General features: G+C 65.7%; 47 protein-coding genes, 4 tRNA genes and 2 pseudogenes (1 of these 53 only partly in view). 16 read left to right on the top strand and 37 right to left on the bottom strand.

Annotation, left to right across the window (positions count from 1 at the left end; genetic code table 11):
- The 9 genes and pseudogenes from ACR2JI_RS04740 to ACR2JI_RS04700 form a co-directional block, all read right to left on the bottom strand.
- A pseudogene (locus ACR2JI_RS04740) lies at positions 1-218 on the bottom strand (hypothetical protein); the annotation flags it as partial.
- A gap of 130 nt (positions 219-348) precedes the next feature.
- Positions 349-1,389: an ABC transporter ATP-binding protein gene (locus tag ACR2JI_RS04735; protein WP_526388531.1), complete on the bottom strand. Its 1,041-nt coding sequence runs from the start codon at positions 1,387-1,389 to the stop codon at positions 349-351.
- A 154-nt stretch (positions 1,390-1,543) separates the two neighbouring features.
- On the bottom strand, positions 1,544-1,933 hold the full coding sequence (gene rplL / locus ACR2JI_RS04730; RefSeq protein WP_526388529.1) for a 50S ribosomal protein L7/L12: 390 nt from the start codon (positions 1,931-1,933) through the stop codon (positions 1,544-1,546).
- A 36-nt stretch (positions 1,934-1,969) separates the two neighbouring features.
- Positions 1,970-2,497 (bottom strand): 50S ribosomal protein L10, encoded by a 528-nt coding sequence (gene rplJ / locus ACR2JI_RS04725; protein WP_526388527.1) that lies wholly within the window; start codon positions 2,495-2,497, stop codon positions 1,970-1,972.
- Between the two features lie 309 nt (positions 2,498-2,806).
- Entirely contained in the window at positions 2,807-3,685 is an 879-nt protein-coding gene (locus ACR2JI_RS04720) for a type IV toxin-antitoxin system AbiEi family antitoxin (RefSeq protein WP_526388525.1), read from the bottom strand.
- A gap of 134 nt (positions 3,686-3,819) precedes the next feature.
- Positions 3,820-4,743, bottom strand: coding sequence for an ROK family protein (locus tag ACR2JI_RS04715; protein WP_526388523.1), 924 nt, complete (start codon positions 4,741-4,743; stop codon positions 3,820-3,822).
- Entirely contained in the window at positions 4,743-5,324 is a 582-nt protein-coding gene (locus ACR2JI_RS04710) for a DUF7158 domain-containing protein (RefSeq protein ID WP_526388521.1), read from the bottom strand. Before ACR2JI_RS04710 ends, ACR2JI_RS04715 begins: the two co-directional genes overlap by 1 nt.
- The gene (locus tag ACR2JI_RS04705; RefSeq protein WP_526388519.1) at positions 5,321-9,556 is read right to left on the bottom strand and encodes a glycoside hydrolase family 38 N-terminal domain-containing protein; all 4,236 of its coding nucleotides are present in this window, start codon (positions 9,554-9,556) and stop codon (positions 5,321-5,323) included. The genes ACR2JI_RS04710 and ACR2JI_RS04705 overlap by 4 nt, the downstream gene beginning before the upstream one ends.
- Positions 9,557-9,645: 89 nt before the next feature.
- On the bottom strand, positions 9,646-10,422 hold the full coding sequence (locus tag ACR2JI_RS04700) for a bacteriorhodopsin-like (RefSeq protein ID WP_526388517.1): 777 nt from the start codon (positions 10,420-10,422) through the stop codon (positions 9,646-9,648).
- 188 nt (positions 10,423-10,610) lie between these two features.
- Between ACR2JI_RS04700 and ACR2JI_RS04695 the strand changes: the two genes are divergently transcribed.
- From ACR2JI_RS04695 to ACR2JI_RS04685, 3 genes are all read left to right on the top strand, one after another.
- The gene (locus ACR2JI_RS04695) at positions 10,611-11,957 is read left to right on the top strand and encodes an ABC1 kinase family protein (RefSeq protein WP_526388515.1); all 1,347 of its coding nucleotides are present in this window, start codon (positions 10,611-10,613) and stop codon (positions 11,955-11,957) included.
- The gene (locus ACR2JI_RS04690; RefSeq protein ID WP_526388513.1) at positions 11,957-12,871 is read left to right on the top strand and encodes an alpha/beta fold hydrolase; all 915 of its coding nucleotides are present in this window, start codon (positions 11,957-11,959) and stop codon (positions 12,869-12,871) included. Before ACR2JI_RS04695 ends, ACR2JI_RS04690 begins: the two co-directional genes overlap by 1 nt.
- Positions 12,872-12,988: 117 nt before the next feature.
- Positions 12,989-13,885 carry a cyclopropane mycolic acid synthase family methyltransferase gene (locus tag ACR2JI_RS04685; protein ID WP_526388547.1) on the top strand — a complete coding sequence of 299 codons (897 nt, stop codon included), beginning with the start codon at positions 12,989-12,991 and terminating at the stop codon, positions 13,883-13,885.
- Positions 13,886-13,957: 72 nt separating this feature from the next.
- Here the strand turns inward: ACR2JI_RS04685 and rplA are convergent, their stop codons facing one another.
- The 13 genes from rplA to ACR2JI_RS04620 form a co-directional block, all read right to left on the bottom strand.
- A complete protein-coding gene (gene rplA / locus ACR2JI_RS04680; RefSeq protein ID WP_526388511.1) occupies positions 13,958-14,665 on the bottom strand; it encodes a 50S ribosomal protein L1 in 708 nt (235 codons plus the stop codon).
- Positions 14,666-14,858: 193 nt separating this feature from the next.
- Positions 14,859-15,290 (bottom strand): 50S ribosomal protein L11, encoded by a 432-nt coding sequence (rplK, locus tag ACR2JI_RS04675; protein ID WP_526388509.1) that lies wholly within the window; start codon positions 15,288-15,290, stop codon positions 14,859-14,861.
- Positions 15,291-15,350: 60 nt separating this feature from the next.
- Complete coding sequence (gene nusG, locus ACR2JI_RS04670; RefSeq protein WP_526388507.1) at positions 15,351-16,103, bottom strand: transcription termination/antitermination protein NusG; 753 nt, start codon at positions 16,101-16,103, stop codon at positions 15,351-15,353.
- A gap of 33 nt (positions 16,104-16,136) precedes the next feature.
- Positions 16,137-16,562, bottom strand: coding sequence for a preprotein translocase subunit SecE (gene secE, locus ACR2JI_RS04665; RefSeq protein WP_526388505.1), 426 nt, complete (start codon positions 16,560-16,562; stop codon positions 16,137-16,139).
- A 54-nt stretch (positions 16,563-16,616) separates the two neighbouring features.
- Positions 16,617-16,689 (bottom strand) — tRNA-Trp (locus ACR2JI_RS04660).
- A gap of 134 nt (positions 16,690-16,823) precedes the next feature.
- On the bottom strand, positions 16,824-17,339 hold the full coding sequence (gene hadC, locus ACR2JI_RS04655) for a (3R)-hydroxyacyl-ACP dehydratase subunit HadC (RefSeq protein ID WP_526388503.1): 516 nt from the start codon (positions 17,337-17,339) through the stop codon (positions 16,824-16,826).
- Between the two features lie 2 nt (positions 17,340-17,341).
- Entirely contained in the window at positions 17,342-17,770 is a 429-nt protein-coding gene (gene hadB, locus ACR2JI_RS04650; RefSeq protein WP_526388545.1) for a (3R)-hydroxyacyl-ACP dehydratase subunit HadB, read from the bottom strand.
- A complete protein-coding gene (gene hadA, locus ACR2JI_RS04645) occupies positions 17,757-18,236 on the bottom strand; it encodes a (3R)-hydroxyacyl-ACP dehydratase subunit HadA (RefSeq protein ID WP_526388501.1) in 480 nt (159 codons plus the stop codon). The genes hadB and hadA overlap by 14 nt, the downstream gene beginning before the upstream one ends.
- A 9-nt stretch (positions 18,237-18,245) precedes the next feature.
- Complete coding sequence (gene rpmG / locus ACR2JI_RS04640) at positions 18,246-18,413, bottom strand: 50S ribosomal protein L33 (protein ID WP_524923513.1); 168 nt, start codon at positions 18,411-18,413, stop codon at positions 18,246-18,248.
- A gap of 33 nt (positions 18,414-18,446) precedes the next feature.
- Positions 18,447-18,520: transfer RNA gene (locus ACR2JI_RS04635), tRNA-Met, on the bottom strand.
- 43 nt (positions 18,521-18,563) lie between these two features.
- A tRNA-Thr gene (locus ACR2JI_RS04630) sits at positions 18,564-18,636 on the bottom strand.
- Between the two features lie 90 nt (positions 18,637-18,726).
- The gene (locus tag ACR2JI_RS04625; RefSeq protein WP_526388499.1) at positions 18,727-19,368 is read right to left on the bottom strand and encodes a hypothetical protein; all 642 of its coding nucleotides are present in this window, start codon (positions 19,366-19,368) and stop codon (positions 18,727-18,729) included.
- Positions 19,369-20,031 (bottom strand): hypothetical protein, encoded by a 663-nt coding sequence (locus ACR2JI_RS04620; protein ID WP_526388497.1) that lies wholly within the window; start codon positions 20,029-20,031, stop codon positions 19,369-19,371.
- Positions 20,032-20,151: 120 nt separating this feature from the next.
- Here ACR2JI_RS04620 and ACR2JI_RS04615 point away from each other — a divergent pair, with 120 nt between their 5' ends.
- Positions 20,152-20,868, top strand: coding sequence for an MBL fold metallo-hydrolase (locus tag ACR2JI_RS04615; protein WP_526388495.1), 717 nt, complete (start codon positions 20,152-20,154; stop codon positions 20,866-20,868).
- Here ACR2JI_RS04615 and ACR2JI_RS04610 read toward each other — a convergent pair whose 3' ends face one another.
- The gene (locus ACR2JI_RS04610; protein ID WP_526388493.1) at positions 20,869-23,274 is read right to left on the bottom strand and encodes a cadherin-like domain-containing protein; all 2,406 of its coding nucleotides are present in this window, start codon (positions 23,272-23,274) and stop codon (positions 20,869-20,871) included.
- A gap of 91 nt (positions 23,275-23,365) precedes the next feature.
- On the opposite strand from ACR2JI_RS04610, the gene ACR2JI_RS04605 reads away from it, so the two are divergent.
- The gene (locus tag ACR2JI_RS04605) at positions 23,366-24,064 is read left to right on the top strand and encodes a crotonase/enoyl-CoA hydratase family protein (protein ID WP_526388491.1); all 699 of its coding nucleotides are present in this window, start codon (positions 23,366-23,368) and stop codon (positions 24,062-24,064) included.
- Between the two features lie 6 nt (positions 24,065-24,070).
- Positions 24,071-24,841 (top strand): SDR family NAD(P)-dependent oxidoreductase, encoded by a 771-nt coding sequence (locus ACR2JI_RS04600; RefSeq protein WP_526388489.1) that lies wholly within the window; start codon positions 24,071-24,073, stop codon positions 24,839-24,841.
- Here the strand turns inward: ACR2JI_RS04600 and ACR2JI_RS04595 are convergent.
- Entirely contained in the window at positions 24,838-25,203 is a 366-nt protein-coding gene (locus ACR2JI_RS04595; protein WP_526388487.1) for an STAS/SEC14 domain-containing protein, read from the bottom strand. The two genes, ACR2JI_RS04600 and ACR2JI_RS04595, sit on opposite strands and share 4 nt — an antisense overlap.
- Positions 25,204-25,265: 62 nt before the next feature.
- On the opposite strand from ACR2JI_RS04595, the gene ACR2JI_RS04590 reads away from it, so the two are divergent.
- A complete protein-coding gene (locus tag ACR2JI_RS04590; protein ID WP_526388485.1) occupies positions 25,266-26,981 on the top strand; it encodes a ribonuclease H-like domain-containing protein in 1,716 nt (571 codons plus the stop codon).
- A gap of 21 nt (positions 26,982-27,002) precedes the next feature.
- Here the strand turns inward: ACR2JI_RS04590 and ACR2JI_RS04585 are convergent, their stop codons facing one another.
- Positions 27,003-28,271: an Ig-like domain-containing protein gene (locus tag ACR2JI_RS04585; protein WP_526388543.1), complete on the bottom strand. Its 1,269-nt coding sequence runs from the start codon at positions 28,269-28,271 to the stop codon at positions 27,003-27,005.
- A 480-nt stretch (positions 28,272-28,751) separates the two neighbouring features.
- Here ACR2JI_RS04585 and ACR2JI_RS04580 point away from each other — a divergent pair, with 480 nt between their 5' ends.
- Positions 28,752-30,104, top strand: coding sequence for a DEAD/DEAH box helicase (locus ACR2JI_RS04580; protein ID WP_526388483.1), 1,353 nt, complete (start codon positions 28,752-28,754; stop codon positions 30,102-30,104).
- Here the strand turns inward: ACR2JI_RS04580 and ACR2JI_RS04575 are convergent.
- Positions 30,101-30,622, bottom strand: coding sequence for a DUF5994 family protein (locus ACR2JI_RS04575; protein WP_526388481.1), 522 nt, complete (start codon positions 30,620-30,622; stop codon positions 30,101-30,103). The two genes, ACR2JI_RS04580 and ACR2JI_RS04575, sit on opposite strands and share 4 nt — an antisense overlap.
- 295 nt (positions 30,623-30,917) lie before the next feature.
- Positions 30,918-32,576: an NERD domain-containing protein gene (locus ACR2JI_RS04570; RefSeq protein ID WP_526388479.1), complete on the bottom strand. Its 1,659-nt coding sequence runs from the start codon at positions 32,574-32,576 to the stop codon at positions 30,918-30,920.
- Positions 32,577-32,995: 419 nt separating this feature from the next.
- Between ACR2JI_RS04570 and ACR2JI_RS04565 the strand changes: the two genes are divergently transcribed.
- From ACR2JI_RS04565 to ACR2JI_RS04555, 3 genes are read left to right on the top strand one after another with little or no spacing between them, the layout of a single operon-like run.
- Entirely contained in the window at positions 32,996-33,505 is a 510-nt protein-coding gene (locus ACR2JI_RS04565; protein WP_526388477.1) for a hypothetical protein, read from the top strand.
- A gap of 7 nt (positions 33,506-33,512) precedes the next feature.
- Entirely contained in the window at positions 33,513-34,055 is a 543-nt protein-coding gene (locus ACR2JI_RS04560; protein WP_526388475.1) for a ferric reductase-like transmembrane domain-containing protein, read from the top strand.
- Positions 34,052-35,257, top strand: coding sequence for an NADH-ubiquinone oxidoreductase-F iron-sulfur binding region domain-containing protein (locus ACR2JI_RS04555; RefSeq protein ID WP_526388473.1), 1,206 nt, complete (start codon positions 34,052-34,054; stop codon positions 35,255-35,257). The genes ACR2JI_RS04560 and ACR2JI_RS04555 overlap by 4 nt, the downstream gene beginning before the upstream one ends.
- Here the strand turns inward: ACR2JI_RS04555 and ACR2JI_RS04550 are convergent.
- The 7 genes and pseudogenes from ACR2JI_RS04550 to ACR2JI_RS04520 form a co-directional block, all read right to left on the bottom strand.
- Positions 35,254-35,622, bottom strand: a complete 369-nt coding sequence (locus tag ACR2JI_RS04550; protein WP_526388471.1) for an STAS/SEC14 domain-containing protein — start codon at positions 35,620-35,622, stop codon at positions 35,254-35,256. The two genes, ACR2JI_RS04555 and ACR2JI_RS04550, sit on opposite strands and share 4 nt — an antisense overlap.
- A gap of 3,522 nt (positions 35,623-39,144) precedes the next feature.
- Positions 39,145-39,561 (bottom strand): annotated as a pseudogene (locus ACR2JI_RS04545) (hypothetical protein); the annotation flags it as partial.
- A 653-nt stretch (positions 39,562-40,214) separates the two neighbouring features.
- A complete protein-coding gene (locus tag ACR2JI_RS04540; RefSeq protein WP_526388469.1) occupies positions 40,215-41,699 on the bottom strand; it encodes an amino acid permease in 1,485 nt (494 codons plus the stop codon).
- Complete coding sequence (locus ACR2JI_RS04535; protein WP_526388467.1) at positions 41,696-41,917, bottom strand: hypothetical protein; 222 nt, start codon at positions 41,915-41,917, stop codon at positions 41,696-41,698. Before ACR2JI_RS04535 ends, ACR2JI_RS04540 begins: the two co-directional genes overlap by 4 nt.
- A 78-nt stretch (positions 41,918-41,995) precedes the next feature.
- Positions 41,996-44,560, bottom strand: a complete 2,565-nt coding sequence (locus ACR2JI_RS04530) for a beta strand repeat-containing protein (RefSeq protein WP_526388465.1) — start codon at positions 44,558-44,560, stop codon at positions 41,996-41,998.
- A gap of 148 nt (positions 44,561-44,708) precedes the next feature.
- Positions 44,709-45,011 carry a hypothetical protein gene (locus tag ACR2JI_RS04525; protein WP_526388463.1) on the bottom strand — a complete coding sequence of 101 codons (303 nt, stop codon included), beginning with the start codon at positions 45,009-45,011 and terminating at the stop codon, positions 44,709-44,711.
- A 33-nt stretch (positions 45,012-45,044) separates the two neighbouring features.
- Positions 45,045-45,130, bottom strand: a tRNA-Tyr gene (locus ACR2JI_RS04520).
- 101 nt (positions 45,131-45,231) lie between these two features.
- Between ACR2JI_RS04520 and ACR2JI_RS04515 the strand changes: the two genes are divergently transcribed.
- From ACR2JI_RS04515 to ACR2JI_RS04505, 3 genes are all read left to right on the top strand, one after another.
- The gene (locus ACR2JI_RS04515) at positions 45,232-45,723 is read left to right on the top strand and encodes a YajQ family cyclic di-GMP-binding protein (RefSeq protein WP_526388461.1); all 492 of its coding nucleotides are present in this window, start codon (positions 45,232-45,234) and stop codon (positions 45,721-45,723) included.
- 59 nt (positions 45,724-45,782) lie between these two features.
- The gene (locus ACR2JI_RS04510; protein ID WP_526388459.1) at positions 45,783-47,297 is read left to right on the top strand and encodes a flavin-containing monooxygenase; all 1,515 of its coding nucleotides are present in this window, start codon (positions 45,783-45,785) and stop codon (positions 47,295-47,297) included.
- Between the two features lie 61 nt (positions 47,298-47,358).
- A complete protein-coding gene (locus ACR2JI_RS04505; protein WP_526388457.1) occupies positions 47,359-48,384 on the top strand; it encodes an NAD(P)H-dependent glycerol-3-phosphate dehydrogenase in 1,026 nt (341 codons plus the stop codon).
- A 4-nt stretch (positions 48,385-48,388) separates the two neighbouring features.
- Here ACR2JI_RS04505 and ACR2JI_RS04500 read toward each other — a convergent pair whose 3' ends face one another.
- Entirely contained in the window at positions 48,389-48,955 is a 567-nt protein-coding gene (locus ACR2JI_RS04500) for a hypothetical protein (RefSeq protein ID WP_526388455.1), read from the bottom strand.
- A 163-nt stretch (positions 48,956-49,118) separates the two neighbouring features.
- Between ACR2JI_RS04500 and ACR2JI_RS04495 the strand changes: the two genes are divergently transcribed.
- Positions 49,119-50,021, top strand: a complete 903-nt coding sequence (locus ACR2JI_RS04495) for a hypothetical protein (protein ID WP_526388453.1) — start codon at positions 49,119-49,121, stop codon at positions 50,019-50,021.
- Here ACR2JI_RS04495 and htpX read toward each other — a convergent pair.
- The gene (htpX, locus tag ACR2JI_RS04490) at positions 50,018-50,887 is read right to left on the bottom strand and encodes a zinc metalloprotease HtpX (protein ID WP_526388451.1); all 870 of its coding nucleotides are present in this window, start codon (positions 50,885-50,887) and stop codon (positions 50,018-50,020) included. The two genes, ACR2JI_RS04495 and htpX, sit on opposite strands and share 4 nt — an antisense overlap.
- A gap of 68 nt (positions 50,888-50,955) precedes the next feature.
- On the bottom strand, positions 50,956-51,963 hold the full coding sequence (gene grcC1 / locus ACR2JI_RS04485; RefSeq protein ID WP_526388449.1) for a nonaprenyl/(2E,6E)-farnesyl/geranylgeranyl diphosphat synthase: 1,008 nt from the start codon (positions 51,961-51,963) through the stop codon (positions 50,956-50,958).
- Positions 51,964-51,984: 21 nt separating this feature from the next.
- Between grcC1 and menJ the strand changes: the two genes are divergently transcribed.
- Positions 51,985-53,133, top strand: partial view of a menaquinone reductase MenJ gene (gene menJ, locus ACR2JI_RS04480; protein WP_526388447.1) — the 5' portion only. The gene runs 114 nt beyond the window's last position; only the first 1,149 of its 1,263 coding nucleotides appear in the window; the start codon lies at positions 51,985-51,987; its stop codon lies off the right edge, out of view.

Genomic DNA, 53,133 nt, shown 5'->3' with positions numbered 1-53,133 from the left:
GTCGCGCGGTTGGCGCCCGGGGCCGCAGCGCCGGCCCGCGCCGCGGCACGCCGGGTGCTTGTCGCGGTGTTCGAGGTAACCGCCGAGGGGGCACTCGCCTGCTGACCGGAGTCGATGTCGCCGCTGTCCGCCGCGGCTACCGCTGTAGTGGTCAGCAGAGCGCTGCCCATCCCGACCAGAACCGCACCAGTGCCCAGTAAGGCCCGTCGATCAACCATTACGCAACTCCCCTTCCACAGGAACGGGCAAACGCTATCGCGATTGCCGCCCAGGGGCCAGGGTTAGCCCAAAACAGGCCTCCGCCGTAACGAATCCGTCAGAAGCCGCAGGCAAAAAAGGCAGAGGCTGTCAGTCGGCGTGGTGAGCGCCGTGTGCCGGCTCGCCCGCGAAGGTGTGCGTCGGCAACTTATGGGTGCCCTCGAGATCGTCGAGGATCGCCGCCTGCGCGGCAGGCGGCAGGGTGTGCAGAATCTCGCGCACCCGAGCCTGCCGGCGTCCGACAGCTTTGCGCTCCGGCATACCGGGGGTGGCCACCAGTTGTGGCGGCACGCCCTCGATATCTTCGACGCCGCCGTCGCTCTGGCCTGCCGCGAGCATCGCCTGCTCCTCGGCCATGGTCGACTCGTCCTTCTCCTCGGACATGCCGATCGGGCCGATACGGCGGCCGTTGAGGAACTGCTTGACCACCGGCTCGTCACTGGTCAGCAGCACCTCACGGGGCCCGAACATGACCAGGTGCTTGCGGAACAACATGCCCATGTTGTCGGGCACCGTGCGGGCGATGTTGATGTTGTGCGTCACGATCAGGATCGTCGCGTCGATCTGGGCGTTGATATCGATCAGCAGCTGGCTCAGGTACGCGGTACGAACCGGGTCCAGACCGGAGTCGGGCTCATCGCAGAGGATGATCTTCGGATCGAGCACCAGCGAGCGGGCCAGCCCGGCACGCTTCTTCATACCGCCGGAGATCTCGCCGGGAAACTTGTTCTCGTCACCGTCGAGGCCCACCATCTCGAGCTTCTCCATGACGATCTTGCGGATGTCGCTCTCCGACTTCTTGGTGTGCTCGCGCAGCGGGAAGGCGGTGTTGTCATAGATGTTCATCGAGCCGAACAGCGCACCGTCCTGGAACATGACGCCGAACAGCGTGCGGATCTCGTAGAGCTCCTTGGCGGAGCACTCGATGATGTCGGTGCCGTCGACGATGATCTTGCCGCGCTCGGGACGCAGCAGGCCGATCAGCGACTTCAGGAACACCGACTTGCCGGTACCGGAGGGGCCCAGCAGAACACTGACCTCCCCGGCAGGAATGTCCAGGGTCACGTCTTCCCAGATCCGCTGGGATCCGAATGACTTGGTCAGCCCCTCAACCTGGATCGAAGTACCCACGCGATTCCTTCCGGCCACACAATTTATCCACGGCAGTGACACCTGTGGTTCCGGTCACCTTAGCGCACCTGCCTACCGCGTATCGAAGTTTGTCGCGCAATGACAAATCCCCCGCGAACCAGGTGGTTCGCGGGGGATTTGCTGCAGATCTTTGCTACTTGACGGAAACCTTGGCGCCTGCAGCCTCGAGCTTGGCCTTGGCGTCCTCGGCGGCGTCCTTCTTGGCCTTCTCCAGGACAGCCTTCGGGGCGCCGTCGACCAGATCCTTGGCTTCCTTCAGGCCCAGGCCGGAGACGATCTCGCGGACGACCTTGATCACGCCGATCTTCTTGTCGCCGGCATCCTCGAGGATGACGTCGAACTCGGACTGCTCCTCAGCGGCCTCGGCAGGCGCGCCACCGGCGGGGCCGGCGGCGGCAACTGCGACCGGTGCGGCCGCGGTGACCTCGAAGACCTCTTCGAACTTCTTCACGAACTCCGAGAGCTCGAGGAGAGTCATCTCCTTGAACGCGTCGAGCAGATCGTCGGTGCGCATCTTTGCCATGTGTGTTGTCCTTTCCTGACTTACTTCGGTGTGTGCTTAAGCGGCGGTTTCGCCGGACTTCTTGTCCTGCAACGCGGCGGCCAGGCGGGCCATCTGCGAAGCAGGGGCGGCGAACAGGCCGGCGGCCTTCGCCATATTGCCCTTCATGGCGCCTGCCAGCTTGGCCAGCAGCACCTCACGCGACTCGAGGTCAGCGATGGCCTCGACCTCGGCGACGGTCAGGGCGCGACCGTCCATGTAGCCGCCCTTGATAACGAGCGCCTTGTTGTCCTTGGCGAACTTCTTGATCGCCTTGGCGGCGTCAACGGCTTCGCCCTTGACGAACGCGATCGCGGTGGGACCGGCGAAAAACTCGTCGAGGCCCTCGATCCCGGCCTCAGCCGCCGCACGCTTGACGAGCGTGTTCTTGGCGACGCTGTAGGTTGCCGTGCCGGCCAGTGACCGGCGCAGCTCCGCCAGACTGGCAACGGTCAGTCCGCGGTACTCAGTGACCACGGTGGCCGTCGAGGACTTGAACTGCTCGGTGATCTCGGCGACCGCGGTGGCCTTGTCAGCCTTGGCCATGCATTGCCTCCTCAGTGGTTTTCAACCGCTGGCGGGCCGGAAAACACAAACGCCCCGACGCAGACGGCCGGGGCGTGCAAACCGCTGACATGCAGCGGCGGAGCCTCGTCCTCCTGCGTGGGCCGCCCGGGTGTCCGGGACCTTCAACCGACTCGCGCACGCGCTCATCGGTGACCAACGGTCTTCGGTAGAACTTTGACAGCCTAGCCCGACCGCGCCGGGTAGCCCAAATCCACCCGTTCCGGCCACGAGCAGACACAAAGTCGCACGGTTCAGCCGCAATAAGTGCGAGTTTGCGTCTGCCCGCCGTCAGGCTGCACGACGGAGTTGAACAGCGATGCGTTCGCAAAGCCGCGCCGGGGCGCGGCGCACGTCGGCCGCCACGATCGGAACGACGATCCAGCCGACGTCCTGGACTCCCGCGAAGCGTGCCTTGTCCCGCAGCATTTCCACCCGGCCGACATGCCACTCCACGCTGTCGTACTCCGCCGCCACGCGGGCCTCCGGCCACGCGAAATCCACCCGCCAGCGCTCGCCGTCACGGCCACGGATCAGGTACTGCAACTCCGGACGGGGCAGACCATGGTCGAGCATCACCAGCCTCGCCTCGCTCTCCATTGCGGACTCCGAACGGCCGTCGACGAATGGCAGAAGGTCGCGCACTCCGACGATCCCTCGCCGTCCCCGCTGTCGCTCAACCGCTTCGGCAAGATCAGCCGGGGTCGCCCAACCCACCCGGAGTGCGGCGTCGAGGACGGCCAAGCCCCGCGGGCGTCGGATCTCGCGGGCAATCTCCACCGCCGTCCAAGCCGGCGATGTCGCGCTTCGGCTCGAAATCAGCTGCAGCGGTGCACCTTTCCGTTGGTGGACGACGAGACCGGCAGTAGGCCGGAGGCGGAAGCCAGGATCCAGGACATGCACTGAAGCACTGCGCTCGATGTCGAATCCAAAGAGAGCGGCCGAAGTATGCATGCACGCAACAACGTGGTCACCGACCACCAGGTCCAGCGCCCGCAGCCTGGTGAGCAGGTCAGGTTGGGTAGACGAGAACACGCCGCGCCAAACCCGGACCAACCCTCCCTTTCTCACCTGGACATCCAGCTGCTGACGCGTCATCACGGTGAGCAGTTCGGCGGTGGTGGCCAATCCACCACCGCGGCGGATCAACTCGGCGGCATCGGTGTTCATCCGGGCGAGCGTGCACCCGAACCAGTGGCTCCGCCAGCCACCTTGCGAGGCGCCTGTGGACACCCGAGCAGACACAAAATCGCACAAATCCGGCCGGGTCTACGCGAGTTTGTGTCTGCTCGCGCCGCAGGGGTTCACAGGTCGCGTAGTAGTGCGGCCGCGCCGACGAGGCCGGCATCCCCACCCAGTTCAGCTGGGACCACCCGCAGAGCCTTGATGAAATCGAGCGCGGCGTACTCCCCCAACGCTGTGCGCAGTGGGTCGAAGAGCACCGCTCCGGCCCCGGCCACCCCGCCGCCGACGACCACCAGGTTCAGATCGCACACCGCTGCTACCGAGGCGATCATCGCCGCCAGTGCCCGGGCGCCGCGGCCGAAGGCGCGCACCGCCACGTCCTGTCCCGCCGCGGCGGCCTGCGACAGTTCCCTGGCATCGGAACCGGTCCAGCCATGCTCGCGCGCCCAGGCCACCAGATGCGGGCCGCTGGCGATCGCCTCCACACAGCCGCGAGCGCCACAACTGCACAGCGGTCCGCCCAACTCGACGATGGTGTGCCCGACATGGCCGGCGTTGCCGGTGCGCCCGCCGTACGGCCTGCCGTCCAGCACCAGTCCGCCGCCGACGCCGGTGGACACCACCATGCCGAGCATGAAGGCCGCGCCCCGCCCGGCGCCGCGCCAGTGTTCCCCCAAAGCCATGCAGAGCCCATCGCCGGCCAACCGCACCGGAACGCCGGGGACTGCGGCGGCCACTCGTTCGACGACACCGAACCCGCGCCAGGCGGCGATGTTGACCGGGCTGATCGTTCCGTTCGGCAAATGGATCGGACCCGCAGAGGAGATACCGACACCGCACACATCCCCGCCGGCAGCGGCCAACGCGTCGGCGATGGTCCGCTGGGCCGCCGACCACACTTCGTCCGGGTCGGCGCTGTGTGGGGTTGGCTGCCGATTCTGATGCAGCAGTTGACCTTTCGCGTCGACGATCCCGGCGGCGATCTTGGTGCCGCCGATGTCGAGGGCCAGTACCGTCCGGCGGGCAGGGGATTGATCGGGCATCAGTGCTTGTGGGTGTTATCGGGCTGGCGCGGATCGCCAGGGTGCTCATAGCCGGGGGCCAGCCAGACCAGCGCAGCCCGGCGCTGCTCGAGCCAGATCCGGAACGCCCGGCGCCGGGCCGCCCCGCGCAACATCGCGGCGATGGTGGGCGCCACCTCCGCGTAGTCGGGATCGGGCTGATCGGCCCGTGCGAAACGGCGCGGGTTGCGCCGGTGGTAGTCGGCGACGGCGTCGGCGTCGATATCCACCCCGGCGGTCACGCGGACGAACACCGCCCGGGCCAACGGGTCAGCCAGAACGGATGCCGCGACGCTGCCGATCTCCAGACGGGCGGTCAGGTCAGGCAGCAGGTCGCACTCGGCCGGGGTGCCTGCGCCGGCGCGGACACCGAGTCCTGCGGCCTCACGGACGACCACCCGTTCAGTCACCAGCAGTTGGGTCAGCCAGCGCCGCAGTTGCCTGCCCTCACTGGTGCCGGGTCGTGGCAGTGCCGCGGTCTGTGGCGAGTTGCGCAGCACCGCCTCGCGGGCGTCCACCTCGGCGACCCGCACCGGTGCACCGTCGACCGTCGCGGCGATCATCGGACCGTCACGGCCACGGCAGGGGTGTAGAGCAGCCGGCCCGCGCAGCCGACCCTGATCAGGGCCCACCACTGACCGGGAGTCAGCCACGGCGGCGGGCTGACATCGAAGCCCACCTCAACCGTGGACCCGGCCGGCAGCACCGCACCGCGGGCCGCCGGGCCGATCCAGTCCCAGGTGCCCCATGGGCTGATCAGATGAGCTTCCAACGCCAGGTCGGCGTGTGCCCCGCTGCTGACCGCGACCGTCAGCCGGCCCGTCTCACCGCGGGCCAGGACGACGTCGGCCGGCTCGCCGACCAACCGCACAACATTCGGTTCGACATCCCCGACAGTGATCATGCAGACGTCCTCGACCGTCTGCCGCCAGGCCGGCGGGATGTCACCGGCCAAGGTCAACTGGGCACGCACCGGATAGTGCCCAGGCTCCGCATCGGTGGGCACGGTGACGAAGAGTTCGGCCTCGCGGTGCCCGCGGGCGGGCAGCCGGTAGGAGCGCGGTCCGAACATCCGCTTCGCCGGGTCCTCCCCGGGTCCGGGCTCCCATCCGGGCGGATAACGCAGTCCCACGGCGGCGTCGACGTCCGCATCGCTGCAGTCGCTTGCGATGGTCATTCTCAATCGCACCGTGTCGCCGGCCTGGGCTGCGATGGTTTGTGGGTGCAGGTGCGCGACAGCCGGCAGTCCGCCCAGCGGGGCCGGCCCACGGTTGTGCAGCCAGTAGCGCGCGTACAACGGTTGTGCGGCTTCGGCATCGGGGGCCAGTTGGCGCATCTCGGCGTCGATCACCGGAGCCACATCGAGTCGGGCGGCGAGCGTGGCGATCTGGTAACCGTGCAACCACAGCGGATCAGCGCCCGTCCGGGGATGTTCCAGTAGATCGGTGGACACGACATCCCTGATCGCGCCGATCGGGGTGCTGATCTCCACATCGGTTGCCACACCGGTGATCTCGACCAGCCGGATGGTGGCTGCCTCGGCATCGACGGCAACCGAGCTGCCGATGGCGGTGGGGTTGCCTGCGGCCTTCAGTGCCGCAAGCTGTACCGCACCGGCGGGCTCGACGGTGAGCAGCGAACCGTCCGCCGGCAGTCGCGCGCTGCCAGATTCAACCACCACGGGAATAAGTGAATGGTTGAATTCCGCACTGCGGGTATGCATTCCGACTTCCCGCCAATCGCCCGCGCCGGTGATCAGCGTGAAGTCGAAGGTGTGGCTCCAGTGTTGCAACTGAAAGTTGGACCCGTCCGGGTTCTTGCGTTGTGGCGGGTCGATCCAGGTGCCCGAAGGCCAGCCCGTGCAGGAGCGCATCAGTGAGGTATGCAGGGTGCCGTCGCGTTCAACGGCGAAGCCGGGAACCCCGCGATTGACCAGCGCGATGGTCCGTGACTCGAAGTCCCCGCAGTCGACGCCGATGTTCTGCTCGACGGTGACCTCGGCGTCGTCGAGGTCGGTGACGACCGCGGCCAAGGCGCCGTCGCCGACGACGATAAGCACCGGCAGCGCCTGTGCCGCGCGCAGGTCGGCGTCGGGTCGCCAGACCTCGCCGAGTGCATGCGCGGCGGGCACGAACACCCGAGCACTGCCGGTGAGCCCAAGCTGACGCTCGAGTTCGGCGGCGAAACGCGGATCAGCGGCGGCCAGCACCTCGGCGGTGAACGGGTTGTCCTCCGGCCCACCCAGCGCGATACGGGTGTCGGGCAGGTTGGAATCGACCTCGAGGTGGCCGTAGCGGGTGTGCCCGGCGGCGCTACAGGTGGCCGTCACCCCGGCCCGCACCAGGGCGACCATCAGATCGCGGACCAGGTGCGCCGCCGAGTGCTCCGATGCGACAACTTCGGCGACCGCGACCGCTCGGGTGTGGGTACCGACGCGGATGCGGGCGGGCGAGGACAGCCCGAACCAGCCGTGCGCGGGGTTGTCCAGTGTCCAGGGGTGGTGTGCGGTGTCGACCGCACGGTCCTCCCCGGATTCGTGGTCGTGCATCAGACCGAATCCACGGCCGATGACGGCATCGCCCACCTCGCTGACCGGCAGTGCGCCCGGAACCGGACAGGGCCAGCGCAGCCGCACCAGATGATCGGCCCCGGTGAACTCATCGATGGTGGTGCGGCAGTCCAGCCTGTTGAGCCCGCGCCACAGGGTCAAGGTCTGGGTGTAGCGCAGCAGATTCCCGATTGCTCCGTCGATCACCAACCGCTCACCCAACGGGCTGCTGTAGGCGCGGACCTGCGCCGGTGCGGCCGAGGAACACCGCACCGGTCCGCTGGGCAACAGGTGCCACGGGCCCTCGCCGGCTTCCGGATGCGCCGGGTACTCGTCGTAGACGGCGAGTTCGTTGCCCACCGCGCCGTCCGCGATCAGCTCACGCGCGGAGGCCAGCTCCCGCAGCGAGGACACCCCACCTCCGCGGTCCGGGTCGACCCGCACCCGGAGATGTTCGTTGGCGATGCTGACGCCGTCGGCCGGCTGCCACCCTGATGGCGCGGTGCCGTCGTCGGGGCCTCCCTCGAGCCCGTCCTCAAGCAGGCCGTAGGCCCGCCAGCCGAGCGACCCGACCCCTTCGGCGCGCCAGGTCACCGTATGTCCGCCGTCATCCACCAGCGTCGGCAGCGCTACACCGGAGGCATCGACCACCTGCGCGGCCGGCCCCACCGGATCTTCGACGTGGACGGTGACGATGTCGGTGCGATTGTGCGCCAACGGGTTCCACACCACCACAGAATGCGACGGCCCTGCAACAGCGGCGGAAAGTACCTGCAGCGCGCCTGCCCGCGCCGTGGTGCCCAATTCCCAGGCATCGCGCCACCCGGTCAGCAGGTCCAGATACACCTGATCGGACTCTGAACCGGTGATGGCGTCGTGGTGGGCGCCCCAGGCGAGTTGCACCCAGGCTTTGGCCAACGCGGCCTCCGGGTAGCGCGCCCCGCCCAGTAGCGATGCGAACACAGCGAACCGCTCCGCACCCAGAACCGCATCCTCGGCAGCCCTGTTGGCCTGCTTGGTGTCGATATAGGACACGTCCTTGCCGGTGTAGATCGGGTTCATATCGCGGGTCTGCGGAGACGGCACCGCGGCGCGCTCGTCGAGCTCCGCACGAACGGCCGCAAAGAAGTCGGACGGTACCGCGCAGATAAACCGCGGCCAGGTGTAGCGGGCATTCCAGTCGCGGTGGATTTCGGTCACCCAGGCGTTGGGCGGGGTGTAATCGGTGCCGACAGGCAGCAGCACATTGCGTGTCAACGCCACCGATTTGAGTTCGGTGAACAGTGCGAAGGTGGCGTCCTGCGCTTCGGTCAGCGACGCTGATGAATCCATCCACCAGCCGGCTGCGTAGTGCGCGGGCATGTAGTGGGTCAGCAGACCTACCCCGGACGGCGAGATCCACTCGAATTCGCTGCGGAACTGCATACGGCGTGGGTCGCCGGCTTGGCCGTCTTTGGACGCCATCGGACCCCACTGATGATGTGGCCCGCGCGCCCACGAGCTTGATGTCAGTCCGGCGTCGGCGGCCATCCCAGGAAACTGCGGATCGTGGCCGAACACGTCTAGCTGCCAGGCGGTCGCCGGGTTCGCACCCAGCACATCGCGCTGAAAACCGATGCCGTGAACAAAGTTCCGAATCGAGGTCTCGGCACCCGTCAGATTGGTGTTCGGCTCGGTGTAGGTGCCGCCCATGACCTCCACTCGCCGCTCGGCGATGAATCGCAACAGGTCGGCACGGTCCTCCGGATGGGCATCGAAATAGGGCTTGAGATAGTCGACCTCGGCGAGCACGAACTTATACACGGGGTCGCGGCGTGCCATCTCCAGGTGCGCGGCCACCAGCGCGAACGCGTTGTTCTGCTTGCATGCACCCGGCGGGTCCTCGGTCCACACGCTGGTGTAGGCGGCCTGGGTGTTCCACCACACCGGGTCGTAGTGGAAGTGGCTGATCATGTACATCGTCCAGCCCGGTTCGGCGACGGTGAAATCAAAGGTGAACGTGCTGTCACCGGCGACGGCGACGGCAGGCCGGCGGTCTCCCGGATCCGCCTGGTCGACACGCACCGCGACTTCGATGACCCCGTCCCCGGTGGCCGTGCGGGCTGTGCCGACGGTGTCCAGGCCGTCTCCGGCCACGCGCACCGCGGTGGGCTCGGTCGCTCCGCTGTAGAAGACCCGCACTATCTGCACGGGGTCGTCGGCATCGCCTACGAAAAGTTCGGTGGACTCGGCCCCGGTGACGCGCACATCAGGGAATCTACGTGACCAACGATGAAGGCCCCCCGGGATTGCTCCCGGGGGGCCTTCACTGTCGAATGAGGCTGCTGGTCAGCGAGCTACTTCGCTGCCCGAGCCACTGCGGCCTCGACTTCGTGGAGCTCATGCTCCGCGAAGGCCACGTCGTCGGCGAAGGACTTGAGCCGAGCGATGTTGTAGATCAAGATGCCGTACAGCACCTTGGCCGTAATGTCGGCGATCGAGTAGCCGATCTGCTTGCCCACCCATGCGTCCGCTCCGTCGAAGCCGAGCACCGGAATCAGGTAGGCGATGGGGTACACGCCCCAAGTCCCGAGCAGCAGCAGGCGCATGTTGCTGACGAGCTTCCGCACCTGCGGGGGCTGACGATCGAGCGACTTGGTGAGCTCGACGAACAGCACGTACAGGATGTACAGGAACGGAATCGTCGACAACCAGCCCCAGATGTTGCGGGTCATGATGTCGTGGCTGATCTCGCCGGGGTAGCCCAGGGCGATCATAAGTGCCGACGCAGGGATCAACCGGACGAGCAGCGCAGTCTGCAGCTTGCGGGCCAGCGCCAGAACGACGATGAGCTCGGCGAGCAGCAGTGGCACGGTGAGAAGCCAGTCGACGTACCGGTAGCCCTCGTTGAACGAGTGCCCGGCTGCCTGGGTGTAGATACCCTTGCCGCCGGCCGCGTCGGTCGTGAACGCCATCTTGAACGACTCGAAGATCCGGAAGTAGTGGTACGCGGCGATGCCGCAGACCGTTCCGGAAATCAGCAGCGCCTGCCGGTAACGGGGCAGAACCCTACCCTGCGCGCTAAACAGGAAAATTGCGCCGAACAGCTGTGCCGCGAGGCACAGTGAGAGCACGTTGTAAACAGTGTCGAACTGACCCTGTGTTAGTTCTTCTGGAATCAACCCTCTGACCTCCGAGCATGGTGTCGTAATGACGGACAGCGTAAATGTATAGCCGACTGCCAGCAGATTCTCATGTTTGGCCCAAGAACACGGAATTGTTTTTCACCTGTTCCACCGGTCGTTTGGCACACTGAGGAGAAATGACTTCCCCCAAGAATCGCCATGTGGCCAGCCTCGATCGGGTGCCGTTGCCCGTAGAGGCGGCCCGAATCGGCGCGACCGGCTGGCAACTCACCCGGACCGGCCTGCGCGTGCTGCCCACCCTGCCCGGCAGGGGGAGCTGGAAAAACAAGGTGATCAAGCAGATCCCGAAGACCTTTTCCGATCTGGGTCCCACCTATGTGAAGTTCGGGCAGATCATCGCCTCCAGCCCCGGAGCATTCGGTGAGCCGCTCAGCCGGGAGTTCCGCAGCCTGCTCGACTCGGTTGCGCCGGCCAACACTGCCGCGGTGCACCGCCTGTTCAAAGACGAGTTGGGCGCCGACCCAGCCGAACTGTTCGCACATTTCGAGGAGGAGCCGTTCGCCTCGGCCTCGATCGCTCAGGTGCACTTCGCCACCCTGCACACCGGCGAGGAGGTGGTGGTCAAGATCCAGCGGCCCGGTATCCGCCGCCGGGTGGCTGCAGACCTGCAGATCCTCAAACGGTTCGCGCAGGTGGTGGAACTGGTCAAGCTCGGCCGGCGGCTCTCCGCCCGGGACGTGGTCGCTGACTTCGCCGACAACCTCGCAGAAGAGCTCGACTTCCGCATCGAGGCACAGTCGATGGAGGCCTGGGTCTCCGGCCTGCACGGGTCCCCCCTGGGCCGAAACATCAAAGTGCCGCAGGTGCACTGGGAGTTCACCAGCGAACGGGTGCTGACCATGGAGCGGGTGCACGGAGTGCGCATCGACGACGTCAAAGCCATCCGCAAGAAGGGTTTCGACGGCACCGAGTTGGTGAAGGCCTTGCTGTTCAGCACCTTTGAGGGCGGCCTGCGGCATGGGTTGTTCCACGGTGACCTACATGCCGGCAACCTGCTCGTCGACGATGGGGGCCGGATCGTCTTCCTGGACTTCGGCATCATGGGCCGCATCGACCCGCGCACCCGTTGGTTGCTGCGCGAATTGATCTACGCGCTGCTGGTCAAGAAGGACCACGCCGCCGCCGGCAAGATCGTCGTCCTGCTCGGCGCCGTCGGCACCGTAAAACCGGAGGCGGAAGCGGCTAAGGACCTCGAGGCGTTCGCCCAACCCCTGACCCTGACGACCCTGGGCGAGATGTCCTACGCCGAGATCGGCAAGCAGCTGTCAACGCTTGCCGACGCCTATGACGTCAAGTTGCCTCGCGAACTGGTTCTCATCGGTAAGCAGTTCCTCTACGTCGAGCGCTATATGAAGCTGCTGGCCCCCAACTGGCAGATGATGAGTGACCCGCAGTTCTCCGGCTATTTCGCCAACTTCATGGTCGAGGTCAGCCGCGAGCACCAAAGCGATGTGGAGCCCTGATGGAAATCCGTTCCGGTTACGCCCGCAACGATGACATCGAGATCCACTACGAGGATCTCGGTGACATCAACGATCCTCCGGTCTTGCTCATCATGGGCTTGGGCGCCCAGCTTGTGCTGTGGCACAACGAGTTCTGCGAGAAGCTGGTCGACCTCGGTTACCGGGTCATTCGCTATGACAACCGTGACGTCGGCCTGTCCAGCAAGCTGGACGGTAAGCGCCACGACGGCCCGCTGGTGCCCAAACTGCTGCGCGCCCTCGTCGGCCTGCCGAGCAAGAGCGTGTATCACCTCAAGGACATGGCCGACGACGCCGCCGCGCTCCTCGATCATCTGGGCATTGAACGGGCGCACGTCGTCGGGGCTTCGATGGGCGGGATGATCGCGCAGATTTTCGCCGCCCGGTTCCCCCAACGGACGTGTGGGCTGGGCATCATCTTCTCGTCGAACAACTCCGCGCTGCTGATGCCGCCTGCACCCAAGGCGCTGATGTGTTTGGTCAAGGGGCCGGGGCCGGACGCTCCGCGCGAGGAGATCGTCGAGAATTCGATGCGGGTTTCCCGGGTCATCGGCAGTCCCGGCTACCCGAGGTCCGACGAGCGGCTGCGCACCGATGCAATCGAGGCCTACGAGCGCGCCTACTACCCGCAGGGCATCGCCCGGCATTTCGACGCCGCACTGAGCAGTGGCAGCCTTCGCCGCTATGACCTTCGGATCACCGCACCGACGGTGGTCATCCATGGCAAGGAGGACATCCTGATGCGGCCCGCAGGCGGAAAGGCGATCGCATCGGCGATTCCCGGGGCCCGGCTGGTGCTCTTCGACGGGATGGCTCACGATCTGCCCGATGAATTATTCGACCCCATCATCGCCGAGCTGACCACTACGTTCGACCAGTACAGCAAACATCACTAACCTGCAACAACCGTCTGTCGGAGCGTCTTCAACAGGCCCGCGGCGGGTACCGTCGAAAAAAAGCAGCAACTTCTGCGGGGAGCGATCTCGCAAGAAACACGGGAAGTGACGACCCACATGACCGAGGCAGCCAGAACCGACGACATGCGTCCGCACTTTGAGGACATCCAGGCGCACTACGACCTGTCCGACGATTTCTTCGGCCTGTTCCAGGATCAGACCCGCAAGTACAGCTGCGCCTATTTCACCGGGCCGAACGTCACGCTGTCCGAGGCGCAGACAGCAAACGTCGATCTCAACCTCGAGCAGCTCGACCTCAAACCCGGTATGACGCTGCTGGAGATCGGCTGCGGCTGGGGACTGACCCTGCAGCGGGCGATGGAGAAGTACGACGTCAACGTGATCGGCCTGACGCTGTCGAAGAATCAGAGCGTGTACTGCCGGGAGTTACTGAGCGGGGTGGACAGCGATCGCACGTTCGACGTCCGACTCGAGGGGTGGGAGCAATTCCACTCCCCCGTCGACCGGATAGTGTCGATCGAGGCCTTCGAGCACTTCGGTTTCGAACGCTACGACGATTTCTTCACGAACTGCTTCGACAACCTGCCCCCCGACGGGCGGATGGTCATTCAGAGTTCAGTGGGATACCACCCGATGGATTTGGCAGCGCGCGGCAAGAAGCTGACCTTCGAGCTGGCCCGGTTCGCCAAGTTCATCTACACCGAAATCTTCCCCGGCGGCCGACTGCCCAGCACCCGAATGATGGTGGAGCTCGGCGAGAAGGCCGGATTCGTTGTGCCGGAGTCGGTGTCGCTGCGTAACCACTACATCAAGACCCTCGGGCAGTGGTCTGCGGCACTGGAACACAACCGGGACGAAGCGATCGCCATCGCCGGCGCGGAGAATTACGACAGATACATGAAGTACCTCACCGGCTGCCAGTATTACTTCCTCGACGAAAGTATCGACGTCAGCATGGTGAGGTATCTGAAACCGGGTGCCGCCGCCGCGTGACCTGAACAGATGGAGAAGCCCCCGAACGCTACCCGCGTCGGGGGCTTCTCCGTCTGAGGACCTACTCCTGCGCTACTCCTCCGTGAAATTACGGGTGACGGCCGGATCGACCGGGATGCCCGGTCCGGTGGTCGTGGAGACGGTGACCTTCTTCAGGTAACGCCCCTTCGAGGAGGACGGCTTGGCGCGCAGCACCTCATCGAGTGCGGCGCCGTAGTTCTCGGCAAGCTGCTTCTCGCCGAACGAGGCCTTGCCGATGATGAAGTGCAGGTTGGACTGCTTGTCGACGCGGAAGTTGATCTTGCCGCCCTTGATGTCCTGCACGGCCTTGGCCACATCCGGGGTGACGGTGCCGGTCTTGGGGTTCGGCATCAGACCACGCGGGCCCAGCACGCGGGCGATACGGCCGACCTTGGCCATCTGATCCGGGGTGGCGATAGCGGCGTCGAAGTCCAGGAAGCCGCCCTGGATCTTCTCGATCAGGTCGTCGCTGCCGACCACATCAGCGCCGGCTGCGATGGCCTGCTCGGCCTTCTCTCCGACAGCGAACACCGCAACGCGGGCGGTCTTACCAGTGCCATGCGGCAGGCTCACCGTGCCGCGAACCATCTGGTCGGCCTTGCGGGGATCCACACCCAGGCGGATCGCGACCTCAACGGTGGCGTCCTGCTTCTTCGAGGACGTCTCCTTGGCCAGCTTCGCCGCCTCAAGCGGGGTGTAGAGCTTGTCGCGGTCGACCTTCTCGGCCGCTTCGCGATATGCCTTGCTGTTCTTGCTCATTGCGGTTCCAATCTCTCTCTTCTTGGATTAGTGGTCGTACGGGCCGAAGCGGGCCCTCCCACGGTGTCTATTCAGTTGTGGTGCAGAACTACTCGACCGTTCAGTCTGGTCGATCCGCCTACGCTACTCGACCGTTCTGTCTGGTCGATCCGCCTTCGCTACTCGACCGTTCTGTCTGGTCGATCCGCCTTCGCTACTCGACCGTGATACCCATCGACCGGGCGGTGCCGGCGATGATCTTGGCGGCCTGGTCGATGTCATTGGCGTTGAGGTCGGCCTTCTTGGTCTCGGCGATCTCACGCACCTGATCCCAGGTCACCTTGGCAACCTTGGTCTTATGCGGCTCGGCGGAGCCCTTCTGCACGCCGGCGGCCTTGAGTAGCATCCGGGCGGCAGGCGGGGTCTTCAGCACGAAGGTGAAGCTGCGGTCCTCGTAGACGCTGATCTCCACGGGAATGACGTTGCCGCGCTGGCTCTCCGTGGCCGCGTTGTACGCCTTGCAGAACTCCATGATGTTGACGCCGTGCTGGCCGAGCGCAGGACCGACCGGCGGGGCGGGGTTGGCCTGCCCGGCCTGGATCTGCAGCTTGATCAGGCCGACGACCTTTTTCTTCTTCGGGGCCATGGCTTTCGGTGTTCCTTTCGTGAAACTTCTGGGCAGGGCTTTCGCCCGTGACGACGCCCGTTAGATCTTGGCGACCTGATTGAAGGTGAGTTCGACGGGTGTCTCGCGGCCGAAGATGCTGACGAGCACCTTGAGCTTCTGCTGTTCGGCGTTGACCTCGCTGATCGAGGCGGGCAGGGTGGCGAACGGGCCGTCCATGACGGTCACCGACTCGCCGACCTCGAAGTCCACCAGGATCTCCGGACGTTCCAGGCTGGCCTCGGAGGAGGTGCCACCGCCGCGGGTCGCGGCCGCGACGGGCTTCTTGACGTTCTGCGGCAGCAGGAACTTCACCACGTCATCAAGCGACAGCGCGGTCGGCCGTGAGGTTGCGCCGACGAAGCCGGTCACGCCCGGGGTGTTGCGCACCGTCGACCAGGACTCGTCGGTGAGGTCCATCCGCACCAGGATGTAGCCCGGCAGAACCTTCCGGTTGACCTGCTTACGCTGGCCGTTCTTGATCTCGGTGACTTCTTCGGTGGGAACCTCGACCTGGAAGATGTAGTCGCCGACGTCGAGATTTTGCACGCGGGTCTCGAGATTGGCTTTCACCTTGTTCTCGTATCCGGCGTAGGAGTGGATCACGAACCACTTGCCCGGCTTGCTGCGCAGATCCTTCTTGAGCAGCTCAGCGGGTTCGAGCTCCTCTTCGGGAGCTTCAGAAGGCTCAGCCGCGGCCTCGAGCTCGGGAGCAGCCACCGTCTCATCAATGATCTCGTCGATCACATCGACGGCGGCCTCGCCCGCGGGCACATCGCCTTCGGGGGTTGTCACGGTAGTCAGTTCCTCTCTCACGCTCAAAGATCTTTAGCCGAACACCAGCAGCACGAGCCTGGCCCAACCCAGATCGACCAGGCCGATCAGTGTCACCATGAACACCAGGAACACCAGCACGACGGTGGTGTAACTGACCATCTGCTTGCGATTGGGCCAGATGACCTTGCGCAGCTCCGCAACGACCTGCTTGAGGTAGTTCCAAACGAAAAGGAACGGGTTGCGGGTGTCGAGCCCGTCGGTCGTGGCCTTCTTGAGCTTCTTGGCTTTTTTGCCCGCGGCGTCGACGACCTCGAACTGCTCGGTGAGAGCTTCTTCCTCGACATCAACCTCGGCCAGCGCTGTGCCACCGGTGCGCTGGCGGGACCGCTTGCCGGCCGGACGCAGCGGCTGCGTCATGGCACCGGTCTCGGCGGTCTCCTCGCCTGCGGCGTCTGCACTGTCGAGCTCGTCGCTCACCGCATGCTCCTTACATGTCCATCGGGCGTATGCCCACGAGTCTATTCAATTGAGCAGGGGCGACAGGACTTGAACCTGCAACCTGCGGTTTTGGAGACCGCTGCTCTGCCAGTTGAGCTACGCCCCTCGGTTTGCGCCGGGACGCCCCACATAATTCGCGCGCTCCCCGACCGGCCGAACCGACGGACAGCGCGCTTAACGTGGGAAAACCCGACATTGGAGTGTAGCGCGAGAACCGCCCGGTTAAGAAATCGCGGGAAACTAGTCGTGGGCTACCGGTTTACGCAGCACCTGGCCGGTTTCCGGGTCCCAGCCCGCTGATATCGAGTTGTCACCCTCATGGCCCATCAGGGTGGTGAAGGCCTCCATCACCACCTCGCCGGTGTTCTCATCGGTGAGGACGTTGCGGGAGGTCACGATATCGGCGCCGAACCGCTCGACGACAGAGTCGATGTGCATGGTGGCGCGCAGAACATCGCCCTCGACGATCGGCCTCAGGAAGTTGAACTTCTGATCCACCTGGACGATCTGCATGGTCTCGAAACCCACGTCGACGTGCTGGAAGAAGTGCCGCTGGGTCATCACCGCGATGATCGAAACGAAGGTCAACGGCGCGACCAGGCCGCTGTAGCCGAGTTCCGCGGCCGCCACCGGATCCATGCTGGCCGGATCCTGGGCCTTGATCGACTTGGTGAACTGGCGGATCTGCTCACGGCCGACGACGAAAGGCTCCGGATACGCCCAGGCCATGCCGCGGATGTCAGTCTTGAGCGCCATCCTCAGGCCAGCTTCGCGATGGCCACGGCGCGGCCGAATATCTTCTTGCCATCGTGGGTGGCGGTCAACGCTATGGTCACCGACCTGCTCTCTTCGTCAATCGACTTGACCCGGCCGGTGAAGACGATGTCAGCGCCCACCCCGTCGTTGGGCACCGGGACGATCGCGGTGAAACGCACATTGTACTCGGTCACCGCGCCCGGATCGCCGACCCATTCGCTGACGAAGCCGCCGCCGAGGCCCATGGTGAGCATGCCGTGGGCGATGGCGGTATCGAGACCAACCTGCTTGGCGATTTCGTCATCCCAGTGGATGGGGTTGAGGTCGCCGGACACACCCGCGTAGTTCACCAGGTCAGCCCGGGTGAGGTTGATCAGCTTCTCCGGAAGCTCGTCGCCGACCTTGACCGAACTGAACTCACGCAGTGCCATCGTTGAAGCCACTCTCTCCGCTTTCGTCACTCCGCCCGGCGAGCGTCGTGTAGTTCTCCTGGACTATGTCACCGTCCTGGTTGGTAATGACGACTTTATTGACGATGATGTCGGTCCCGTGCGCCTGTCGCACTTCGTGCACATAGACATCGCAGAACAGCTTGTCGCCCACAGTGACCGGCTTGAAGAATTTCAACACCTGGTCGACATGAACTATCTGCTTATCGTTGACTCCGATGTCATTCGCGTCAAAGAACGCCCGCTGCGCGATGTAGCCCAGGACAGAAATGAATGTCAGCGGCGACACCAAACCCTTGTAGCCCAGCTCCGCGGCTGCTGCTTCGCTGAAGAACGCGGCGTCACTGTTTTGCACCGCGTTCGCATACTCGCGAACCTTCTCGCGCTCAACCAGGTAGTAGTCGGGATGGTGATAGTGCGTCCCGACGATTTTTTGGGAGAGAGCCACGAAGAACCGTCAGCGAGACTCTTTGTGCGGCTCGTGCTTGCCGCAGTTCGGGCAGAACTTCTTCAGCTCCAGCCGATCAGGGTCATTGCGGCGGTTCTTCTTGGTGATGTAATTACGGTGCTTGCACACCTCGCAGGCCAAGGTGATCTTGGGCCGTACATCTGTACTGGAGGCCACGTCGACATCTCACTTTCACGTTTGCGTACTGCGAAGCGGTGGGGGGACTCGATCCCCCGACCTCACGATTATGAGTCGTGCGCTCTAACCAGCTGAGCTACACCGCCAGGTCGGCGTCGCCGCTCGGCTTGTCCGGGCTGACGTCCACCGAGCCCCCTAACGGAATCGAACCGTTGACCTTTTCCTTACCATGGAAACGCTCTACCGACTGAGCTAAGGGGGCCTGACCCGCATCGCAGTCAAGCTCCGAGGGCCTTGTAGAGGGTACAACCTGCGACGTGGCCGAACCAAACCGCCTGCCGCCGCCTCCCGGCTACTTCGCCGCGACCGCCGCCCGACCCACCGCCCGGGCAGGTTTGGCCGCCTTGCGCGACTGCTCGGTCGCGATCCTCGGCGCTGCCGAAGCCTTTCGGGCCGCCCGGCCGACGCGGCTGAGATCACGGGGAGCAGTGGCAGCGGCCACCGCGCGCGCCGATGCGGGACGCCGGGCCACGGCAGCGGCCGGCGGCAACGGGGGCAGCGGGGGCAGCCCGATCCAGACCGCCTGCGCCGAGACCCAGTTGTAAGCGATGTCGTAGAGCGCGGTGCCGTAGGCGGCCGTCGTCGCGATGAAGTTCAACGGGTTCTGCACCACACCGGCCAGGTAGTTGACCGTCGCCGCGACGACCGGCTGGATGCCCTGGAAGTAGTTGATGTTGATCTGCGCGGCCGCTGGGGCGCCGACAAGTGGCAGGAAGTTCACCAGGTAGGACACTCCTCCGACGGCGTACTGCACGTACGGGGTGACGGAGTTGTAGATGTCCTGCCCGATGCCGGCCAGCTGAATGTCCTCGATGTGCACCGATACCGGCGCCGGCGCGGCCGGTGCGACGCCCAGTGCGGGGCTCAGCGCGACTGCACCGGCAGTAGCCAGCACGATCCCCGGGACCAGCAGCGGACGGACCGAAACGGTCATCTACTTCGCGGCCGCGGCACGGGCCGATCTACCGGCCTTGGTCGCGCTTGCCGCCTTCGTTGTCACCGCGGAGCCGACCGTGCCGCGAGTTGTGGCGGCCGCAGCGCGCGGCGCACGCGACTTGGCGGATGCGGCGACCCGGCTTGGCGCTGACGCGGCGCTGCGCGCGCCGGTGGCGGCAAGCGGCGGCGGACCCGGAATCGGAGGCAGCGGCGGCAGACCAAAGAATTGCTGCTGCGCCGACACCCACTGATAACCGGCCCAGCCCAGATTGGCGGCATAGTTGGTGGTCAGCACCGGGAAGGCGAAGATGTTCGCAACCAGGTCGGAGGCGTAGTAGACGGTGCTCTGAACCGCCCACTGGATCAGGTCGTAGTTGATGTTGATCTGGTCGGCGATCCCTGGGCCGACGAAGGGCACCAGCGCGGCCCAATATGCGGCGGAATCCACGGTGTACTGCACGAAAGGCTGGATCGAGTCATAGATATCGCGGCCGATGCCGGTGAGTTGAACGTCCTCGATGTGGACCGAGGGAAGCTGGACGGCAGGTTGCGCGGCCGTCAGCGCGGACGGCGCCACCGGGACCGGCCCCAGTGCCACAGCGCCGGCGGTGGCCAGCGCAAATCCGGGAACGAGCAGCGAACGGGCTGAAATGTTCACCATGCCTCCTATGTACGCACTTTCGTGGTGGCGCCATCATCGCAGCGCACACCTGTGCATGCAAGGACCGCTCTGTTGGAGCCGCTCTGTTTCCAGCCGAGCATGGCCACTTAGTGTTGGCATATGGCCACCGACGAACGCCTCTACTTCCGCCAACTACTCTCCGGCCGGGATTTCGCCCTCGGTGACCCGATCGCGGCCCAGATGCGCAACTTCGCCTACCTCATCGGCGACCGGGAAACCGGCGACGCCGTGGTGGTCGATCCGGCCTACGCCGCCGGTGATCTGCTCGACACCCTCGAGTCCGATGGCATGACACTGTCCGGCGTGCTGGTCACCCACCACCACCCCGACCACGTCGGCGGATCGATGATGGGATTCGAGCTCAAGGGCCTGGCCGAGCTGCTGGAACGGGTCAGCGTGCCGGTGCACGTCAACACCCATGAAGCGCAATGGGTTTCCCGCGTCACCGGAATCCCGATGAGCGATCTGACCACCCACGTGCACGGTGACAAGGTCGACATCGGCGATATCGAGGTGGAGTTGCTGCACACCCCAGGCCATACCCCGGGCAGCCAGTGTTTCCTGCTCGACGGGCGGCTGGTGGCCGGCGACACACTGTTCCTGGAAGGCTGCGGGCGCACCGATTTTCCCGGCGGCGACGTCGACGAGATGTTCCGCAGCCTTCAGCAATTGGCGGCGCTGCGCGGGGACCCGACAGTGTTCCCAGGGCATTGGTACTCGGCCGAGCCCAGCGCCAGCCTGTCGGACGTCAAGAGCAGCAACTACGTCTACCGGGTGTCGAACCTCGAGCAGTGGCGCTCGCTGATGGGCGGCTAGTCAGCGACGCCGTCGGCGCAATAGACCGAAAGTGACGAGGAAGAACACCGACGCGCTCGACGGCGTGACGATGGTGTAGCCGAGATCCTTGAGTATTCCGATCTCGACCGGGGTGATCACCCGTACCCCCAGCCCGTAGCCGTCTGACGGATCCATCAGGTATCCGGTTGTTCCGGTGGGCTTCACCGGCGTCGGGCTGAGGTGCGTCACCGAGCTGCCCGACGCCCATGTGCTCGGGGTGTAGAGCGGAACCAGGCCGCCGTAGACCGCGACAGCGTTGGGCCCGTCGAAGTACAGGCCGCCGTTACCGCCGGTGAGATTCGCGTTGTAGGCGGTGTTCCAGTTGTAGCCGGGGTCGATCACCGCGGTGCCGTCCGAAGCCGACAGGAAACTGTCGTAGGTACTCCAGTTGGTGTCGGTGTTTCCCGGGCTGCTGATACCGCTGAGCACGCCCAACGAGTGCACAATCTCATGCATCGCCACGGACTGGAAGTCGTACTGGTTGCCGGGGACCGTGTCACCGAGCGCCCATGGGTAGGCGAAGTTCCAGGTGAGCTGACTGTCTGCAGACGCACCGTTGACATCTGCACCGGTGAGGATCTTGGTCTGCACCACCGTGCCGTAGTAGCCGGGACCCGACCTGCTGAAGTTGGTGTAGCTGGAGGCCAGGAAGTTCGAACTCGGATTGTTCTGTCCGATCAGCGTGGTGGTGATTGTTACCGGAGTCGCGACGACGATGTAGGACGACAACCGGGTCGCCGCGGTGTTCAGCGCGGCGACGTTACCGGCGGTCCAGTATTGCGATCCGCTGCCGTTTGCCCAGTCGAAAGTCACCGATGCCGGCGAAATGGTAACGCTCACAGCCACATTCACCGCGCCGCCGTAACCGTCTGTCACGGTGACCGTGAAACTGTCGGTGGTGTCGGAATTGAAGGCGGCGTTGTGCCGGGCCAACGCGGTCGGCGTGTAGGTGAAACTACCATTGGCGTTGAGGGTGACGCTGCCCTTTGCCGCCGCGCTCGACAGGCTGTAGGTCAGCGGATCGGCGTCGGCATCCGAGCCGATCACCGCACCGGCCACCAGGCCGGTCGTCACGTTCGGCAGCCCCGCGCTTCCGGTCGCGGTCGGGGCGACGTTGGCGCCGACGATCGCGGTGGTGATCGGCACTGCCAGTGCCCCGCCGTGGTCATCAGCCACGGTGATGATGAAGGTGTCGGACGTCGCGTCGACGGTGGCGCCCAACTTGGCGGCGGCGTGCCGGGCCGAGGCGGTCGGTGTGTAGGTGAAGCCGCCGGTGTCGGTGACCACAGCGGTGCCCTTGGACGTCGTGGAACCGGTATAAGCCAGCGGGTCACCGTCGGGGTCGTTGCCGGTGACGGTGCCGGTAACCACGCTGCTAATCGGGTCGGGTGCTCCGACAGTGGTGGTGGCGGTCGGCACCTTGTTAATCGCGGTCACCGTCAGGTTCACCGTGGTGGTTGTGCTGTGTTGCTCCCCGCCGAACAGGCCGAATGTCAGCAGATTAAGCAAGCCCATGATGCCGTGCAGGTGGAATCCGCTGGCGGCATCGCTCACCGTCACCCGGAACGAGTCCGTGAGGCCGTCGTGCGCGAGGATCGGGTCCGGGGTGTAAACGAAACGCCCGGTTGAATCGACCGTCACAGTGCCCTTGGTCGGACCGGAGTCGACGGAGTAGGTGATGACGTCGCTGTCGGGGTCGGCGGCGTTGATATCACCGGTGATTGCTCCGGTATCCGGCGATTGCGCGAATTGGGTCGGGCTTTCGGTCGGGGTCTGGTTGAAGAAGAACGCCTGAATCGGGTTGGCCGATGAGGCGGCCTTGGCCGCCATCGTCCGGGCGGCGGTGGGGCGGCGCACTGCGGCGTACACCGCCCAGCTGACGGCGGACTCCGCCGGCGCACCGTTGCCGGAAAGATCGGACCGCGGTCCCCCGACGACCGTGAATCTGGCCGCTGCGGCAATGGATTTCGCCGGAGGAGCCGCTGCGAGGGGGGCCTCGCTCATCGTCGTGGCCGCGGGTGCGACGACGTTGAGCGGCGAGGCCACAGCCTTCGCAGGCGGGGCAGCGTTGATCGCCGCGATCGGCACCCCGACCCGATCGACGGCGGTCGGCGCACTCAACGCCTTTGGAGCAGCCGCCCTGGCTGCCATGCCAACCACCGGACTGGAGTCGTTGTGTTGAGCTGCGGTCGCTTTCGGCCTCGTCGATCGCCGCGACCGCGGGGTGTCGGTGCCGGCGCTCTCCGACGCGGAACTAGCCACCGAGGTGTCATCAGTCGGCGCGGCCCATGCCACGTCGGGATAGCTCAGGGAAACCGCTGCACCGATACCCAATGCGACGGCGAGTCCCCCGACCCTGCCCACGCAGGCTGATGCACGCCTCACCCCGGGATCCTATATGCAGGAGTGGCGTGGGTGAAGTTTGCTGGGCGCCCCTCGGTAACGTCGTCGGCAAACCACGAGGTGAGGAGCGACCATGAGCGAACGGGTGAGCTACCGCAAGGATGACCAGATCGCCGTGATCACGATGGATGACGGCAAGGTCAATGCGCTGGGTCCAGCCATGCAGTCCGACATCGACGCAGCTCTCGACCAGGCCGAGTCCGACAATGTCGGCGCTGTCGTGTTGGCCGGCAACAACCGGGTGTTCAGCGGCGGGTTCGACCTCAAGGTGTTTCGTTCCGGGGACGTGCAGGCCTCGATCGACATGCTCAGGGGCGGCTTCGAGTTGTCGTATCGGCTGTTGTCGTTCCCCAGGCCAGTGGTCGCCGCATGCACCGGGCCGGCCATCGCAATGGGTGCGTTTCTGGCCTGCAGCACTGACCACCGAATTGCCGCGCCCGGCTATACATTTCAGGCCAACGAAGCCCTGCTCGGGATGGTGCTGCCATATGCGGCGCTGGAGATCTTAAAACTCCGGCTGACCCGATCGGCCTATCAGCAGTCGGTGGGTCTGGCCAAGACGTTCTTCGGAGAGACCGCCTTGCGGGCCGGTTGGATCGACGAGATCGATATGCCGGAGATGGTGCTGACGCGGGCACAGGAGGCCGCCCATGAGTTCGCCGGCACGCTTAACGCCCGGGCTCACCACGCTTGCAAGATGCGGGCCCGACAGGAGACCCTCGACGCGATGCGGCACGCGATCGACAATGTCCACACCGAGTTCGAGGGCTGAGGACCTTTGCCGCGGTTCGCTGACCGCGTTGCCGTCATCACCGGCGCCGGCGCGCCTGACGGGATCGGGGCCGCAGTGGCACGCCATCTGGTGGCCGAGGGAGCACAGGTGGTGCTCGGTGCCACTTCCGACCGGATCTACCAGCGTGCAGAGGAATTGGGCGAGTCGGCCATCGGCGTGGTGGCCGACCTGACCATCGATGGCGGTGCAGAAAAAATGGTGGCCGCGGCGATCGACCGCTGGGGCCGGTTGGACATTCTGGTGAATAACGCCGGTATGACATCGGTCTCGTCGGGGTGGGACGCCGACGCCGATGTCGCCGCGATGTCGCTGGCGGACTGGGATGCCGCACTGGCCCGCAATCTCACCACCGCCTTCTTGATGTGCCGGGCCGCGGTGCCGGTGATGACGACTGCGGGCTATGGGCGCATCGTCTCAGTGGGCTCGACGACGGGCACCGTCAACGCGATGCCCGGGCAGTCCACCTACACCGCGGCCAAAGCCGGTTTGGTGGGTTTGTCCCGGGCGCTGGCATTGGAGGTGGCCGGCAGTGGGGTGACCGTCAACGTCGTCGCCCCCGGCTACATCGCGACCGGATCGCAGTTGGAGGTCGAGGCTGCGGCCGCGGCGGCGGGTCCGCTGGGCCGCAGCGGGACACCTGATGAGATCGCCGCCTGCGTGACCTTCCTGGCCCACGACTCATCGTCGTTCGTCACTGGCGCGGTGCTGGTGGCCGACGGCGGTCACAGCCTGCCGGAGACCTGGCCCAGGCCCTAGGCGCCGGCGATCCAGGCCTCGGCCTGCCCGGTCTGGCCGGCCGGGAAATGCTTGATCTCGGCGGAAACGAAGTGCGAGGTGATGTGTTCGGCCGCATCGCCCATCGGCGAGTCGGTGACCACCGCGATCTTCTTGACGTGTTTGTGATGGTCGCGGATGAACTTCAGGTGGCTCACCAAAGCACCGAAGCTGTCCCAGCCGGGGAAGTGCGACGCGTCGAGCACCAGTCCGGCCAGGTCGCCATGCTTCTCGATCTCGGGGTCCACCGCCTGACCGAGTTCGACGAAGTCGTTCTTGTCCAGCGCCGAACGCGGGTGGATGGTGAGGATGGCGCTTTTCGGGTCCAATTTGAATTCGATCATGAGGCCATCGTAGGCCCGGGAATCGCCATGTAGGGACGACGGATTCCGCCACAATGGTGGCCGTGCGCGATTCTCGGGGACCCGTTCTGCTCGGCGGCTACGCGGCCAAGCAGTGCCCGGTGCGCACCCAGATCGAGTTCCATCCGCTGATTGGGACGGTGGCGCGGGAATGGACTCCCGAAGAAGAGGCCCGGTTGGAGGCCGGCCGAGAATTCGAGGGCGTCGTCTTCGGGCAGCTTCGGGCCCTGCACCCGGAAGCGGTGTCGATCGATCCGGCACTGCGGCAACCGGAAGCCATCGCGCGGACCCTCGCCGCAATGGATTCCGGGGCCCCGTTGATCCTGGGCGGTTGGCTTCCTGATGACGAAGCCGGTGGGCGAAAAGGCAAGCCGGACATGCTCATCCGCCTCGGCGACGGTTACCTTGCTGCCGATGTCAAGAATCACATGACACTGCAATCGGCGAAGCGCAAGACCGCCTCGGTATCGCGGCTGGACACCCCCTCGGATCGATTCGAGCTCGTAGGCTGCTCCGCGCAACCCAAACACCGATTCAACGACGGTATCCAGTTGGCGCACTACACCCGAATGCTGCAGGCCTGCGGTCACCACGCGGGTCCGTCGGTGGGTGCGATCGTGGGGACCACTCGACCGACCCTTGAATCCGGCGAAGAGCCGAACCTTGTCTTGGTATGGCACGACCTCGACGAGCCGTTGTACGACACCTTCTCCCGCAGTGAGGGCAAGAAGCGGCGGTCCCTTCTGGAGCGTTACGACCACGAGCATCAATTTCGGGTCGCGGTGGCGCAGAACGCTCTGCGTATCGTCGGCGGCCCTGACGACCCGGTGCCGCTGGTGCAACCGATCGGGCAGAACGAGTGCGAACAGTGCCCGTTTGATCAGTGGTGTGCGGAGCAGATGGATCCGGATGACCCTTCCGCGGCGATCACCAAGGGTCGTTTGTCGGCTCGTGAATACCTGGCACTGCGCCGGCTCGGCATCCAGACCACCGCTGCGCTGGCAGTCACCGACCCCGACGATCCCGAATTCTTCGACGCGTATTTCGCCGAGGTCAGCAACCAGAGCCGGGCTGAAGCGCGCAAGAGGTTGGCGCTCGCGATCAGGCGTGCGCAGATGATCGACGACGGTGTCGCACTCGCCCGGCATGACGACACTGCTCTGCAGATCCCGTCCGCCGATATCGAGATCGACTTCGATATCGAGAACGACGCCGACAATCGGGTCTATATGTGGGGTGTCCGGATCCGGCGCGGCAACGACGATTCGACGGCCCGATATCTGCCCGACTTCATCTCCTGGGAACCGTTGGACTGCGACTCCGAACGCGAACTCGCCCAGCGGTTCATCGACTGGCTGCGGGCGCGCTGTGACGCCGCAACCGCGGCCGGCGAGACCATCGCGGTGTTCCACTGGTCGAATCACGAGATCGCCCGCCTGAAGAGCATTTTGGGACTTGCCGAAATCGGTGACCTGATCCACCAGCAGACCGGGGTTTTCGTGGACCTCCGGAAGGTGTTCGAGTCCAACTTCTTCTCACTGCACGGGTCAAGATTGAAGGTCGTCGCACCGATATTCGACTTCGCGTGGCGCGTCGACGACCCCAGTGGCAGCGGCTCCCAGCTGTATCTGTCGAAGGTCCACAACGGCGATCACTCCGAGGCCGCGGATGCCAGACGCTGGCTGCTCTCCTACAACGAGGACGACACTGCCGCTACCGCGGCGATCCGCGATGGGATGCGCAACTGGAACGGCGAATGACCCCGACGGTGTCCGGAGCTACTACGGCCCCGGTGCAGGAGTCACCGACCGCGGCGGCACGGGGAGCGGTATCGGCCCCGGTGTCAGCGCGCTACCCCTGAGCCATTCGCCCCACGGCACGGTCCAGTCGCCGCCCTGAGCGATCGAGAGCGGCGGTCCCCCGGTGTAGCGCACCTCGACCACGTCTCCGGGCTGGGTGAAGTTGAAGTACCACTTGGCATTCTCGCCACTGAGGTTCAGGCAGCCGTGCGAGAGGTTGGTGTTGCCCTGGGCCCACACCGTGTCATCGAGCTGGTGCAGATAGATGCCGTCGAGGCTGATCCGGGTGGCGTAGCCGATCTTGCGCTTGTAGCTGTCCGCCGCACCGAGGGGAATCCCGTAGGTGGCGGAGTCCATCGTGACAACCTCACTCTTGTCCAGCACGACGTACACACCCGCCGGAGTCCACCAGGAGAACGTCTTACCCGCGATCAGCGAAGTTCCGCCGCGGCCCATCGAGGTCGGCATGGTTCGAACCAGTTGCCCGTTGTCGAAGACGCTGACCTGCTTGGTGATGTCATTTGCGATTGCCACGTGCGCATCACCGATGGTGAAGCTGGCCTCCGCATCGGCCTGGCCGTAGAGGCCTTCGCCAAGCTTGAGACCGAAGGTGTTGACGTTGACGCTCACCCGGGTCCCCGGGGCGTAGTAGCGCTCGGGTCGCCAGCGCGCGACGGTGTCGCTGACCCAGAACCACGAACCCTGCACCGGCGGCTCGGTGCGCACGATCATGTTCTTCTCGGCGAGCGCCTTGTCGGCGATCGGCTCGTCGAAGTGAGCGGCGACCACGGTGCCGATCCCGTAACTCTGCTCTTCGTGGATGGCGAAACCGCCCTGAACCTCTAGGTAGGGATGCGCATAGTTGTTGGGCACCAGAGTGGAGAAGGTACTGGTGCGGCTCAACGGCAGTCCGCTGTTGCCAGTGCTATTGACCTTGAGGGTGTAGTTACGGGCGAAGTCCAACCGCTCGGTCGGATGCCAGCTCGAGCCATCCGGGGCGACCTCGCCGTTGACGACGTTGCCCCAGTCATCGACCAGCGACGCACTGATGATCTTGCCGTCCACCACCGTGGCGTCCACCGGAGTCAACGGATTGATGTCCTCGGCACCGTCGAACGGAGAGACCCCCAGCAGCGGCGGCTCGGGAAAAGCCCGGGCAGCCACCGGTGCGGCGGCCGTTGCCGTCGCCGTCTTACAGGAGGCCCCGCAACCCGGAATCCAGGCAACGTCACTGACCAGCACCCCTGCCATCAACGCCACGACCACGAGACTCGTGGTGCGAGCAGGGCGGGGGAAGGACACGATTTACTCCATGGCATATTGCCGACACGCGGGGCGACCGCATCTGACGGTAAAAATCATAGCCACAATCAGGCGATGCTTTGCACCAGGGATCCGGGCTGCCGGCGGTCATCGGCAGCCGGTGGTCGTCGGCTCCGAAATTTGCTGGTTGCCCACGGATTGGGGAGACGCCGGGGACTGCTGTTACTCTTGAGACGACGCAGGCGACAGCTGTTCGCCCGCACGTCGTGGAACATTCAGTCCACCGGCCAACAACTCCGCACCAGGAGTTGAGCCAGTTCGAGTGATCAGTGCAGCAGACCTGCACCCCTTGTCTCGCGGCGATCGATTTTGCCCACCGGCAATCTCGCCCCTCTGTGCTGATCCGCAACGCCGACAATCCCGTCGGGCGCACCCCGGCACACCTGATGCCCGAAAGGCACCACAACCATGACTACAGAGAATTCTGTGGCACAGACCACCTTCGCCGAACTCGGCGTGCCCGCACCCCTGGTGCAGGCGCTCGCCGCCGACGGCCTCACTCATGCTTTCCCGATCCAGGTACAGACCCTGCCGGACACCCTGGCCGGCCGTGACGTTCTCGGGCGCGGCAAAACCGGCAGCGGCAAGACGCTGGCGTTCTCCATCCCACTGGTGGCCAGACTCGCGCAGCACAGGCGGGTACCGGGGCGGCCTGCAGGCCTGGTACTGGCTCCCACCCGCGAACTGGCCACCCAGATCACCGCGGCCCTGACCCCACTGGCCGACGCCTTTGGGCTGAAGGTCACCACCATCTTCGGCGGCGTGCCCCAAGCCCGTCAGGAGCGTGCCCTCAAAGCCGGTGTCGACATCGTCGTCGCCTGCCCCGGTCGGCTCGAGGACCTGATGCGCCAGAAGCACATCAGCCTTGATTCTGTGCAGATCACAGTGATCGACGAGGCGGACCATATGGCAGACCTCGGCTTCCTACCCGGTGTGACCAGGATCCTCGCCGCCACCCCGGCCGGCGGACAGCGGATGCTGTTCTCCGCGACCCTGGACAACGGTGTCGACAAACTCGTCAACCGTTTTCTTCGCGACCAGATCTCCCATTCGGTGGACAGCAGCAACTCACCCGTCGCAGCGATGACCCACCACGTATTCCACGTGTCCGGCGCGGAGGCGAAGCGCAAGCTGGTTCAGACCCTGGCGTCGGGTACCGGACGGCGAATTCTGTTCCTGCGCACCAAACATCAGGCCCGGAAGCTCGCCAAGCAGCTCACCGAGGCGGGTATCCCGGCCGTGGATCTGCACGGCAATCTCTCTCAGCCGGCACGCGATCGCAATCTGGCCGCGTTCAGCGCCGGGGAGGCCCGGGTTCTGGTCGCCACCGACATCGCCGCCCGCGGCGTTCACGTCGATGACGTGGAATTGGTGGTGCACTGTGATCCGCCCGCCGAGCACAAGGCGTACCTGCACCGCTCCGGACGCACGGCGCGCGCCGGACGTGCCGGTGATGTGGTGACCGTGGTGCTGCCCGAGCAACGCAAGGAGACTCAGGCGTTGCTGCGCAAGGCCGGTATCAAAGCTGCTCCCCAGGATGTGCACGCCGAATCCGCCGAGGTTTTGGACCTCGTCGGCGAGATGGCCGTCTATCAGGCGCCGGCACCCAAGCCGGTCGTCACCCAGCAGCGCGCCGCCGCACCCCGACGCTCAGGTGGCGGTCAGCAACGCCGCCGCGGCCCGAGCGCGGCGCAGCCTTCACAGCCGCGGCCGGCCAACCGGCGCAAGGCTTCGCGGGTAGCAGGAAGTGCGACGGTTTAACGACCGGTAGTGGTGGCCGACGGGCTGGTGGGCTTTCCACCGGCCCGTGCGGCGGCCCATGACGCGCTCTCTGTGCGCGCCGCACACATGACCCGGTCTGCGGCCTGGAATTCCCTTGTCTCGCCGTCTAATTCGGGTACGCCGCGCTGCGCCGCGTGGCGCAGCACCATCACCGCCAGCGCCGGTGATGTCATGGCGGGGATGACAAGCAGCTTAGTCACCACTGATTGACCGACCAGGAACATCAGCCGGTGATGGGGGGCGTTGCCGCGGATCCTCGCCGCGATATCCGGCGACATGGTGCTCAGCACCGGCATCGGCGAATTCGCCGACCAATTGATGCTGATGTCGACGATGTCACCGAGGGTGGGACGCAACGCCTCGACCAGGTCCGGCAGTTCGCGCGCCATCGCGGCACTGCGCGGCCACCATGCGCCGTCGATGTCTCCGCCACGGCTGGCAGACAGCGATACCCGCACCGGACTGGCCATGCGGCGCGATATCCGAGGCGACGTCATGAGGCGAACTTCATCGGTGACTCCTTCGGCGTAAGCCAGGCGCCGTCTCTGTTGAGCTGAATGTTGAAGAGTCACCGCAGGCATCTATGACCCTACTCGCAGTTCGCGGCCTGCTGTGACCGATCACCCAGGGTGCCGACCATGCCGCTGCGACAGCCTCAGTCCGCTGATGTAACGGCTTGAGGTGTGGATCGTTGGGGCGAGGTGATGGAACTGGATTTCATTGAAGCTAGCGATATTTCCGGATCGGTGAGCCGGTCGCGAAGCATCCTCGATATTCCGAGACGGAGTGTCCTTAGCTGCCGATTCCCAGCCGGCCGGCCAGATCCGCGCCGCCGTACTCGGCGATGAACTTCGGATCCCCGCACACCACAAGTTGGTCGCGGGCCCGGGACAACCCGACGTACAAGCGTTCCCGTGCGCGTTCCAGCGCGTACTTGTCGTTGACGACCAGAACGATGGCCCGGCGTTCGAGCCCCTTGAAGCCCAGCACGTGGCCATAGAACACCTGCTCGGCGTCCCAGAAGCTGTCCCAGTACGCCCCGGTGCCTTCCGCCTGTCGGGCGGTCTGCTCGGGGTGGCGGCTTCCGGTGGTCAGCAGCGCGACGTCCTCGGGCCGCCAGCCCTCCTCGAGCAGGACCTCGATCTGATCGTCGCCGAAGTCCAGCGCGTCGTCGGCTTCGCACGGCACAAAGCGCACCTCGGGCCCCTCGCCGCCGAGGAATCGCATCGGATGATCGACCAGCGGCTGAAACGCGCTGGCGATCTGGCGGGTGTTGCGGATGTTCTGATCCAGGATCAGCGGCACCAGTGGCACGCCTGGGGTGCCCTCCCGATCGAACACCCGCTGGCCTTCATCGATGAACACGTACAGCCCACCGGCTTCCGGATCGCGCAGCGCCGCCAGCACCGGGTCCCACCAGCTGTCCGCGAAGTCCTGCGCCTCGTCGATGACGATCGAGTCGAATCGTTGGCCGTCAGGCAGATCAGCGGCGAGTTTCTTCATCTCCGCCGGCAGGTCATGCTCGAAGAACTGTGAGGTCTGGCTTGTCCGCTCGTTCTCGTCGGGCCCCTGCGGGGCACCCCACCTGATGCCGAGGCTGTGGAACTCTCCGACGTAGCCGGGTTGCTTACGCCGAGACCAGTCTGCGGTGATGCGCCGCAAGTACGAAGCCAAACCGTGGGAGTAGCAGATCAACGCCACCCGTTGCCCCTTGTCGGCCAACCGGCGGGCCTGCTCAACAGCCATGAAGGTCTTGCCGCTGCCGGCGCCGCCGCGGATCTCCACTCGCGGCAGGAATTGAATCGCCGAGAGGATGACGGCCTGCTGCTGGGTGAGGATGTCGGCGGCATCCTCATTCTCCAGTGCGCGTGCGACGACATCGCGTTGCGGCAGACCCCGCCCGCTGAGCGCAGCCTGCAACTGCTCGATGGCGACGTCGGTCAGCAGCGGGAGATCGGTCTTCTGAGTCAGGGCGACTTCGCGCAGCCGATCCCCCAGCCCCGCAATGTCGTTGCGGTCGACCACCATCCATCGCGGGCAATCCGGCAGCGCAAAGCCCCGGGGTAAATCACTATTGGGAAAGACCAGGACGTGATTCCACCGCGGTCGGCTCTGCGTCCAGCGCGGGTCGGACTCGATGAAGTCACGCAGGGCGTAGCGGGCCTGGCGGACCTGCTGGACAGGATGGATCGTCTTGACGTGGCCGCTGCGACTGCGTTGCAGCCACTGTTCGCCGGTGTGCCAGACCTCCCCGCCCTTGACCTCAATACAGATGATGCCGGCGCCTCGGAGTGCGACGACGAAGTCGATCTCGTGGTCCTTTTGATGATCGGTGACGCGCTGGCTGGCGACGATCAGGTCATGCTCACCGAGTTGCTCCTGCAACAGAGCCAGGACCTTGCGCTCGGTGTCGTTGGCCAGACGGGGTGAGTCGGGCAGGGTGACAGGCATCCGGCTCCTCCCCTTACCGCCCGTGTGCGAGGTTGATCGTAAGGCGATATCGCTGGAGTTGCCGTCAACCTGGCCCGGAACTCGACCCGCGGGCTTCCTGTAGGGTTGACAGCAGAGCCGTTCGCTTCCGGCGACACACACTCAGGATGAACCCCATCCGGCTCTTCCCCGGTTACAACTGTTGATCGGGACTATGCAAGCAAGGACATTGATGACCGAGAACCTCTTCTCCAATCCGATTGAGGCCGAGCGGGTCCAGGCGACGAAGGATGAATCCGGGGAGCCGGTACAGAACCCGGTTTTCTCCGACAAGTCGCGCTGAACCGCGATGCGGCTGGTCAAGCGACCGCCAATGCATCCATAACCTCCTCACAGCACTTCTTAGAGCCGGCAAAGAAACCTCTGACAGGCTCAAACGCATGAACTCACCACGTTCGGGATTCCGGCGCGCGGCCGTCGCCTCGTGGGCTCTGGCCGGCCTCGGTGCCGCCGGGGTGGTCGGCGCGTCCGCACTGGCCTTCGGCGACACCGTCAAGCCCGCTGCAGTGACAGACGCTGCCGTGACAGACGTAGCCGCTGCCGCGCAGCCGGCGGCACCGGGAACAGCCGTCACCCTTGCGCCCGCCGCCATGGCGCCGAGCACCGTCGAGGCGCCCGCGGCGCCGGTTTCCGCGCAGCCGACGTTCCAGGCGGGGCCGACTCAGACCTACACGCAGCAGGCCACGCAATACGCCCCGGCCCCGGTACAGACCTACGCGCCTGAACCGACCGCGGCGCCGCAGGGCCCGATCGGCGGCAGCTCGAGTTCGAAGTCAAGCTCGAGTAGCAAGTCCTCGTCGCGCTCGTCGTCACCTGGCAGAAAGGCCCCGATGGGCAGTTCCGGCGGCCCGAACAAGGCAGTCCCGCACACGGTCGCGCACGGCTCGTAATCCTCCGATGACCAGTGAAGCGCTCTGGGCACTCGGCCGGGGCAACGGGATCGTCGCGCTCGCGTTCATGACTCTGTCTGTAGCGCTGGGCGTCGCGACCCGTTCGGCTCGCCCGCTGTTCACACTGCCACGATTCGGGGTCGCCGACGTCCACCGCTTCGTCGCCCTGGCCGGCACGCTGCTGGTCGGACTGCACATGGGCCTGCTGTTCATGGACCCCTACGCCAAACTCAAGCTGATCGATTTCGTTGTGCCGTTCCTGGGCTCCTACCGGCCGATCTGGCAGGGCCTGGGCACCGTCGCCGTTGACCTACTCATCGTCATCGTCATCACCAGCCTGTTACGACAGCGCCTGGGAGTGCGGGCCTTTCGGGCAATCCACTGGACCACCTATCTGCTGTGGCCGATCGCCATGGCACACGCGCTGGGTAACGGCACTGACACCGGACACCTCTGGTTCATGGCGTTCGCCGGGGTGTGCGCACTGGTGGTGATCATCGCGGTGGTGTTCCGACTCCGCGCCGACTTCACCGAATATGCCGACTCATGATTGCCCCTCCGCAACTGCCGCGGCTGTTCGCCGCGCAGGGACCCTCGCTGACGGCCCACCATGACACCTTCGGCGAACTGCCCGCTGTCGGACCCGGGTTGATTGCGCTGCTCGATGAGGCGGGGTTGACCGGTCGCGGTGGCGCCGGGTTCCCCACCGCCGTCAAGATGGCCGCGATCACCGGCGGCAAGCCGGTGGTGGTCGGCAACGGTGCTGAAGGTGAACCGTTGAGCCGCAAGGACGCCCAGCTTCTGACTCGCGCCCCGCACCTGGTGTTCGACGGCTTGGACGCCGCAGCGGCCGCGATCAACGCCGATAAGGTCTACCTCTACATTCACCCCGATGCCGCGCCCACCGCCACCGCAGCATTGGAGGAGCGGCGCGCCGCTGGACTGGATAACCACCGGATCGCCGTGGTCGAGGCCCCGGACCGGTTCGTCGCCGGGGAAGAGTCTGCAGCCATGCGGCATATCGAGGGCGGTCCGGCGTTGCCTCGTGACCGCACCGTCCCGGCAGCGGTCTCCGGGGTGAAGGGGCGACCCACACTGCTCAACAATGTCGAGACGCTTGCCCATGTCGCTCTGATCACCCGATACGGACCTCAGTGGTTTCGCGCAGTGGGGGAAGCCGACGATCCGGGCACCATGCTCATCACCCTCTCCGGCGCGCTGAAACGTCACGGTGTCGTCGAAGTGCCCACCGGCACCCTTCTGAGCGGTGTGCTCGAGGGTTCCGGCGGCACCGATCCCCGCACTGTGCCCGCCGTGCTGATTGGTGGCTATCACGGGAGTTGGCTCGCTGCAGGGGATTTGACAGGACTGCGGGTGTCACGGCCGGGCATGAAATCATTGGGCGCCTCACCCGGCGCCGGAATCGTTCACGCACTCGGCGTGGGCGAGTGCGGACTGGCCCGCACCGCCGAGATCACCCGCTACCTGGCTGATCAGAGTGCCCTGCAATGTGGTCCTTGCCTCAATGGACTGCCACGACTCGCCGATCTGTTCGAGCAACTCGCGCATGGCCGGGCCGATGACCGGCTAGTACACGAGATCCAGCGGATGGTCCGTCTGATCGACGACCGCGGCTCCTGCCGGCATCCCGACGGTACGGCCCGCATGGTGCGCAGCGCGCTCCGCACATTCGCCGTCGACGTCGAGATGCATTACCAGAAGCGCTGCACCGCAGCAGAGTCCGTGGCTTAGCCCGCAGCCCACCGTTTGGCGGCCTCGAGCTCGTCGAGCCGGAACACCGCCATCTCCCCGGGAACGATCCACGCCAGCGCGTGCAGGGTGTGGGTAATCCACTCGGTGTTCGTGACGACCGCTACCCGCTTGAAAGCGGAATGGTTCGGCCACACGCTGCCGATTCCGAGCTTGAGATCCTCCATTAAGCCACCGGGGCCGAATCCGTCGTAGTCGTCGATCACCTCGACGATTCTGATTTCCCTACCGGACTTCATCTGATCTGCGATCCGAGGCTTGATTGTTTGCAGTTCCTCGCCGGTGAGGCGACCGGATACCCGTATTCCGATGACACCCTCGGGGACATCAGTCAGGACTTCGATCATGCCTCAGGCTACGTTCGCCAACACCCGCTCGCCGACGTGGACACTGTCGAACTGCACGATGCCGAACTCCACGACGAGCAGACCATCGGCTGCTGCCGGGGGCACCACGGGCATGCTGAAGGCATTGACTACCAGGGCGATTCCAGAGCCAACACCGATCACCAGTGTGGCGGTGATCCCGACCACCTGACCGACGATGAAACCGACCGGATTGACACCGAACAGCGAGCCGATGCCCTGCCCCACAGCCATACCGAGTGCGATTTGCACTGCGGGCTCAGAGATGGCCGTCTTGATCGCGGAGTCCGTCACCTCGTTGAGCGGCTTTCCCGTGAGGATGTCGACCGCGACCGTGCCGATCAGACGCTGTATTGCCGGGTCAGCAAGCAGGGAATCCGCCGCAGCACCGGCTACCTGACCCGCCACCGGACCGAGCAACGTGTCCGCACCGAGCAGGCTCGTCGCGACCCCTCGGGCCACCGTGCTCAATGCTTGGCGGGCGGTGACATCGCCCAGAGCCGATCGCACAGCACCCGGGACGCTCTCGTCCAGGGCTGCCCTGATTGTCGGTTCGGCTTGCAATTCGGCTAGAGCAGCCTGTACCGCAGCGGTGTCGCCGACCAGCACCGCGGTGACAATCTGTTCTGCTGCACCCGATACCGCGCTGACCACCCCGGCCTGGTCGAGGAAGCGGGTCAGGGCCGTGCCGGCCGCCGCCGCAAGTCGTGCGGTGGCAGTCGAGTCGGCGAGCAGTCCGACCACCGCGGGGCCGACCGCTGGGCCGAGTAGATCACTCAGGGCACTCCGCACCGCCGGATCGCCGGCAACCCCGCTCAACAGTTCGGTCGTCGTGGCGCCCAGTGCCGAGATCAGATCGGCGTCGGTAAGTACCGTGTCGAGGGCACCGGCAACCGTCACTCCCATCGCCGTGCGGAAATCGGAATCGGCGAGTAGAGCCTGCAGGGCGACCGCCGGATCGGTTCCGTCGCTCAGTGCCGCGAGCACTTTTTCGACGGCATCACTCAGAGCCGGGCCGATCCCGGGCTGGCGCAGGAATCCGGTGACGATCACGCCAGAAACCACGGTTAGCGCGTTGTTGACGCGAGGACCCGCCAGCAGTCCGGTGATCGCCACGCCAACCGCGTCAGCCGCTCCGTCGGCGGCCGGGCTTCCACCCAGGCCGGCGGCCAGCAGCGCAGCGATCTGCGTGCCGAGTGCTTCGCGCACCGCGGGATCCCCCACCAGCCGCTCAGCCAGACCAGACGTCGTCGACCCCAGCGCACGGGCGATCCCGATATCACTGAAAACCGTTGTCAGCGTTAGATTTACGATGGCGGAGATGGCGTCCCGTACCAACGGATCGGCCAGTAACGTCTGTAGTTCAGCCCGCACTGCCAGTTCGTCGCCGCTGACCACGCCGACGGAAACCCGACCTGCGGTGTCGGCCAACACCGCCGCGAGACCGGCATCACCGAGGAATCCGGTCAGCACCGCGCCGGACAACCGCCCCAGCCCGCCGCTGAACTCCGGACTGGTGAGCAGGCCCATCACCGCGATCGCGAGATTGCGTCCCACTCCGGCAGCCGCCGGGGTGCTACCCAGGGCGGCGGTGACGAGTGCGGCCACTTGCCGGGCAAGCAGAAGATTCGCCGGCGGGTCGGAGATCAGTGCGGTCACCAGTCCTGAGGTCACCGTCCCGAATCCCTGCAGCAGAGCCACGTCGGCGAATGCCGTATTCAGCGTTTCGGTGACGCTGACACCCAGGGCCGTGCGGACGGCGGGATCGGCTTGTAACGTCCGCAAAATGTTTGCAACAGCGACAGCCGGATCCATCCCGGAGAACACCGCGGTGGTCAATTCGGCCACTGCGCCGGAGATCGCAGCGGCCACCCCCGCCTGACTCGCGAAGCCGGGAATCACCGCGCCGGCCAGGCCGGCGAGGCCGGACCTGACGGCCGGATCGGCCATCAGGTTCACCACCGCGTCGCCGAGAGCGAAAGCCACACCTCTGGTCAGCGGGTCACCACCGAGAGATCCGAAGACGAGTGCGGCCACCTCCCGGCCGACGAGTGTGCGGACGGTGGGGTCGGCAGCAACGCTCGACAACAAATCCGCAACTGCCGCACCCGACTGCTGAAGGATCGTGGCGTCAGTCAGTAACGATTGGGCGGCGCTAGTCACCGTCGTCGCGAGAGTTCCGCGAACGATGTTGTCGGTCAACAGGTTCTGCAGCACCTGAGCCGGATCAGCACCTGAGACGATCAGCCCGGCCGCAGTGGCCACCGGGCCCACGACCAACCTCTGATCGAAGAATCCGCTCAGCGCCGCTCCGGCGAGCCGGCCCAGACTTGTCCGGACGTCTGCATTGGTGAGCAGACTCGTCACGGCGTCGGCGGCCGCTCCTGCGATCACCGGTGCAATGGGGCTATCCGGTGCCGCGGAGAAAGCCGCGCCGGCGATCTGCTGACCGAGCAGGGCGCGCACGTAGGGGTCTGCGGTCAAACCGGTGACCAGTTGTGTCAGCGCGACGCTCAGCAGCTGCAGCGCGGCAGGGTCGGCAAGCACCGATCCCAACAGACCGGCGGTGCCCGCGCCGATGGCGCCGTTGGCTGGCGGCACCGCCACCAGTGGTTTGTCGAACGCGCCGAGGAGGGTGTTGTAGCCGATGGTGGATAGCGCCTCCCGGCCGTCGAATTGGCCCAGAAAGCTGACCAGTCCAGCGCCGGCCGCGTTGGCCAGTACGCGATTGAAGGCCGGGTCGTAAAGCAGGCCGGTCACCGCATCGGCGACCGTCGCACCGGGTCCACCGCCGAGGGTCGCGGCCACCGCCTGGCCGGTCTGCTCGGCGATCAGGGTCTGAATGATCCGGGCGTTCGGGGTGTTCGCGCCGGTGTACACCGTGACCGCCCCGACAGTGGCAGAGTTCAGCGACTGCAGCACAGCAGGCGCGCCCAGGAATGTGCTCAAGCCGCGCTGCAACTGCGGGGTGATCTGGTTCGCAAGGATCTCGGAAACGGTGACATTTCCCTGCCAGAGGTCCCAGAGCGTCCTTGTCACATCCGGTACACCGGGCAGGCTACGGATCAGGGTGTCGAATGCCGCCCTGGTGGCAGCATTTTGGGGTCCCCCGAAGGCGAGCTGTACGAACGCGGACACCGCCTGTCCGGCAGTGGCGCTGAGGTCAGCGGGCACGCCGGAGGCAGCCACCCCCTGGCTGACCAGACCGGCGACGTAATTCATCACGACGGGACTACTGACAATTCGGTCGAGTTCCGGAGCAACCGTTTGACGGAAGATCCAGTCGCCGAAGCCGTCGTAAATGATGGGAGCGAGTACGTCGGCGATGGATTCGAATTCGGGAGCGTAGGTGCGGACGAGATAGGTGATCCCGCTGCTGACGAGCGGGGTGGCCCGAGTCCACAACCAGAATTTGGCATCGGCGACACTGCAGCCACACAGGGATTCGAAACCGTTGATGAAGAAGCGGTAGAGATCGTCGATCACCGACGCCGCCCGCGGTGTCCCGGTGATCCCGCCGCTACCGAACAGCGCCCCACCCGAGCCGCCGATGCCGCGACCGACGTCGACACCGCCGATGCCGAGGCCGTTGCCGGAGACTCCGCCGTTACCCCCGTTGCCGATCAGCAGACCCGCGCGGCCGCCGTTGCCGCCAGGGCCGCCGGCGGTAGCGCCATTGCCGCCGTGTCCACCGTCACCACTGAGCAATCCACCGTTGCCGCCGTCGCCGCCTGCCCCACCGTTGATTCCGGCGGCACCCGCCGCGCCGGCACCACCGTTGCCGAACCATCCCGCGGAGCCGCCGTTACCGCCATTGAAACCGTTGCCGCCGTTGCCGATCAGCCCGCCATTGCCGCCATTGCAGGCCCCACTGGTGCAAGCGCCCTCGTAGGAGGTGAAGCTGTAGCCGTTGCCGATCAGGATGCCGGCGTCGGGACGCTCCGCGGTGCCGTCGCCGACGAAGAACCGGACGAAGTCAGCGACCGGGTTGACCGGATCGACGGAGAGTTCACGGCGACTCACCCCGACTACCGCCCAGGCCAACGGTGCAGCGATGGGGGCCGCGGGATCGCTCCCGCCACCCAGCCATGCCGGCCGATGGACGGCGACAGCAGATCCGCGGGGTGAGACGCCCGGCACCGGGATCGGTGCTGACACCCGCGCCGGCGGCGAATCCGCTACGGCGGTGGCCGGATCTGCGGCGGGAACCGCGGCCTCCTCCGGTGCCGCTGAGCCGACCGAGATCCGTGGGGCGGGCGCGGGGGTGGTCGCGGCTGCCGATACATGGGGACGGCGCGCAACTGCGGCGGTGGGTGGTTTGGCCGCAACCCGGGCGTTCCGCCCATCCGGCGAAACCGGCGACGACGAAACCGGACCACGCCGGGTAGGAACGGAGTCAGCCGCGGCCGGATTCTCTCCAGAGTTGCGGGTGTCGGCCACCGCCGGGCTCGCGACGATGAGAGCGCCCACGCCGAGGGCCAGCGCCAAAGCGCCGACCCTCCCCGGACCCAATCCGTAACCCCCACCTGAACTAACCACGATCGGCGTAGGATATAACAGCCGGCCTGGGTGTTTCAGCCCCTTCTCTTCGGTGGCGGCGGGTTGGCGACCACCGGGAACGGACCGGTATTGCCAACCCGGTCTCGGGCGACCTCATACACGCGATTACGGACCAGCAGCCAGCCGCCGGCCAGCATCGGGATCAGCAGCGCGATGCCGGCGACGGTCCAGGTGCCTATCGGGTAATTGAAGCCGGTCAGCACCAGCACCCCGAACAGGAACGCCAAGGTGAGGTAGCCGGTGTAGGGCGAACCCCACATCTGGAACGACGGGCGGACCATCCGGCCCTGCTTGGACCACCGGAACAGTTGGAGCTGGCAGATGACGATGGTCGCCCACGACGACAGGATGCCGAGTGAGGCCACGTTGAGGACGATCTCGAACGCCATGGCCGGGACCAGACCGTTGAGCAGCACGCCCAGCAGGCCGATGGACGCGGTCAGACAGATGCCGCCGTAGGGCACACCCCGCGACGACATCACCCCGGTGAATTTCGGGGCGCTGCCGTTCATGGCCATCGACCGCAGAATGCGCCCGGTGGAGTACAGGCCGGCGTTAAGGCTGGAGAACGCCGCTGTCATCACGACGAGGTTCATCACCGTGCCGCCGCCCTGGATGCCGATATGGGAGAAGAACGTCACGAACGGACTCTCGTCGGCTGAGTAGTCGGTGTAGGGCAGCAGCAGCGCGAGCAGAAAGAGTGAGCCGACGTAAAACAGGGCGATCCGCGCGATCACCGAGTTGATGGCGCGCGGCATGATCTTTTCCGGTTCGGCCGTCTCGCCGGCTGCGGTGCCCACCAGTTCGACTGCGGCATAAGCAAAGACGACACCGGACGTGACGACGACCAGTGGAAGGGCCCCGACTGGGAACATGCCGCCGTGGTTGGTGATCACGCTGAACCCGGTGGAGTGCCCGTCGATCTGGTAGCGACCACCCAGGAATATGGTGCCAGCCACCAGGAATCCCAGCAACGCAACAACTTTGATCAGCGCCGCCCAGAACTCGAACTCGCCGAACAGCGCAACGGAGACCATGTTCATCGCGAACACCAAAGCCAGGGCCACCAGGGCGATCAGCCACTGCGGGAAGCGGTCGAATAAACCCCAGAACCGGGCATAGGTGGCGATCGCAGTGGAGTCGACGATGGTGGTCATTGCCCAGTTCAGGAAGTACATCCAGCCGGCCACGTAGGCGGCCTTCTCGCCGAGGAATTCTCGGGCATAGGAGACGAAGGATCCCGATGACGGACGATGCAGGACAAGTTCACCCATTGCGCGCAGGATGAAGAAGACGAATACGCCGCAGAGTGCGTAGACCAGAAACAGTCCGGGGCCGGCGCTGGCCAACCGCCCGCCGGCACCTAGGAACAGTCCGGTTCCGATGGCGCCGCCGATGGCGATCATCTGCAGTTGACGCGGCTTGAGGCTCTTGTGGTAGCCGGCGTCCTCACTAGTCAGCGCCGGGGACTCCGCGGGCGGCTCGGAGACCGCGGTCACTGCTGCGCATCCTTGGAAGCGGAGTCCGCGGGCGGCTCCGGAATATCACGGAAGGTGAACATGAACCCGAAGACCGCGACGGCGGCGGCAATCGCGTACCCCACGATCGAGTACCACCCAGCCCGCTGATACGCCGTCACCGCAACGATGCCCATCGCCAGAAAGACCATGAACATCCCGACGAGTGGCGTCTTGGCTTTGAAGTCGATGAAACGCAACAGCCTGACCCCCGTAGTCGGAAACAACGTGGGGCCAGTAAACCCGGATTGCGCAGGTAACGCGCGACAACCCGCGAACTAGACGGTCAGCAGCACCAGGCTGGAGTTCTGGTCGACCCGGTAGACGCTGGCAGCCGGGCTGACCAGACCTGCGAACAGTGAGGTGATGAAGCCCGGGTTGAAGAGGTTGATCAACCCGGCCAGCCCGGAAGCCATGAAGATGCCGATCGATGCGGCCACCCCGGCCACCTGGCCGACGATGAAGCCGATCGGGTTGTCGCCGAAGAGTGCGCCGATCCCCTGACCCACGGCAGCTCCGAGAGCGATCTGCAGCGCCGGCTGGGTGATGACTGATTCGATCAACGTCGGCGCCAATTCATTCACCGTCGCCCCGCCAACCACGTCGCCGGCGATATTGCCGATCAAATCCTGAACGGCAGCATTGCCCACCAGTGAATCGACCGCGGCGATCAGCACGTCGCCCACCACCGGGGGCAGCGTGTTGGCGGCGTCGTTGATCAGGGTGGTGATAGCGCCCTCGGTCACCGTGGTGACCACCGTCTGCACCGCCGGGTCCCCGAGGATGGCGCTCAACGCGGTGGAAACGGTGCTGTCCAGTGCGGCCTGGATGGCCGGGACGGACTGCAGCGAGGCGAGCACGCCCTGCAGCGCCGCCGGCACCGGCGTTCCGGCCAGCGCCGAGGCGACGAGCTGGCTGGCGGCGTCGGACACCGCCGCAACGACTCCCTGCTGAGCAACGAAGCCGTTCACCAATGAACCGACAAGCGCGGAAAGTCGGGCGGTGGCCGCCGGATCCGCCAGGATGCCGAGGATCGCCGCGCCGTACGGCTCGGGGATCGCATCGGTGATGGAGGCGATGATGCCCGGATCAGTCGCCAGACCACTGACCACTGAGGAGGCGGCCAGTGCGAGGGCGTTGATGACCGCGGAGTTGCCGAGCAGAGTGCTCACAGCGGTGCCGACAGAGGCTGCCACCGCAGAATTGAACACCGGATTACCTTGCAGCCCAACAACAGCCGCCTGCAAAACCGCGGTCGGAGAGACACCCGCCACCAGTGCGGTGGCGGCTTGGCCGGCAGCGCCGGCCAGCAGTGCCGCGACACCGGACTGGCCGAGGAAGCTGGTGACCGCCGAACCGGCCGCGCCGGCCAGCCCGCTGAGTATCACCTGGTTGGCGACCAGGCCGGTGACGACGCTGCCCAGAGCTCCGGCTACCGGGCTGCCGGTGCCCGCCGACGCGATGTAGTTGGTGATCTGCCCAACCACGAACGACTGCAGAGTCGGGTCGCCGGCCACGCCGGAGATCAGTGTGCTGACAGCCGTACCCAGTCCGTTGACCAGACCCGCGTCGGAAAGACCGGTGGTCAGCGCAGCGGTGACCGCGGCACCGAACCCGGACACGAAGCCCGCGTCGGTCTGCAGCGTGTTCCACGCGGCATTCGCCGCACCGGCCGCATCACTTCCGGAAAGTCCTGCGATCAGCTGCGTGGCCACAGCGGTAAGGGTGGTCGAGACACCGGCCTGACCGAGCAGGCTGGTGACGAACGTATTGGCCACTGCACCGAGAGCATTGGCGGCGGCCGGATCGGCAAGCAGTCCGACGGCGGCGTTGGCGACCGTCGTGGCGAGACCCGACGCGCCCGGATACGCCGCCAGTGCCGTTGAGATGGAACCGCTGATCCACGAGTTGACCGCCGACCGTACCGCCGAGTCGGCGGCCAATCCGGTGACGAGGTCACTCGCGGTCTGTCCCAGGGCCTGAGCGGCACCCGGGTCGGCCAGTACGGCGCTCAGCGTGACTGCCGAATACGCGGGGTCGGCCATCAATGAGGTCATCGCATCCTGCAATGCCACGCCGATATTGCCGCCGCTGGCGACCGCGAGGACGATCTGCTTGGCCGCGCCGAGCAGCGCCGCGCTCACTCCGGGGGCAGCCAGTGGGCCGGTCGTCGCCGCTGCGGGCGCTGCGGTGGTGACAGCTGCCGCAGGGGCGGCGGTGCTCGTGGCGGAGGTTTCACGACGACTGACCGCCAGTGCAGCCCACGCCAAGGGCGCTGCGACGGGCGTACCCGGATCGGTGCCGCCAGCCAGCCAAGACAGCGGGTTGACGCCCGCGCCCGATACCGCCCCGCGAGGTGAGACGGCCGTCAGCACCGGTGCCGCCGGGACTGAGGCCGTGTCGGCGGCGATCGCCTCAACGGCGATCGCTGGTGAGGCTTCCGCAATGTCGACTGCGGGGCTCACGGCCGAATCAATCTTCACGGCAACCGAATCGGTGGACGCCTGCCCAGATGGGGTGTTCGGGCCGGCGAGGGCGGGGGCCGGTACTGCGGCCACCGGCCGCTGCGCATGGCTGGCCCGGTTCGGCGATCCGCTGGCGGCGCTACCGGGCTTGGCCGAACCGAGTCCGCTCCGGCGGCTCGACGGGGCGGACGCATCGGTCGATGTCTGGTCAGGCGTATCGCTGCGGGCGCCATGGGACTGCCGCGACCCGGAGTCCGTGGTTCCGGTCTCCGCAGTCGCCGTTGCCGGCATCGCAGCCGCGATTGCGCCGCCGACTCCGAGGAGCACAGCCAAGGCGCCGACCCGTCCGATGTAGCTGCTTGAACGCCCAGTGCTCATTTCCATCCCCGACCTTGCTCAGCAAATGACCCGCGTAGGTTACCGCAAATGAGCACAAAGCGCAAAAGCCCTCGCCAGATCCCGCCGACCAGCAAATATCCAGTCGGAGTCGGTCCGGTCACAGCTACACCATGCGCCTCAGCCGCCGCTAACTGCCGTCGCGGGAATCCTCAAGGCGGGTATTCACCCTCGCCAGTGCCTCATCGATGACGGCAACCTTGTCATTGCGGCGCTCGTTGGCAGGCTCGGCGGCACCGCGGCCACCTTCGGCCTGGACCCGAGCCGCGCCTTCGCGCCGCAGCAGGCTGAAGTTCTTATCCCGCGCTTTCCTGAGTTGGCTCTGCAGATCCTTGAGCGCGGCTTCGTCCATGCGCGCCAACGATTCGGGAGCGGACGCGTCGACCAACGCGTTTTCCTGCTGGGAAAGATTCACATGGTGGCTGTTCGACATAGCGTGAAGCCTATTGCGAGAGGCCGCTGAGCATGGTGGCAGGTACAGGATTCGAACCTGTGTAGGCTTTCGCCGACGGATTTACAGTCCGCTCCCATTGGCCGCTCGGGCAACCTGCCGTGGACAAACCGAAATAGCCGGCTTGGCGCGAGTAGCAGGGTACAACGAGGATGTACCTCTGACATAAACCGGCCCCAGCCCCCCGAGGAGAGCAGCGAAAGTGGCTGATTCAAGCTTCGACATCGTCAGCAAGGTCGATCGCCAGGAGGTCGACAATGCATTGAACCAGGCGGCCAAGGAACTGAGCACCCGCTTCGACTTCCGCGGCACCGACACCACCATCGCCTGGAAGGGCGATGAGGCCATCGAGATCGTCTCCTCCACCGAAGAGCGCGCCAAGGCCGCTGTAGAGGTGTTCAAGGAGAAGCTGATCCGGCGGGACATCTCGATGAAGGCCTTCGACGCCGGCGAACCGCAGGCCAGTGGCAAGACCTACAAGGTCAACGGAACCATCAAAGAAGGCATCACCAGTGAGAACGCCAAGAAGGTCACCAAGCTGATCCGCGATGAGGGCCCCAAGAACGTCAAGACCCAGATTCAGGGCGAGGAGATCCGGGTGAGCTCCAAGAGTCGCGACGACCTGCAGGCCGTTCAGGCATTGCTCAAGGGTGCCGACCTCGAAGTCGCACTGCAGTTCGTGAACTACCGCTGATCCCGCTCTGGTCATAAGGTGGGTTACGTCACATACGTACGCCCACTCGGAGGACCGCGATGACCGTCACCCCGGACGAAGCCACCCGCACTGCCGAACAGGACGGCGGCACCTATGACGTCGTGATCATCGGCGCGGGCATCTCCGGAATCGGCGCCGCTTATCACCTCGGCCAGAACAATCCGGCCACCCGTTACGTGGTCCTCGAACGGCGCGAGCGCATCGGGGGCACCTGGGACCTGTTCCGCTATCCGGGCGTGCGCTCGGACTCCTCGATCTTCGCCCTCAGTTGGCCGTGGGAGCCGTGGCGCGGCAAGGAGTACGTCGCCGACGGCAATCAGATCCGTGACTACATGGAGGACACAGCCCGTAAGCACGGCATCCTGCCGAACATCCACTTCGGCACCCACGTGCGCTCCGCGGACTGGGACTCGGCCACCGACACCTGGACCGTCCACGTCACCGAGAACGGCGAGACCAGGCGCTACCGCAGCCGCTTCGTGTTCTTCGGCTCCGGCTATTACAACTATGACGAGCCCTACAGCCCCGACATTCCGGGCATGGCGAACTTCGCCGGCCAGGTGATCCACGCACAGCACTGGCCGGACGATCTGGACTACACCGGGAAGAAAATAGTCGTCATCGGCTCCGGCGCCACCGCTGTCTCGATGGTGCCCGCGCTTGCCCGCAAGGCCGCACGCGTCACCATGCTGCAGCGCTCACCGGGCTACCTGTTCTCCATTTCCCGGGTCAACCCGGTATTCAGTCTGTTACGCAAAATACTGCCGAACAAGGCCTCCTACAACGCAATTCGCGGGTACGCCGTGACGTTCGAGAAGGTCATGTGGGTGATCGCCCGCAGCTTCCCCAACGGGGTGCGCAAGTTCGTCCGGTGGCAGAACGTCAGCAAGCTGCCGGCGGGCTATCCGGTCGATGTCGACTTCAAGCCGCGCTACAACCCGTGGGACGAGCGCATGTGCCTGGTGGCCGACGGTGATGTGTTCGAGGAGATCTCCAAGGGCACACTCGAGGTCGTCACCGATCACATCGACCATGTCGACGCAGGCGGGGTGAAGCTGACCTCGGGCGGCCACCTCGATGCGGACATCATCGTCAAGGCGACCGGCCTGCAACTGCAGGCCCTCGGCGGTGTGCGGGTGAGCGTCGACGGCACAGAGGTCAAGCCGCAGGACCGGTTCTCCTACAAGGCACACATGCTCGACGACGTGCCCAACCTGTTCTGGTGCATCGGGTACACCAACGCCTCATGGACGCTGCGTGCCGATATGACTGCGCGGGCGTCGGCCAAACTGATCGAGTACATGAACGACCACGGTTACACCCATGCCTATCCGCACCTGAAGGGGCCGTCGCCGGTGGAGAAGCCCTCCTGGGATCTGCAAGCCGGTTACGTCAAGCGCAACCCGCACGCGCTGCCCAAATCCAGCACCAGGCGGCCCTGGGTGGTGCGTCAGGATTTCCTCGCCGACGCCATCGACTTCCGTTTCCTCGACAAAATCGAAGAGGACATGGTGTTCGGACGGGTGAAGACCCCGGCGCAACTCGTCGGGTAGCACCCACTCCGGTTTCGGAAAGTCGCCGTGCGCCCGGCGTCGTCCCACTACTTTTATCGCCATGACACCTGATCGCCGTGAACCGCAAGTCGTCGTTCTCGGCGGTGGGTCCTGGGGGACCACCGTCGCATCCATCTGCGCCCGCCGGGGCCCGACGGTGCAGTGGGTCCGCTCCGCGGAGACCGCCGAGGACATCAACTCCAACCACCGCAACTCGCAGTACCTGGGCGATGACGTCGAACTCCCGGAGAAACTGCGTGCGACGAACGATTTCGCCGAGGCCGCGCGTTGCGCCGATGTGATCGTCATGGGTGTGCCCTCACACGGGTTCCGCGGCGTACTGGGCGAACTCAGCAAGGAACTTCGCCCGTGGGTGCCGGTGGTCAGCCTGGTCAAGGGGCTTGAGCAGGGCACCAATATGCGGATGAGCCAGATCGTCGAAGAGGTGTTGCCGGGCCACCCGGCCGGCATTCTGGCCGGACCGAATATCGCCAAGGAGGTCGCCGAGGGTTACGCGGCAGCCGCGGTGCTGGCCATGCCGGACCGCAACCTGGCTGCCAATCTCGCAGACCTGTTCCGCACCAAGCGTTTTCGCACCTACACCACCGATGACGTCGCCGGCGTCGAGATCGCAGGTGCGCTGAAGAACGTGTACGCCATCGCTACCGGCATGGGTTATTCACTAGGCATAGGTGAAAACACCCGCGCCATGGTGATGACCCGCGCGGTCCGGGAGATGTCCAAACTCGGCGAGGCCATCGGCGGTCAGCGCGATACCTTCTCCGGCCTGGCCGGCATGGGCGACCTGATCGTCACCTGCACCTCGCAACGCAGCCGAAACCGCAGCGTCGGCGAGGCACTGGGCTCAGGCAAGCCCATCGGCGAGATCCTCGCCGGGATGAATCAGGTCGCCGAAGGCGTCAAGGCCGCCAGCGTGATCATGGAGTTCGCGGAGAAGTACGGCATCAACATGCCGATCGCACGAGAGGTCGACGCGGTGATCAACCACGGCGCGACGGTCGAGGACGCCTACAAGGGCCTGATGGCGGAAAAGCCCGGCCACGAGGTCGACGGCACCCGATTCTGAAGGCTCAGCGCCCCGGAAAGCCGCTGATATACGGGCTGGTGCCCTCGGGCCGATCCAGCAGTGGCATGACGGCATTGATGAAGGTTCCTGCCGGGCCGATGACGAAGCCCACCTGATCGTGGCTGTTCACGCACGCCACCACACCGGCGCCGTCTACCCCGCAACTGACCTCGCGGAAGCTTAGCCGGGTGTTGGGTGGCAGCGACCTGGCCGGACCGACGCCGCCGAACAGTGGCGCCGGAGTTACGGAGAAGGTCGGCGCACCGATGGGACCGGCACTGACCAAGTTTGCTCCGTCGGGAGCCCCGGGCAGCGGTCCACTGCACCCGTAATCACCGTTTGCTCGGTTGAGAATGCAGGTGATCCCGGCCGGCCCGGCGAAGGCGTACCACTGACCGTTGTTCACGGTGTAGTCGACCGGACTGATGGGGGTGTAAGCGTTGACGTTGGGCAGTGGCGGTGGCGCTGGCGCGGGTTCCGGATCGGCTCGGGAGATGCCCGGAGCAGCCAAAATTGTCGCCACACTGGCAACTACAGCCACTATGGCACCGTTGATATCCAGCTTCACCATTACAACAAGGTACCGAACGCCGCGACGTGCGCCCATTGATTTGCGTCCGGAGCAGGTAGGCTTAAGCTAAGAGAGTCTTAGAGAATCCCTGAGGACCGGAGCGGGAAGGCAGACGGCAGTGAACTGGCGAGCGAGGCAGGCGGCGCGCATCGGCGCTACGGCTGTGGGCGTTGCTGGCGGACTGATGCTGCTGGCCACTTCTGGGCAGACCACCGACGGATTCGTGCATGCGAATTTCGGCGGTCCGCTGGGTCTGTTCGGGGCCTCCTCCGCCGAAAGTCAGTCCGGAGTCCTGGCCATCGGCGACGGCTCCTCGGACGCTACCGAACTGGCCACACTGCTGAACACGACCGGGGCGACAGCCAAGCCGGGCCCGTTCCAGGTGTCGTTCGAGCCAGGCGCAGGGCCGGGTTCCTCAGAGTTACGGGTCTTCCCCACCACCACGGCAGCGTCGGCCCGGATTTCTGACCAGTCGCTGGCTCTGCCCAACAAGCCGGTGGTCGACGCGCAGGGCCGCATCGACTGCAGTGGATCGGTCAGCTGCCTGACCGATCCCGTCACCAACGTCACCACGGTGACCTACCCCGACGGTGTCGTCGCCCTGGTTCAGAAGATCAACGACACGACGCTCGTCGCTTACAAAACCGTCGTAAACGCTCTGCCCGCCCAGCTGCAGAACATCTTCCCGCAGGCTCCGGCACCCGCGCCCATGGCGGCTGCGGCAGTGGCCGCGCCCAACAGCGAAGCCGCGCCCGCCACCGAGGCCCCTGCTGAGGCGACCGAGCCCGCGGCCGAGGCGGCGCCTGAGATCAGCGCCAGCACCATCCGTCCCCGGGTCATCGTCACCAGCCCGCCTGCCGATTACGCCCCCGGCACGACCGGATTGGTCAGCGGTAACCCGCTACAGCTTCCGTCGCCGAGCATCACCAACCCGGTGGACGTGGTCAAGGATGCTGTCAGCTCGGTGGTGAGTGCAATCGGCGGAGTCGTCAACAACGCCATCAAGCCGGGCAATCACAACGGCAGCCGCACCAAAGCGCCGTCGGCGAGCACGCCGGCGAACTAGCCCTGCGCCATCTTCTCAAGTCGCGCGATCCGATCCTGGATGGGCGGATGCGTAGAGAACAGATTGCCGATCTTCTCGCCGGACCGGAACGGACTGGCGATCATCAGGTGCGCCTGGTCGGCGATCTGCGGAGTTGGCGGAAGCGGGGCGGCCTCGACGCCGCCGCTGATCTTACGCAGCGCGGATGCCAGGGCCAGCGGGTCGCCGGAAAGTTCGGCGCCGGACTCGTCGGCCTGGTACTCCCGTGAGCGCGACACCGCCATCCGAATCACCCCGGCCGCGAATGGACCCAGCAGCGAAACGAGCATCAGCGCAAGCGGATTCGGTCCACCCTGCCGGTTTCCTCCACCGCTGAACGCCCCGGTGAACATCGCCATATTGGCGAGATAAGTGATGACGGAAGCAAGCGCGCCGGCGACACAGGAGATGAGGATGTCCCGGTTGTAGACGTGTGACAGCTCGTGGCCCAGCACGGCGCGCAGTTCGCGTTCGTTGAGCAGATTCAGGATGCCGGTGGTGCAACACACCGCAGCGTTGCGCGGGTTGCGGCCGGTGGCAAACGCGTTCGGGTTGGCCGTGTCACTGATGTAGAGCCGGGGCATGGGCTGGTGTGCGGCAGTTGAAAGCTCCCGCACGATGGCGTAGATCTGCGGGGCCTGCACCTCGGTGATCGGCTGGGCCTGCATGGACTTCAGCGCGAGCTTGTCGCTGTTGAAATAGACGTAGGCGTTCATACCCAGGGCCATCAGCAGGGCCAGGAACATCACATTCCGCCCGAACAGCGAGCCGACGAAGACGATCAGCGCCGACATACCTGCGAGCAGAAAAAACGTCTTCAACCGGTTAGCGGTCGGATGCCAGGTCATTACGTCTCCTTCTGTACAGATTCCCCGGCAGATTAACGCCCGCCGGAGCAATGAGGTTCCGGACCCGCTCAGCCGTGTCTGTTGACCGTGTAATCCACCAGCGAAGCCAGCGCGCGCCGCCCCGGCCCCTCCGGCAGACCGTCGAGTTCCGCGCGAGCCTGGGCCGCGTACTGCGCAACAGTCTCCTTGGCGGCGGCGATCCCACCCGAGGCACGCAGCAGCTTCAGCGCTTCGGAGACCGCGGCGTCATCCTCGATCGGACCCTTGAGCAACTCGCGCAGCCGGTCGGCGGCCGGTCCGGTCTCCTGTAGGGCGAACAGCACAGGCAGCGTGTGCACACCCTCCCGCAGGTCGGTACCGGGCAACTTGCCGGAGTCATCGGGTTCGGCCTCGATGTCGATGATGTCGTCAGAGATCTGGAACACAGTGCCGACGATCTCACCGATCTGGGCCAGCCGCTCCACCTGGTCATCGGTGGCCCCTGCGAACGTTCCACCCAGCCGTCCGGAGGCGGCGATCAGGCAGGCCGTCTTCTCAGCGACGACTTTCAGGTAGTGCGAGATGGGGTCTGCGCCCGATGGGGCACCCTTGGTCTCGCGCATCTGCCCGGTGACCAACTGGGCGAACGTCTCGGCGATGATGCGCACCGCGTCGGGGCCGAGCCGCGACACCAATTTCGAGGCCGACGCAAAAAGATAGTCGCCTGCCAAGATCGCAATGTTATTGCCCCAGCGGGCATTTGCCGATTCAGCGCCGCGGCGAACCTTGGCCTCGTCCATCACGTCGTCGTGGTAAAGCGTGGCCAGATGTACGAGTTCGATGACGGCGCCCGCAATGGTGACCTGCCAGGCATCCGGATCCGGACCGACATGCGCTGACAGCACGGTAAACAGCGGGCGGAACCGCTTGCCGCCGGCCTCGAACAGGTGCAGCGCGACCTCGGTCATCAGCTCGTCCCCGGACCGCAGTTCATCGGCGATCAGATCCTCGACGCGGGCCACACCATCGCGGACATTCTGGGCGAAGGCCGGGTCGCCGAAGTCGACGCCTGCTACCACGCTGGCCGGTGTCCGCACCCTCACAACATACTGAAGGGCATGAACGAGCTGTCAGCTGAGGTAGGTCGGTGGTCGGGAGCACCGGCCCTCGGGGCTGAACTGGTCGTTGTGGGCGCCGGACCGGCCGGCTCCTCGGCAGCAGCCTGGGCGGCCCGGGCGGGCTGGCAGGTCCTGGTGGTCGATGCCTCCGAATTCCCCCGGGACAAGGCCTGCGGTGACGGTCTGACCCCCCGCGCGATCGCCGAACTGCGGCTACTGGGCCTGGGTGACTGGCTGGACGGCCGGATTCGCCACCACGGTCTGCGGCTCGCCGGGTTCGGCGCCTCCGTTCAGGTGCCCTGGCCGGGACCGTCTTTCCCGCCGGTCAGCTCTGCGGTGCCCAGAACCGAACTCGACGACCGGGTGCGCAAGGCCGCAGAGGGGGCCGGCGCGGGGATGCTGCTGGGTACCAAGGCGGTCGGGGTGGTCCGGGACACGACGGGCCGGGTTTCGGCGGTAACGCTCGCCGACGGCCGGCGGGTGTCGTGCCGGTGGCTGATCGTCGCCGATGGCGCCCGTTCGACGCTCGGCCGGACGCTGGGACGGCAGTGGCATCGGGAGACCGTGTATGGGGTGGCGGCCCGTGGATACCTGTCATCGCCGCGGGCGTCCGAGGAGTGGATCTCCTCGGATCTGGAGCTGCGGTCGCCTGATGGTCAGGTCCTGCCCGGCTACGGCTGGATCTTCCCGCTGGGCAATGGCGAGGTGAATATCGGCGTCGGCGCACTTGCGACCGCGAAGCGGCCCGCCGACGTCGCACTACGGCCACTGATCAAGCATTACGCCGAGTTGAAGCGGGACGAGTGGGGATTCCAGGGCGCGCCGCGGGCGGTGTCCTCCGCGCTGCTGCCGATGGGTGGGGCGGTGTCGGGGGTGGCCGGGCCGAACTGGCTGCTGATCGGCGACGCCGCCGCGTGCGTCAACCCACTCAACGGTGAGGGCATCGACTACGGGCTCGAGACCGGTCGGCTCGCCGTGGAAATACTGGGTTCCGATGATCTGCAGGGGGCGTGGCCGGCGCTGCTGCAGGCGCACTACGGGCGGGGTTTCTCGGTGGCCCGACGACTGGGGCTGCTGCTGGCGATGCCGCGGTTTCTGCCAATGGCCGGTCCGATCGGCATGCGTTCGTCGGTGCTGATGGACATCGCG

Origin of the sequence: Mycobacterium sp. (assembly GCF_051006775.1) — a bacterium.
Classification (GTDB): Bacteria; Actinomycetota; Actinomycetes; order Mycobacteriales; family Mycobacteriaceae; genus Mycobacterium.
This window is presented reverse-complemented; position numbering and strand designations above follow the sequence as displayed.

What these genes read in the sequence shown, in the direction of transcription:
- rplL (WP_526388529.1), bottom strand. Translation starts at nt 1,933, where the DNA reads ATGGCAAAGATGCGCACCGACGATCTGCTCGACGCGTTCAAGGAGATG.
- rplJ (WP_526388527.1), bottom strand. Translation starts at nt 2,497, where the DNA reads ATGGCCAAGGCTGACAAGGCCACCGCGGTCGCCGAGATCACCGAGCAG.
- ACR2JI_RS04720 (WP_526388525.1), bottom strand. Translation starts at nt 3,685, where the DNA reads ATGAACACCGATGCCGCCGAGTTGATCCGCCGCGGTGGTGGATTGGCC.
- ACR2JI_RS04715 (WP_526388523.1), bottom strand. Translation starts at nt 4,743, where the DNA reads ATGCCCGATCAATCCCCTGCCCGCCGGACGGTACTGGCCCTCGACATC.
- ACR2JI_RS04710 (WP_526388521.1), bottom strand. Translation starts at nt 5,324, where the DNA reads ATGATCGCCGCGACGGTCGACGGTGCACCGGTGCGGGTCGCCGAGGTG.
- ACR2JI_RS04695 (WP_526388515.1), top strand. Translation starts at nt 10,611, where the DNA reads ATGACTTCCCCCAAGAATCGCCATGTGGCCAGCCTCGATCGGGTGCCG.
- ACR2JI_RS04690 (WP_526388513.1), top strand. Translation starts at nt 11,957, where the DNA reads ATGGAAATCCGTTCCGGTTACGCCCGCAACGATGACATCGAGATCCAC.
- ACR2JI_RS04685 (WP_526388547.1), top strand. Translation starts at nt 12,989, where the DNA reads ATGACCGAGGCAGCCAGAACCGACGACATGCGTCCGCACTTTGAGGAC.
- rplA (WP_526388511.1), bottom strand. Translation starts at nt 14,665, where the DNA reads ATGAGCAAGAACAGCAAGGCATATCGCGAAGCGGCCGAGAAGGTCGAC.
- rplK (WP_526388509.1), bottom strand. Translation starts at nt 15,290, where the DNA reads ATGGCCCCGAAGAAGAAAAAGGTCGTCGGCCTGATCAAGCTGCAGATC.
- hadC (WP_526388503.1), bottom strand. Translation starts at nt 17,339, where the DNA reads ATGGCGCTCAAGACTGACATCCGCGGCATGGCCTGGGCGTATCCGGAG.
- hadB (WP_526388545.1), bottom strand. Translation starts at nt 17,770, where the DNA reads ATGGCACTGCGTGAGTTCAGTTCGGTCAAGGTCGGCGACGAGCTTCCG.
- ACR2JI_RS04625 (WP_526388499.1), bottom strand. Translation starts at nt 19,368, where the DNA reads ATGACCGTTTCGGTCCGTCCGCTGCTGGTCCCGGGGATCGTGCTGGCT.
- ACR2JI_RS04620 (WP_526388497.1), bottom strand. Translation starts at nt 20,031, where the DNA reads ATGGTGAACATTTCAGCCCGTTCGCTGCTCGTTCCCGGATTTGCGCTG.
- ACR2JI_RS04615 (WP_526388495.1), top strand. Translation starts at nt 20,152, where the DNA reads ATGGCCACCGACGAACGCCTCTACTTCCGCCAACTACTCTCCGGCCGG.
- ACR2JI_RS04605 (WP_526388491.1), top strand. Translation starts at nt 23,366, where the DNA reads ATGAGCGAACGGGTGAGCTACCGCAAGGATGACCAGATCGCCGTGATC.
- ACR2JI_RS04595 (WP_526388487.1), bottom strand. Translation starts at nt 25,203, where the DNA reads ATGATCGAATTCAAATTGGACCCGAAAAGCGCCATCCTCACCATCCAC.
- ACR2JI_RS04585 (WP_526388543.1), bottom strand. Translation starts at nt 28,271, where the DNA reads ATGGCAGGGGTGCTGGTCAGTGACGTTGCCTGGATTCCGGGTTGCGGG.
- ACR2JI_RS04580 (WP_526388483.1), top strand. Translation starts at nt 28,752, where the DNA reads ATGACTACAGAGAATTCTGTGGCACAGACCACCTTCGCCGAACTCGGC.
- ACR2JI_RS04575 (WP_526388481.1), bottom strand. Translation starts at nt 30,622, where the DNA reads ATGACGTCGCCTCGGATATCGCGCCGCATGGCCAGTCCGGTGCGGGTA.
- ACR2JI_RS04570 (WP_526388479.1), bottom strand. Translation starts at nt 32,576, where the DNA reads ATGCCTGTCACCCTGCCCGACTCACCCCGTCTGGCCAACGACACCGAG.
- ACR2JI_RS04565 (WP_526388477.1), top strand. Translation starts at nt 32,996, where the DNA reads ATGAACTCACCACGTTCGGGATTCCGGCGCGCGGCCGTCGCCTCGTGG.
- ACR2JI_RS04560 (WP_526388475.1), top strand. Translation starts at nt 33,513, where the DNA reads ATGACCAGTGAAGCGCTCTGGGCACTCGGCCGGGGCAACGGGATCGTC.
- ACR2JI_RS04555 (WP_526388473.1), top strand. Translation starts at nt 34,052, where the DNA reads ATGATTGCCCCTCCGCAACTGCCGCGGCTGTTCGCCGCGCAGGGACCC.
- ACR2JI_RS04550 (WP_526388471.1), bottom strand. Translation starts at nt 35,622, where the DNA reads ATGATCGAAGTCCTGACTGATGTCCCCGAGGGTGTCATCGGAATACGG.
- ACR2JI_RS04530 (WP_526388465.1), bottom strand. Translation starts at nt 44,560, where the DNA reads ATGAGCACTGGGCGTTCAAGCAGCTACATCGGACGGGTCGGCGCCTTG.
- ACR2JI_RS04525 (WP_526388463.1), bottom strand. Translation starts at nt 45,011, where the DNA reads ATGTCGAACAGCCACCATGTGAATCTTTCCCAGCAGGAAAACGCGTTG.
- ACR2JI_RS04510 (WP_526388459.1), top strand. Translation starts at nt 45,783, where the DNA reads ATGACCGTCACCCCGGACGAAGCCACCCGCACTGCCGAACAGGACGGC.
- ACR2JI_RS04505 (WP_526388457.1), top strand. Translation starts at nt 47,359, where the DNA reads ATGACACCTGATCGCCGTGAACCGCAAGTCGTCGTTCTCGGCGGTGGG.
- ACR2JI_RS04500 (WP_526388455.1), bottom strand. Translation starts at nt 48,955, where the DNA reads ATGGTGAAGCTGGATATCAACGGTGCCATAGTGGCTGTAGTTGCCAGT.
- htpX (WP_526388451.1), bottom strand. Translation starts at nt 50,887, where the DNA reads ATGACCTGGCATCCGACCGCTAACCGGTTGAAGACGTTTTTTCTGCTC.